We start from the raw sequence: 54,691 nt of genomic DNA on the forward strand, positions 1-54,691 counted from the left end.
GAGAGTTCGGTCCCGAGAACCCGTTGAAGGACGAGTGGGATACCGATGGCGATCAGCCCACCGAGATAGACGAAGAGCCGATAGGCCACCAAGAACCGAAAGAGAGTCCCGAAACCACGGTCTGGCGACTGCGTCTGGGATGACATACCGTCCCGTTGACGACGCCAATAAATAAAAACGGTTGGTCGGTGAGCGTTACGAGAGGAAGCCGCGGGCCGCCTCTGCTCCTTCGACGGTCCCCGAGGCGTTCATCTTCGCGGTCGCCGACCGGTACATCGTGTAGATCTGCACGACGAGTGCGAAGACCCACAGCGCGTAGCCGGCCGGGCCACTGCCCACGACGCCGACCGTCGTGTTGAACGCCGGGAAGTTCAGGCCGTAGGCTTCCGGCGAGGTGAGCACGCCACCGATCAGCAGGACGGTGAAGTACCCGAAGAAGCCGGTTGCCCACCACATCGCGACGATGCGACCCCAGCCGGGCTGGGTGTGCTCCGGCAGGCGCGTCGTGTTCAGGATGGTCACGAGCGCGTTGTACGGCCACATCATCGCACCGGCGATGGCGGCACCGATGACTAGCAGGATCCACGGCTGCTGGAACTGCGCGACGATGATGAGGATGCCCCACAGCGTGAACAGCGTGAGCAGGCCGAGGAAGACCCGCGAGAGGTCCCAACCGGCCGCGCGTCCGTAGCCCTCGAAGATGATGTCCACGCTGTTGCGGACGAACGCTTCGAGGATGGCGTACTGCGTGCTGAACAGGGCGATGAAGATCACCACGTACATCAGCTGCTGTTGGATCCCACCGAGTTCCGGGATGATCACGTTGAGCCACATGTTGATGGCTCCCTGATCCGTCCCGGCGGCGTACTCGACGGAGATGGTCATCGCGACCGTCGCGACGACGAGCAGGCCGACGACGAACGTCAGGAAGTGTTCCTGCTGGGTGACCTTCCACCACTGCTTCCAGCGAACGAGGTTCTTCTCGGAGGGTTCGAACGTGTAGCCACCGTGAATCTCTTCGGGCTCGGCACCGCGAAGCGGGTTCTTCACGCGGCCCTGGTAAGAGCCCATGCCGTACCCCTTCTCGCGGGCCCAGACGCCCTGTGCGAGGTTGACGTATCCGCCGGCACCTGCGTACGCGAGGCCGCCGAGGAACGTCGCGATGTCCATGTTCTGCGGGAGCGCGCCGAAGTTGACGGCGCCCGCAGGGATATTGGCGAACTGGCCGATCGAGCCCCCAATGAAGGCCAGGATGACCGCGCCGAGGATGGCGATGACCATCAGGACGATCTGTGCCTTCTCGATGGCGTTGTACACGATGGGCCCCGCCTGGTAACTGAGCCAGATGATGACCATCGTCGCGACGCCGATGGGCGCCCAGTTCTCGGTCGGGAGGATCCCCGTCCATGCGGCGAACACCTTCGATGCGCCGGCCGCCCAGCCGGGCCAGCCGACGTGGAAGAAGCCGGCGACGAGGAAGAACCACGGCCAGAAGCTGTTGAGGCGGTCGAAGCCGCGGAAGATGCTCTCCCCGGTGGCAATCGTCCACCGCTGGAGCTCCGTGTTGATGAAGAACTGGGTGATCACGCCGACCCAGAAGGCCCAGTACAGACCCCAGCCGTTCTGGGCGACGAGCGTCGGCCAGAACATCGTCTCACCGCTCCCGAGCGATGCACCGAGCATAATCGCGCTCGGCCCAACGATGTGAGACACCTTCGGCACTTTGGGCATGTCGTACTTCCGGAAGCCCCATTTGCCGTCGGTGCTCGGATACTCGCTGGTCTCGGGTGCAACTTCGAGCGAGTCGTAGTCGACATCACGATACACCGTCGCACGATACTGTTTCCCGACTTCGGCCGTCGTGAAGATGTCGTCTTCGGTCAGGCCGCCGTCGGTTTCTACTTTTGGTTCGTCGTGGTCGTCTGTCATAATCTCCCCTTGATTCGCGGGATCATACTTCGTGGGTCATGCTACCATCGTCTGTGCGATCCATGTTATCCAGGTTTGTCATATCATAAATAATCATCGATGCGTGACAGAGGTATTACCATTATGACGGGATAGACCGACTCACGGAGGCAAAAACGTCGAATACGCACGACTCAAGGCACGAAAGAGAGCGGCGTCATCAGCCGCAACGTGTCAATCGAATTGTTTTAACTCCGCCCCGGCGACCCATCGGTATCGGCGTTCGCGGGGCCGTCGCGTACGGAGTGCGCTAGCTGTGTATCGGTGACTGCTAACCTGGCTTGACGAACGGGTAGGACTGATCTATGATAAACCCTATGAGCGCTCCACGACACGAACCGTCGCGTCGGTCCCCGAAGGGAGGGCAGACAGGGGGGTCGTGTCGGCGAGGCGCGCGACGACGTTCACGGGCGAAGCCGCCCGCGGCTCCGATCCGGAACTCGCCGGCGTCGGTCCCCAAAACAGGCATAGAGCCGGTCCCTGAGGCCAGTAAGCGACCGTCCCCGGTTCGACTTCGGCGCGGGCGTTCGGTTCGAGGGCCACGTCCACGGGCACGTCGAAATAGAGTTCGTCGCCCCACCGGGCGGCCTGCCCCTCGACGGGCAGGGCACCGGCGAGCGCCCGGCGCGTCTCTGGACTCTCCGAAACCCACGAGGCGCCCATCTCCGTCCCGTCGACCGTGACGACTAGATCCGACATGAGCGTGCCGTCGTCACGAACCGGCATATATCCCGGGGAGACGGTGGGTCGACCGATCAGTTCAGCGCGTCGGCGAGCTTCTCGACCGGATGGGGTGGGTGGTCGTCGTACTCGTCGCCGAGCTGGGAGCGACAGGAGGCGCCGGGGGCGGTCACCACGTCACCCGGGCTCGACTCGACTTCCTCGAACAGGAGGTTCCCGATGGCCTGCGAGATGTCGTAATGCTCCTCGTGGTAGCCGAAGGAGCCGGCCATCCCACAGCAGGTCGTGTTGAGCGTGTCCACCTCGTAGCCCGCACCCTGGAGGGCGCCGACGGCGTGGTGGTCCTTGTTCGTCGCCTTCTGGTTGCAGTGGCCGTGGTACGAGAGCGACTTCCGCGGCGTGCCGAAGTCCGCCACCTCGGACAGTCCCGTTACGTCGGCGTACTCCATGATTCCGTAGGCGGCGTCGGAGACGGCCTCCGCGGCCGGGCCGGAGAGCAGGTCGCGGTACTCGTCCTGGAACATGACGGCGTCGGACGGCTCGATGAACACGACCGACCAGCCGTTCTCGACGTCTTCGCGCAGCGCCGAGACGTTCGCCTCGGCCCGCTCACGGCAGAGGTCGAGCATACCCGACGAGAAGGCCGCGCGCCCGGACGGCGCCACGTCGTCGGGGATGCGGACGAACACGTCCGCGGCCTCGAGCACTTCGATAGCCGCCTTCCCCGCCTCGGGGTAGATGTAGTTCGTGTAGGTGTCCGGAAACAGAAGCACCTGATCGCGCGCGTCGCTCGGGGCGACCTGGCAGCGACCACGGCGCTCGAACCACGCTTCGAGGCTCTCGCCCGCGAAGGTGGGGAGTTCGCGCTCCCGGGAGATGCCGAGTGCCTCCTCCATTACCGCGCGCGCACCCGGAATCTTGGGGGCGACGTTCGAGAGCGGCGCGAACATCGATCCGACCTTCGATAGCGTGTCGATGTTGGCGAAGACACGCTCTCGCAGGCTGATGCCCTCTTCCTGGTGGTACTGGTGTTTGACCTCCGTCTTCAGCTTCGCCATGTCGACGCCGGTCGGACAGTCGCTCTTACAGCCCTTACAGCCGACACAGAGGTCCATGACCTCCTCCTGGAAGCGATCGGAGTAGATTTCGTCCTCGTCGAGTTCGCCGCTGATGGCGGCACGAAGCATGTTCGCGCGGCCGCGCGTCGTCTGAATCTCCTCCTCGGACGCCCGGTAGGTCGGACACATGACCTCCGAGTCGGTCTGTCGGCAGGTCCCACAGCCGTTACACAGTTCGACGAGGTGGGAGAACCCACCCTCGTCCTCGAAGTCGAGCGTCGTCTGGGGCTCGACCGACTGGTACTCCGCGCCGTAGCGGAGGTTCTCGCGCATATCGGCGCCGACGCCGCGATCCGAGTCGGGACCGATATCCTCGGGGCCGTCGCGGTAGACGACGTTGCCCGGATGCATGTGCCAGTCGGGGTCGAACGCCGTCTTCAGCTCCTTGAACGCCGCCCACAGGTCCGGCCCGTACATTTTGGGGTTGAACTCCGTCCGTGCCATGCCGTCGCCGTGTTCGCCGGAAAAGGAGCCGTAATGTTCGAGCACGAGGTCCGTCACGTCCTCCGTGATGGAGTGCATCTTCTCGATGCCCTCGTCGTCTTTGAGGTTGAGGATGGGCCGGATGTGGAGTGTGCCGCTCCCGGCGTGGGCGAAGTAGGCGGCGGAGGTACCGTGATCCTCGAGGACCTCCTCGAACTCGAAGACGTATTCGGCCAGTTCCTCCGGCGGCACCGTCGCGTCCTCGATGAACGGGTACGGCTTGGGGTCGCCTTTCATCCCCATCAGCAGGGGAATAGCGGCCTTCCGGAGCTTCCAGATGTCGGCCTGATCCTCCTCGGTGTAGGCCTCGATGGCGTGGAAGGCGTCGCCGTTCTCGACGAAGTAGTCGTTGGTCTCTCCGATTGCCTCCTCGAAGTCGTCGACGAGTTCGGAGTCGAACTCCAGCATCAGCGCCGCCTTCGTCCCCTCCGGAATCATCTCGACGTACTGGGCGTACTCCGTCGAGTCGGCGGCGAGTTGGAACACCTCGTCGTCCATCAACTCCACGGCACCCACGTCGAACTGGAGGGCCTCCGGGACCGCTTCCATCGTCTCCACGAGGTCGTCGAAACAGTAGAGGACGAGCGCCGTCTCCTCGGGCAGGGTGACGAGGGACACCTCGGCCTCGACGATGACGCCGAGGGTCCCCTCCGCGCCGACGAACAGTTTTGAGAGGTTGATGACCTCCTCGCCGGCCTCGTTCTCGTAGATGACCTTCTGGAGGTTGTAGCCCGACACCGAGCGCTTGAGGTCGGGGTACTTTTCATCGATCTCGTCTTCGTGTTCCTCGACCAGACGGCGGGTCGTCTCGTAGATCCGCGCTTCGAGGTCGTCGCCGTCGACTTTTCGGTCCCACTCGTCGCTGTCGAGGACGATCTCTTCGGTGTGGATGAGCGACCCGTCCGCGAGCACCATGTCCAGTTCCTCCGTGTAGGCGTCGGTGATGCCGTAGCGGACGGAGTGAGCGCCCGTGGAGTTGTTACCGATGCCGCCCACGATCGTCGACCGGTTCGACGAGGCCGGGTCGGGCGCGAACTTCAGCCCGAACTGTTCGAGGTGGTTGTCGAGGTGGTCCTGCACGACGCCGGGCTGGACGACCGCGCGCTGGCCGTCCGGATCCACGTCGACGATGTCGTCCATGTAGCGCGTGAAGTCGACGACGACACAGCCCGGTCCGACCGTCTGCCCGCCGAGCGAGGAGCCGGTCCCACGGGGCAGGATCGGCACGCCGTGTTCGGCGGCCGTCTCGACCGTATGCTGCACGTCCTCGATCGTCTGCGGCAACACGACGCCCGCCGGCTTCGCCTGATAGATGCTCCCGTCCGTCGCGTACAGCACCTGTGCGTACTCGTCGAAGGAGACGTCACCACGGACCCCGGCCCGGAGGTCCTCGGCGAGCGCCTGGTACCCCTCCGCGTCCGGGTGTTCGTGCCCCAGCGAATCCGCGGAGGTCTCTAACCCCGTTGATCGATCATCAATGGCCATGCGTCGCACACCGGACTCGCCGAATATAACTCCTACGTTAGTGGACCGACCCCTCTCCCCGCCGTCCTTCGATTATCATGAACGTTCGGGCGTAATTGTTGCCGGAATCGATAGCAATTGACACGGCCGATCGGCCGCGAATCCACCGACATCGAGGGATGGCTCCGGGGCGTGAGGGGCGCCACGCGACGGCGGGACTGATACGCGCGTCGATCCCGGCCGTGTCGTTCGGATCGGTCACGCCCCCGACTTCGACGGTGTCGTCGGGCGTGCGGTCCGTCAGCCCCGACGTATCAGCATCTATCCGGCGCCACGCCGTCGGCGGACCCCATCAACCATCTTTTTGTCTCCGCGCGGGCGAGCGTGAGACGCAATGAATCTGATTCACGTCTGTCTGAACGTCGCGGACGCGGACGAATCCATCGCGTTCTACGAACAGTTCGGCTTCGAGGAGTCGTGGTCGTTCGAGACGCCCGACGGCGAGACGGAGAACCGCTACGTCGCGGACCCCGACGGCGTCGAACTCCAGCTCTCCGAAACCGAGGGCGAGACCGAGTTCGAACAGGGTACCGCGTGGGACCACCTCGCGCTCGGCGTCGACGACGTTGACGCCACCTTCGAGGAGATCGATCACTACGGCGTCGTTGAGGAACCGGGCGACCAGCCCGCCGCGGGCGCCCGTACGGCGTTCGTTCGGGACCCGGACGGCCACGTCGTCGAACTCGTCGAACCGCTCGAATAAGCTCGACCGGGTCGTGCGCGCGGCGCTCACACCCGGCGAAGCGTCTTTTTGCTTCCGACGCCTCGCTCCTGTATGACAGGCGATCCACTCCCGGCGAGCCGAACGACCCGCCGGGCCGTCCTCGCGAGCGGGGGCGCCCTCCTCGGTACGGGCTGTCTCGGGGGAGCCGGAGGAGACGGGAGCGGAGACGGGACCGACGACGGTGGCGGTGGCGCTCCGCCCCTCGCCGACCACCCCGTCGGTCAGAACCTCGCCGCCCAGCCCCGTCTCGGCCCCGATCCCGCCGAGGCGACCGGTGTCATCGTCGCGTTCGAGGACCCCTCCTGTCCCCGGTGTGCGGCCTTCGAGAGCGTGACCGTCCCGAAGATCAGATCGGAACTCGTCGACCCCGGCGACGCGGCCTACGTCGTCCGGACGGTGCCGCTCGTCTACCCGTGGGGCGAGCCGGCGATCCAGGCGCTCGAAGCGACATACGCGCGCGACGCCGACGCCTTCTGGGCGCTGCTGACCCACTACTTCGACGAACAGGACGCCTTCGACACCGGAAACGTCCTCGACCGGACGGCGACGTTTCTGTCCGCCGAGACGAGCGTCGACGCCGCGGCCGTCGTCGACGACGCCGAAGAGGCGGCGTACGACGACGCCGTCGGGACCGACCTCGCCGCGGCCGAGGCGGCGGGGGTGAGTGGCACGCCCACCGTCTTCCTCTTTCGCGACGGACAGTACCGAACGCGGGTGACGGGATCGGTGAGCTTCAACCTCGTACAGCAGTCGCTGGGGCTGTGATCTCCCTCCCCCTCCGCCGCGACGACTGGCGACTGATGGGTCGCACGGCACGGCTCGTCCTCGGCGTCCCGGCGTACGCCCTCCTTGGCGTCGTCGCCGCCGCCGTCGCGCTCACCGGGTTCGTCCTCTCGCAGAACCTTCCGTTCGTGGGCGACGTGCTCGCCGGTCCCGTGCCGGCGTCGGCGCTGTTGGAACTCTACCCCTTCGTCGGCATCTCCTACGGCCCGGTGACGGGGACGGTCGTCGTGCTCGTCTCCCTCCTCGTCGGCGTCGACATCGCCCTCGTCGCCTACCACGTCCGCGAACACCGGCTCTCCGCGGAGGGGAGCGGCGGGAGCCTGATCGGCGTCCTCCTCGGGACCCTCGGCGCGGGCTGTGCGGCCTGTGGATCGGCCATCCTCGCGGGCGTCCTCTCGCTGTTCGGCGCGGCGGGGCTCGTGACGCTTCTCCCGCTCGACGGTCTGGAGTTCGCCATCCTGGCGCTCGCGGCGCTCGTTCTCTCGATTCACTGGTTGGCCGACGGGATGCGTGGGGGCGAGATCCGTGGCTGTCCGGTCGACCTGCAAAAATGAGGCGTTCGGAGACCGAACTAGAGGATGCCGGCCGCGCGGGCCTTGGCGACGATGTCCTGGGCCATCTTGTTGGTGGCCTCGTCGACCATCTGGCCGTCGACGGAGACGGCGCCCTTCCCTTCTTCCATCGCCTCGGCGTAGGCGTCGACGATGCGCTCGGCGCGGTCGGCGACCTCGGGATCGGGTGCGAACACTTCGTTGCCGATCTCGATCTGGCTCGGGTGGATGGCCCACTTGCCGTCGCAGCCGATCATGTTAGCGCGCTCCGCGGACGTGCGGAAGCCCTCGGGGTCGTCGATGTCGGCGTACGGGCCGTCCATGCAGGGCAGGCCGGCGCTTTTCGCGGCGGAGTTACACTCCGAGAGCGCGTGGTGCCAGTAGTGGCCGGGGTACTCGGGGAACTGCCCGATGTCGAGGCCGGGCGTCCCCATCGCGGCCGAGTAGTCGCCGGGGCCGAAGATGATCGAGGAGAGTCGGTCGGAGGCGTGGGCGATCTCGTAGACGTTGTGGATGCCGTCGCCGTCCTCGATCTGGGGTTCGAGGCCGATCCGTCCGATCTCCAGACCGTTGTTCTCCTCGACCTGTTCGAGCAGGTTCTCCACCGTGTGGATGTCGCTCGGACCCGCGACCTTCGGGATGATGATGTCGTCGATCCCCTCGCCGACGGCGCCGACGACCTCGATGATGTCGTCGTACCACCACTGGGTGTCGATACCGTTCATCCGGTACGACAGGATCTTGTCGGACCAGTCGTGTTCTTCCACCGCTTCGATCAGCGGCTGACGGGCCTCGACTTTCGCGTTGGGCGCGACGGAGTCCTCCAGGTCGAGGAAGACTTCGTCCGCGTCGCTCCGGGAGGCGCTCTCCATGAAGTCGGGATCACTGGCCGGCGTTGCAAGCTGCGTGCGCCGGAGTTCGACGTTGTCAGACATGATTTCTACCACCCACAAAAGCCCCTCGCTGACAAATAAAGATTCCTTAGTATCCGTGTTTTCGGGGGCTGACGTACGCGTTTTCGTTTACTGTCGACAACGGTCGGACCCGCCGGCCGTACCGGCGTCTCGGCGGTCGGCCCACCGGGACGACATCCGACCGTCCGCCGGATCGAACGCGACGACACCCGCTCCCGACTCGCAGACTGAACGCTTTTAGGCTCGCCGGGTAGAGGTACGCCCAATGAGCGAGTACGACTACGAGGCGCTCGGCCTCGTCGCGGGGCTGGAGATCCACCAGCAACTCGACACCGCGACGAAGTTGTTCTGTGCGTGCCCGACCGAGCGTCGGGAGCCCGAGGAGGCGAGTCGGCGGTTTACACGCTATCTCCACCCGACGAAAAGCGAACTCGGCGAACTCGACGAGGCCGCGGTCGAGGAGAGCATGGTCGACCGCGAGTTCGAGTATCTCGCCTTCGACACCACCTGTCTGGTCGAGGAGGACGACGAACCGCCAGGTCGGATCGACGACGAGGCGCTGGACGTGGCCCTCCAGATCGCCGCGCTCCTCGATATGACCGCCGTAGATCAGGCCCACGTCATGCGGAAAATCGTCGTCGACGGCTCGAACACCTCCGGCTTCCAGCGCACGTCGCTGGTGGGTCAGGACGGCGAAATCAGTACGAGCGAGGGACCCGTCGGCATCGAGGACCTCCTTCTGGAAGAGGAGAGCGCCGGCCGCGTCGAAGAAATCGAGGACGGCGTCCGCTTCAGCCTCGATCGACTCGGCATCCCGCTGGTCGAAATCGGCACGAAACCCGACATCTCGTCGCCCGAACAGGCCCGCGAAGCCGCCGAGCGTATCGGGATGCTCCTGCGCTCGACGGGATCGGTCAAACGCGGCCTCGGCACCATCCGCCAGGACGTGAACGTCTCCATCGCCGAGGGTGCCCGCGTCGAGATCAAGGGCGTCCAGGCGCTCGATCAGATCGAGGCGATCGTCCGCCTCGAAGTGGGGCGGCAGGTCGAACTCCTCGACATCGCCGAGGAACTCGACGACCGCGACGCCGCGGTCGGCGACACGCAGGACGTGACCGCGGTGTTCGAGGACACCGAAAGCGGCGTGATCGGCGGCGCACTGTCTTCGGGCGGTCGCGTCACCGCCGTCCCGCTCTACGGCTTCGACGGCCTCGTCGGCCGCGAGATTCAGCCCGATCGCCGCCTCGGTACCGAGTTCTCCGATCACGCCAAACGCCACGGTGCGGGCGGGGTCTTCCACACCGACGAGTTGCCCGCCTACGGCGTCACGGAAGCGGAAGTCGAGGCGCTCCGCGATGCCGTGGGCGCCGGCCCCGACGACGCCGTCGTCCTCGTCGCCGACGACCCCGACACCGCCGAACTCGCTATCGACGCCGTCGCGGACCGCGCCGAGACGGCCATCGAGGGCGTCCCGGAAGAGACCCGGGACGCGACCCAGGAGGGGACGACCCGCTATCTCCGCCCGCTCCCCGGCGCGGCGCGGATGTACCCCGAGACGGACGTGCCCCCAGTCGAACTCGACCCCACCGACGTGGAACTCCCCGAACTCCTCACGGAGAAAGTCGACCGCTACCAGCGGGTGTACGACCTGGACGCCGGCCTCGCCGAACAGGTGGCGTACGGCCGCCGGATGCCGCTGTTCGAATCCGTCGTCGAAGCGGGCGTCGACGCCACCTTCGCCGCGGGCGTACTGGAGGGAACGTTGACCGAACTCCGCCGGGACGACGTGCCGGTCGAAGCCCTCATCGACGACCACTTGCGGGACGTGCTTCTCCTGGTCGAGGACGGCGACCTGGCGAAAGAGGGGGTCGAAGAGGTGCTCACCACCCTCGCCGAGAACCCGGCCCTCACCGCCGAGGCGGCGGTCGAAGAGGCCGGCCTCGCCGGCGTCTCGGAGGACGAAGTGCGCGACGCGGTGGCCGACGTGGTCGAACGCAACGCCGACCAGGTCGAACGCGAGGGGATGGGCGCGTTCTCCGCGCTCATGGGCGAGTGTATGGGCGCGCTCCGCGGCAAGGCCGACGGCGAAATCGTCAGCGACGTACTGCGCGAGGAGATCGGAAAGCGGACGTAACGCGGCCGCGAAACGCTGAAGTTCCCTCGGCAAGAATAACTGTAGAATGACATTTAGAGAATCGTACCACACGATGTCGACGCATCGACCTGGAATCGGCTCGACGGTTCGGGAGCGGTGGTGATCGTGGCGTCCGACAGCCTCGATACGCGGACGGTGGTGCTGTTGCTCGTTGCGGCCCTGATCCTGTTGCCGTTGCTGACGATGGGGCTCGGCGGCGGAATGATGGGCGGTGGTACGTGGGGTGGCCACATGTGGAACGACGGGGGTACCCCCGGATGGTGGCTGCTCGTCGGTCTGTTGGGTCGTGTGCTCACCCTCCTCGTCGTCGTAGGTGTGGGCTACCTCCTCTATCGCGCGCTGACGGAGTCCGGCGACGGGGCCGACGACGCGATGGACGAACTCCGTCTCGCGTACGCCCGCGGCGACCTGAACGACGAGGAGTACGAACGGCGGCGGGAACGGTTGGAGAGCGACGGCGGCTGATCAGGTGGCCTGGGGCGCCGGTGTCTCCCACTCGACTCCCTGTCTCTCGAAGCGGATGCCACCGGACTCGCTTGCGGCTATCGTCACCGATCAGCCGTGGGCGTCGGCGACATCCTCGCTGCCCGCATCGGTGAAGAGAGCCGGCGGTAGATCAGGCGTGTGTCGGCAGACGGTCCGGAGGAGTCGGGACCAGTCCCGCCGTGAGCGTCCGTGGGACCGACATCACGCCCCGTTCGACAACGGCTCGAACGACAGCCACGTCGACGACCCACCGAGAAAGCCCTGCGAACGGAGTTCGGGGCCGTCCTCGCCCTCCCGAACGTCGATGCGGCCGTCACAGAACTGCGAGATGGTTCGGAGTTCCCGTTCGTCGTGCATCGCCGGGTCGACGAGAAAGACACCCAGGCCACCAACCTTGCTCACGCGGCCGACGAGGGTGTGGACGAACCGGGAGACCGTCTGGAGTTCCGTCAGCGACAGCACGGTCGAGATGGAAAAGAGGCCGGTGCGGACGGACTCGATGCCCTCGCTGTGGAAGTCGCTGTACAGCTTCGAGTATCGCATCCCGATGCCGGTCAGGTCCTGGGCACTGGAGACGGTTAGAACGCGGGCGGGAACGCCGCTGTCGTCGCTGTCGAGACAGTCGACGATTCCCATGCGGTCGGGGCTCACCTCGATGCCCACCGCCTCGCACTCCGCCGTGATGTCCGCCGCCGTCGTGTTCGTCGTCAGGATGATGACGCCCTCGTCGTCGTCGCCAGCGAGCATACGGTAGGCGAGTTCCTTGGTACCGACGTGGGACGGGCCGGCGACGAGGATGCTCGTTCCCCGTCGAACCGAGTCGAGCGGCAAGCCGTCGAAGGCGTATTCGGGCTCACTCATCGTCGCCCTCCGTCGCCTCGCGGAGCCGTCGACGCAACTCGAGTCCGTCCATCACCTCGTCGGCCAACAGCGAGAGCAAAGTCCGCTCGCGCGCCGCGAACGACCGCGATTCGCCGTCGAACAGGCAGAAGACGCCGACCGCGTCGCCGTCGTCGGTCCGTATCGGCGCCCCGGCGTAGAACCGAATCCCGGACGCGGAGAGTTCGTCGTTGTCGCGGAACCGCGGGTCCTCGCGCGTGTCGTTGATCACCGTCGGACCCTCGTCGAGGATGGCGTACGTACAGATGGTGTCCTCGCGGTCCAGACGGTCGACATCCGTCCCCTGACAGGCGAGGAAGCGTTCGTGGTGGTCCTCGACGAAGCCGACGGTGGCCGCATCCACGTCGAACAGGGCGCGTGCGACCTGCGTAAGTCGGTCGAGGCTGGCGTCGAGGGCGTCCGTGTCGTCGACGTACGCTTCGACGGCGTCGAGGCGGCGGTCCTCGTCGTCCGGAAGCGGATACGCCGTCTGGCTCCGGTTGTCGATGCTGAACGACAGGAGGTCGACGAGTTCGTCGTGGGCGCTGGCGGTGTCCTTGTCGACGTACTCGACGACGGTGCCGGAGAGCGCGTCGGTGTCGATGGCCGCGAAGTCGGCGTCGGTAAACAGGACGCCGGTAACGTCGGGGTGGATCTCGCGTGCGTACGCGACGAGTTCCAGCCCCGTCCCGTCGGGGAGATCGTACTCGGTGATCACCCCGGAGACGGCGTCGGCGGCGAGGACGCCCCGCGCCTCGTCGAGCGACCCGCAGATCGTGGCGTCGAAGCCGGCGTCGACGAGGATATCCCGCGTCTCCTGCCGTTCGTCCGCCGCCGGATCGACACAGAGAACCTTCATACCCCACTCTAACCGGCTCGGAGTATAAATCCGCGACATCGACGCGAGTCGCTCCCGAGACAGCAACGCACTTGTCCCCGGCCGACGACGCTCGATCGATGACGGTCTTCCTCGACGACATCGGACGCTGGGATGGCGACTCGCACGGCTCCTACGAAGTGACGGCGGCGGAGATCGTCGAGTTCGCCGAGCAGTACGACCCGCAGTGGTTCCACACCGACCCCGACCGCGCGGCCGACTCCATCTACGGCGACCTGATCGCCAGCGGCTGGCACACCGCATCGATGTCGATGCGGCTGTTCGTCGACGGCTTCCTCGCCGAGACGGCGACACTCGGGGCCAAGGGGTTGGACCACCTCCGCTGGCCCCGACCGGTCGTCCCGGGCGACGAACTCACGATTCACTCGGCGATCCACGGCATCGAGGAAGGCGACGGAACCGACGACTACGGCGTCGTCCGCTGGGGCGTCGAAACGACCGCCAACGACGGCGCGAAGACCGTCCTCGACATCGAAGCGCTCGTACTGGTCGCGAGGGAGTAGGCGCCGATTCCCGCTCGCTGGGAACGGGTATCGCCGATTCCGAGTATCGTGGAATCGGCGTCGTCACTACGTCCTCCCCGTTCCCACCTCCAGACGAGGTGACACAGGATGAGCGTTCGTTCCCTCGAAGCGCAGACGTTCGGCGAACCGCTAACCGCTTCCGAGCGCGTCGCCGCCGGCCTCGCGGCACTCGTCGGCGCTGCCGGCCACCTCGCGCTCGTGACGGCCGCACTACTGTTTTTCGCCGTCGTCCTCGGCGTCCTCTGATACGGATCATCGTAACGGTTCATCGGTGGCTCGCCGGCTCGTCCCGTCGACCCACCGATGCTGACTTACAATAAACCGTACGACGCCGCCGGCTCACCACCGATCCGGCTCGTCGTACTCGGCCAGGAGCTCCGACCGATGTTCGAGTTGTTCCGTCGCCCGTCGTAACACGCCGAGCAGCGTGTGTATCTCCCGATCCGTCGGGTGGGCCCGTCCCACGAGCCGGCGGATCAGCCGCCGTGTCTTCTCCCGTTTTACCTCCTTGTAGCCGCTGGACTCTAGGAACGCCCCGACGTAGTCGTGGAAGCGCTCGATATCCGGCTCCGCCGCCCGCTCGTGTTCCACGTCCGGGAGTTGCGTCTCCTCGACGGTCAGCTCCCGGAGTTCGTAGCAGAGGATGGTGGCCGCCTGTCCGAGGTTCAAGACCGGATAGTCCGCGCTCGCAGGGATCGAACACACCTCGTCCAGCCGGGCGAGTTCCGCGTTGTCGAGGCCGCGGCCCTCGCGCCCGAACACCAGCGCCGTCGGCGCGTCGACGGTTCGCAGACTCTCCGCCAGTTCCCGCGGCGTCTTGAACGGGAACCGGACGTGTCGGCGGCTGTCCTCGCCGGTGATGGCCGTACAGCCGACGGTGTGGTACGTCTCGACGACCTCGTCGAAGGTTACTTCTTCGGCGTTCGGGAGCACGTCCTCGCGGGCGTGGCCGGCGAAGCCGTACGCCTCGCCGTCCGGGTCGAGTTCGGGCGGATCGACGAGTTTGAGATCGGTCAGTCCGAAGTTCTTCATCGCGCGAGCGATAGTGCCGACGTTACCCGGCGTCTCGGCGTCGACGACGACCACGACCGGCCGTTCGCGGCTCATCGTGACGGGTAGTCCGTCCCGAGGTCGACGCCGTCGAGGTCGATCTCCTCGACGTCCTCGACATCCTCGTTCTCCCGCATACTGATCCGGCGACCCTCGAAGTTCTCGTTCAGGCGTCGGTGGATCTCCTCCGGATCCGGCAGGTCCGGCATGTTTTCGGGGTCCGTCTCGACGTGATCCAGGCCCCCGTATCCGTCCGGGGCGCGCCCGCCGTCGGCGAACCACTGGTGAAAGCGGTCGCGGAAGGTCGCCTCGCCACGGTAGGCGGTGCCGCCGGCCTCGCGGTACCAGTAGAGAAAGTCGGCTTCGTGGGTGCCACACAGGAGGAGTTCGTCCCCGGGTTCGCCGTAGACGATGGCCGCCTGTCGGCACTGCTCGACCGCCTCTTCGCCGTGGACCAGATAACAGGCGTCACAGGGCTCCTCGACGAGGTAGGTGAGCCGGACGAGGCGGTCCCGTGGCTCCTCGGGAATCTCGTCGAGGGGCTTGAATTCGCCGTCCTCGGTGAACACCTCGGACTCCTCGAAGCGCCAGCCACGAAGCCCGATGCTGACCTTAGCCATTGTCGCTCGGTAGCGACCGAGCGGATAAAAAGAGCGTGTTACCGGTCGGCGCCACCCGTCCGACCGGCACACCGTTCGGAGTTCGGTCGTTCTACCGACCGGTCCGCATATAGTCGTCGCGTCCCCAGAGAGACCATGCGCAACGTGGACGCCGCTGGCCTCGGCATCGGCGACGACTACCCCCCACGGATCATGGGGGTGTTGAACGTGAGCAAGGAGTCGCCGTACTCGCCGAGCGTGTTCGACGATCCGGGCGAGGCGGCGACGTACGTCGACGAGGAACTCATCGACGAGGGCGCAGACATCGTCGACGTGGGTCTGGAGTCCGCGAACAAGCGCTTCGAGGTGCTCACCGCCCAGGAGGAACTCGACCGCCTCGACACCGCCGTCGCGGCGATGGAGAGCGTCTCCGGCGACGCCGTCTTCTCCATCGAGACGCGCTATCACGAAGTGGCCGAGGCGGCCCTCGACGCCGGCTTCGACATGGTCAACGACATCTGCGGGTTCGCCGACCCCGAGATGCCGCGGGTCTGTGCCGAACGCGACGTGGCCGTCGCGAAGATGGCGAGCCCACCCGATCTCGAACGTCCCGGCGCCGTCGAGGCCGTCGACGACATCTACGACGCCCTGCAACGCGAGGGACTCACCGACAAGACCATCGTCGATCCCGCCTTCGGCGGGTGGAGCGAGGCGAAGACGCTCGAAGACGACCGCGAGACGTTCCGTCGACTCCGGGAGTTTCGCGCCCTCGACCGCCCGATCCTCGTCTCGATCAACCGGAAGAACTTCCTTCGGGACCTCGCCGGGCGGTCGACCGAGGCGGCTCTCCCCGTCAGCCTCGCCGCCACGGCGATGGCCGTCGAACGCGGTGCGCACGTGGTCCGCACCCACGACGTGGCCGAGACGCGGGACGCCGCCCTGATCGGCAAGGCGTTCACGCGCGACCGCTTGAAGACGGCCGATGGCGTGGCTGTGGAAGAACTCGACGTGACGAGCGTCGGGGAGATGCGCCGACACCTCGACCGAGTCGGTGGCGAGGCGTCGGCCGCGGGCCGGGGCGTCGTGCGAACCTTCGAGCTCTCGGGGCTCTCGCCCGGCGAACGCGAGACGGTCACCGACGCCGCCCGGTCGACACCCGTCGTCGTCGCCGGCGACGGCGCGACCCGACTGCTCGCCGGAACGCCCGCGGACCTGTCGGCCGTCGTCGAGGCGGCGGCCGGCCGGTCCGATGCACTCGACGCCGCCCTATCCGTCATCGCGGACGGCGTGGCGTAACCGAGTCGGCGTGGGAGTGACTCCTACAACCGACGGTATCGGTGGCGGATGGGTGTCGATGTCCGAACCCATCGCCGTCCAGTCGGGCGTCTCTCGCCCTACGGTCCTCCTGTAGAGTAAGAGAAAGCTTATGCCGGACGCCTCGCAAGTGCCGCCGTGGAAGCCGGGGCGGCACTCGGGTAGGGGTACTTGGTGTCGTGCCGGCTACTGTGGTCTCATTGATGAACTATCGGACCTGGCGCCCGGTGTACGAACGGATCCTGAGTGACTTCGGTTACGGCCGGGTGGCGGACGAACAGGCCCGCGACCGACTCGCCGACCTCGTGACCGCTTTCGACGAGTCGCGACTCCCCCGGATCGACGACGCAACCGTCGCCGTCGCCGGCGCGGCCCCGTCGCTCGAAGCCGAGGTCGATGTCGCCGCCGACGCGGACGTCGTCGTCGCCGCCTCGGCGGCGGCCGCCCGCCTCCCAGAGGTCGGCGTCACCGTCGATCTGATGGTGACCGACCTCGATAAGACGCCCGACACCGCCCGCGCGCTGACCCAGGCGGGCGTCCCCGTCGCGGTCCACGCCCACGGCGACAACGTCCCCGCCGTCGAGCGGTGGGTGCCGCGGTTCGACGGCGCGTACGTCCTGCCGACGACGCAGGCCGAACCTCGCGGCCCCGTCCGTAACTACGGCGGGTTCACCGACGGCGACCGAGCCGCGTTCCTCGCCGACGCCTTCGGTGCCGCAACCCTCCGATTTCCAGGGTGGGACTTCGACGACGGGAGCGTCGGCGCGGAGAAACGGTCGAAACTCGTGTGGGCCGAGCGGCTGCTCCACTGGCTCGAACGTCGCCGTGGCGAGCGATTCGACGTGCTCGACGGTCGACGGAATCGGATCGACCCGCTCTAACTAGGCTATCGGAGCGGGCCGACGGACGCCCCGATCAGTTGGAAGTCGCGTCGCCGCTGGAGCTACCGCCGGATTCGCTACCGCTGGAATCGCTGCTTTCGGAGTCGCCATCGCCGGAATCGCTGCTTCCGGAACCGGTACCGCCGGAATCTCCATCGTTCGAACTCCCGCCGTCCGAGTCACCGTCGCTCGATCCACCGGCGGCGTCACTGCCGCTGGAATCGCTTCCGGAGCTGTCCGATCCACCGTCACTCGAACTGTCCCCGTCCGATCCGCCGTCGCTCGATCCACCGGCGTCACCGCTGGAGTCACTGGCATCCGAGCCACCGGACGCGTCGCCGCCATCGCTGGAACTATCCCCGGCGTCGCTTCCGTCGGGACCGGTCGTGCTGTCGCCGGCGTCGCCGTCCGAACCGCCGGTGTCGGCGCCACTACGGTCGCCCGATCCGTCCGCGTCACTGGATTCGGAACCGTCGTCCGATCCGCCGGCGTCGCCGTCGCCGTTCGACGGGTCGGCGTCGGCGCCCGAGTCGTCCGTCCCGCCGGTATCGCTCGACGCGTCGGTGCCGGTACCGTCGCCGTCGTTCGGGGCGTCGGGAGCGTCGCCGGTGTCGTCACCGCTCGCGCCGTCCGATTCGCCGTCGGTGTCGCCGCTCCCGCCAGCGTTGGAGGAATCGTCGGTCGACGCGTCGTCGACGACACCCTGGCTGGTGTCGACATCGTCGTCCGATCCACCAGCGTCGGGGCCATCAGCCCCCTCGGCACTCGCCGGGACTGGCCCGCCGGTAGCCGTCGGCCCCGGTTCGGTGCCGTCGACCGAGCCGCTGCCCTTGGAATTCGACGACCCCGGTCGAGGCGCCTCCACCGCGGTGGCGTCACCACTGCCGGCCGCCGTGACGGCTGTCGCTTTACCGGGGACGGCGGAGCCGTTCCCGGTCGTGCCGGCGACGGAGACGGGTGCGGGTGGCGCGACGACCGGTTCGATCACCGGCAGGTCGGAAACGTCGACGGTGGCGTCGACACTACCCGTATCGCTGAACACCGCGACGGTGTAGACGCCGCCGAACGCGGCCGCGAACGTCAGCCAGCAGACGACCACGACGGACAGGGCGGCGCGACGCTCGGGTGTCATCGACTCGCTCCGCTCGGCTCCGTGGCGGTTGGCGTGAGCGACTCCGGGGCCAGCGCGGCGTCGGTGTGCTCATCAGCGTCGGTCGTCGCGTCGCTCTCGGCCGGCGCCTCACAGGCGTACGTCACCGATCCGTCGAGGACGACGTACCGGTCGCGGTCGTCGCGCAGGACGGGCCGACCGAGCGTCGCGGCGATGCCACTCAGGTCACCGGGCGACGGTACCTCGACGGTCGGGCCGGGCGACCGGCCGGCGTCGACGTGCACCGTGGGTGCGGACGCCAACCGGTCGGCCGCCGACTCGTCGGCGGATGCGAACAGTCGGATACCGACCGCGAGGGCGAACAGCGCCGCGCCGGCGACGGCGAGTGTCACGGAGAGGGTCGTCGTCGTCTGAAAGGCGGCGTAGCCGGCGTAGACGGTGAACGCGCCGAGCGCGATGCTCGTCAACGTCAGATCCGCCGGCGTGACGACGACCTGATCGTCGGGGGCCGGGTCGGTCGCTGCGTCGTCGGCTTCGGCGGCCGCCGAGGCGCTCGGGGCGGCCGGGTCGTTCGCGTCCGCCGTCGGCGCTGCCGTCACCTCGTCGGGTCGCCCCGCCCGAAGCAGGCTGGTGACCTCGGAGGCGACCAGCAGTCCGAGTGGGAGCACCACGAGGGTGACGAAGCCGGCGGGCGTTCCGACGAACTGGACGACGTGCCCGATCAGGGGGATGGTGAAGACGACCCGGCCGACCAGCCGGTCGGGGGTCACGGGCGTCAGATCGGCGTCCTCGTTCGCGTCACCTTTGGTGCGGAACGATGGCGGAGCGTCCGCCGGTCGCTCCACGTCGATCACCCGGTGGGTGATCGGGATGGCGTCGCCGGACCGCTGTTCGAAGACGATCACGTCGCCGACGGCGACCGAGCGGGCCGGAACGCTGTCGACGATGACCACGTCACCCGGCGCGATGGCCGGCGTCATGCTCGCCGTCAGGACCACGTAACTCGCCTCGGCGCCCACGGTCGCAGGGACCGCGTACACGACGAAGGGGGCGATCAGGGCCAACAGGACGACGACGAGCAGCGCTCGTCCAACCGTCGGGGGGCGCACGATCTGCCGCATATCGTATTTCATGATTCCTCGTTCCGCGTCGGTTCGGGGGCGTCGCCCCCGTTCGATTCGTTCACGGCCGGCACGCCGGCACTCGGACCCGGTGGGCCGCGTTCGGGTGGCACACCGGCGGGCGGGCCGTCGGCCTCATCGCCCTCGTCGTCGCCACACGCGAGCGCGACGACGGCGTCGAAGGTGCCAGTCGAGTCGTTCCAGTCGTCGAGTTTGGCGCCCACGCCCTCGCAGGCACACCCGGCGAAGTTCTGGGGCACGTCGAGGAGTGTCCCGCCCGCCGAGGAGACGGTGACTGTCGTCGCGCCGCCGGCGTCGAACCGCCGGAACTCCGGACCCGCCTTGACGACGACGTACTGGATCGGCTCGGGCGACGTGACCGTCACGACGAACGCCTCGTCGACGGTTCCGGTCACGTCCGCGTCCGTTTCGGGGTCGCGGACCATCCAGGTGATCGCGTCGGGGGCGACTGGCGTCGACGTACACAGCGAGACGTTGCTGATGGCGAAGCCCTCGCCGTCCTCGTCACCCTCGTCCCCGCCCGTCGGCTCGCAGGCCGGGAACGCGAACGAGGGGTTCTCGCCCGCCACCGGGCGCCGCGGCGTCGGGACGTGGCGCGTCTGTTCGGCGTAGGCGTCGATGGTGACGGCCAGCGGCGACGCCGCTTTCAGCGCCCGGACCGTGCCGGGGTCGTCGGCGAGCGCCCTCGGTGCCCAGACGGCGACGGTGAGACAGACCGCACCCTCGGCGCCGGGAGTCACGGGCTCGCCGTCGCCGACGAGGTCCGTGAGGAGGACCCCGCCCCCGTCGGTGCCGGAGAGGTAGTCGAGCAGGCCGCCGAGCGAGCCGGCGTACGCCCTCTCGCCGTCGACGGTCAGGCGCGCGTCGAGGGCGTCCTGGCGCGGGTCACCGGGGCAGGCCCGGATCCACACCCAGGCGGGGTTGGACTCGTCGCCGAGGCCGAGACAGACCGTCTCCTCGTCGCGGTGTTCGAAGCCGTAGCCGTCGACGCTGAACGCGAGCGCCGTCCGCCGGGCGTCGGCGTCGTCGAGTGCGAGCGTCACGGAACCAGCAGTCATGCGGTTGTCCGCGAGGGTTTCGCGGTCGGTCAGGAACGCGGCGGCGCCGCGACCGGTCAGCGCCCCGACGGCCCCGACGGTCGAGATGGCGGCCAGAAGGCGCCGGCGGTTCAGCCGGACGCCCCCGTCACGGTCGCTCATGCGCCGCCTCCGAAGGGGTTCGCCGTGTCGTCACACGTCGTCGCCGCGAAGGCGATGTCGAGGCGGGCGGCGTCGCTCTGGATGACGTTCGCCACCGACGGATCGATACGCCAGCGGAGCGCGAGACACCGCTGCGTGCCCGCGTCGATGCAGGCGTCGTCGACGAGGCCGAAATTGAGGGCGACACCGTCGGCGAGCGCGTCGCTCACCTCGGCAAGCGTGCCGGCGGCGACGACGGCCTCCTCGGTGAAATCGCGGCGGCCGTTGCAGCCGCCGACGCCGAGCCGACCGGTGTCGTACCAGCATTCTACGTCGATGTGGTGTTGGAGTTCGCCGGCGTCCGCAGTCGTGTCGTCGGTCGTGGTGTCGCCCGCGACCCGCTCTGGCTCGACCAGCGAGTTCTCCGCGAAGTCGTAGGCGGAGATGCTGAGCCAGACGCGCGCGGCGGCGTCCTCGGCCCGCAGACCGACCAACAGGAGGCCGTCGTCGCCCGGCTGAGCGTCGGGGATGGAGAGCACCGGTCCCGTGGCGACGGCGTCCGAGCCGGTCACGTTCACGAACCGACTCGCGTCGCCCGATTCGTTGAACGAGTCCGAGGAGTTTGTCAGCGGCGGTGCGCCGGCGAAGCGGTTACTCTCCTCGAGGAGCGAACCGTTGTACCGCTCGTACCACGCCACCCGTAGGTCCGGCCCGGTCGACTGGGCGTACGTGTACTGTGTGAACGACGGGTCTTGGCCGAGGGCGCCGGCGACCCGCGGCGTGGCCGCGAGGAGGCCAGCGCCACCGATGGCGGCCAGGAGCTTCCGTCGTGTGAATCGTGAATCGTGTGTCATTGTGTCTGTCCGTGGGGAGTCGAACCGCCGTACGCCGTGTGGGTTCGTCGCTGTATGCGCGGCGATAGGGGTTAGGTATAGCTTCCGTACCCGGTGCCCGCGGGTGGTAGGATCACCCTACCCACCCGAATCGACCGACTGCGACGTGGTGTTCGCGGTCGGCGTCTGGCCCTCGTCGTCGAACGGGTTCCAGGCGTCGGGGTCGTGGCGACACTGGACGGCCCCGAACCGGCTGGCGAAGGCGACGCTGTCGGTGATCGCGCGGTTGTGATTCGGGCCGTCGAGCGGCAGGCACCAGTCGAGGACGACGGTCAGCGTCGTCCCCGTGTCGGCGCAGGTCGGCCCGTCGTCGTCACGGGTCAGGAGTACGCCCGTCGCGGCCGTCGTCGCCAGTCCCGCGAGCGTCCCCTCGTAGACGACGCGGTCGCCGTCAGGGGAATCCCGTTCCTCGCCGTCGATTCGGACCGTCACCGAAACGAGGTCCTGCAGTTCGCCCGCGTCGGCCGTCCCGTCACCCGCCGCGATCTCTTCCGGACGGCGGTCGTTCTCCGCCGCGCCGAGGAGATCGACCGCGAGCCAGAGCCGCGAGGGGTTCTCGCAGACGTACAGCGTCGTGGTGATCGTTCCGCAGTCGCCGGGTTTCACGTCCGCGAGGTCGACGACCGGGACGGCCGACCCGTCGACGAGGCCCGGGGTGTCACAGTCGACGGGATCGTCCCCGCCCGGCGCGGCGCCGAGAACCGTGTCGTTGTACGTCGACGTGTAGCCGAGTTTGAGGTCGAGGCTGCCGGCGGTCGTGACGTTGGGGACGCGTTCGCGGTCGCTGATGTAGCCGACCGAACCGAGGCCGGCCCCGGCGCTGCCCACTCCGACGGCGCCGAGGGCAAACAGTATCTGTCGCCGCGACAGCGGCGGAGAGAGAGGACTCATCGTCACTCCAGAGCGAGCGATCGGCACCGATGCCGATCACCCGACGACCGTCACGACCTCCGTTCCGGTCTGCCCGCTCGTCTCGCCACGGTAGGTGAGGGTGATGGTGATCGACCGACCGCTCATGTCGACGCCCGCGCCGCCCGCGTCGCGGAACCCGGTCAGCGTAGCGGCCGCGACCTCACCGGCGGCCAGGATCGGCTCCTGGTCCGCGCCGTCGTTGTATCCGTCGCTCCCGAGGGCGATGGTGCCAGGGAGCGCGACGCCGCCGGCCACGTCCGTGTAGCCGGGTGTCGAGGCGGCGACGTACACCTCGTAGCCGTACGGACTCCCGGTGTCGGCCACGTCGTCGCTCAACAGCGTGAGCGACGGATCGGCGGGTGCGACGGTGATCCCCGTCAGCGCGACCGACTCGGCGAGGCCGTTCTCCACGTCGAACCCGATGGCAGTGGGGGCCGTTCCGGCGGAGTCGGTCGTCGACGAGTCGAGCAGGCTGATGGCCGCCGCGTTCCGAATCTCGACGGCCGCGCCCGTGTCGCTGCCGTCGTTGTGGCGGCACTGTTCGGCGTAGAAGCCCACGTCGAAGGTGAGGCCGTCGCTCTGGATCTGGTTCGCGTGGTCGACGGGGAGTTCCCACCGGACCCCCAGGTAGTACGTCGTCGAGTTCTCGAAACAGGCTCGACCGACGGCGCCGCCGTCGATCGCCCCTTCGCCGTCGAGGGGTATCCCGTTCCCCGTCGACAGGAGCGCGAGCACCTGTCCGAGGGTCGGGTTCGCCGTCGGATCGGCGTTGCCGCCGAGCAGGACGGGTTCGTCGGCGTCGATTTCGGCGTCGCCGTCGACGTCGTACCAGACGGTGACCCGAATCTCGTCGAGGAGTTCCACGTCGTTGTCGAGGTCGGTCGCCACTTCGTCGGCGGGGCCGATGGTGTCGGGGTCCGACCCTTCGGGTTCGGTGTGGCCGTTCTCCCGGGCCTCGATCAGGCCACCGTTCAGCCAGATGTAGCCGGGGTTGTCGAACAGGTGGAGGCTGAACGAAATCGCCCCCTGGTCGCCGGGTTTCACGTCCGCGAGGTCGAGTACCGGCCCGTCGAGGTCCTGGGGAACGTCGGCGAACTGCGAGCGGAACGACGCCTCGACGATGGCGGCCTCCGTGTCGGAGAGCTCCTCGAAATGGTCGCCGAACGCTCGGTTCGCGATGGCGTCGCGGGAATCGACGGGATCACGGATGCCGTCCGCCTCCGAAATCGTCCGGAACAGCCCGTCCCGCGCGAGCGTGTTCAGGTCCTCGTTCCGGTACTGGTCCGGCGACGCGGTGACGTACTCGAACCCGTTCGGGCCGGCGTAGGTCACCTGCCAGTCCATCTTGAGGTCGAACTCGCCGGCGGTGAGTTCGTTGTTCCGGAACGTCTCCTGATCGGAGAAGTAGGCCGTCGTGCCGAGGCCGGCGCCCGCGGAGGCGATGCCGACGGTGCCGAGGCCGGCGAGCAGGCGGCGTCGAGTGAGTGTGAGTTCGGTCATGGTATGGGGGGAAACCCATCGGCGGAATCGAACCGCCGGATGGCCGCCGTCGCGGTGACGGTCCGGATGGGCGATGGTGAGCGGATACATGGATCAGCGAACGAAGACGGGGGCGCTCACCGGGTCGGAGGGGTTACTCCTGGGTCGGCGCCACGGGTGTTCCGTTCTGTGCGCTCCCGTTTTCGGGGGTCTGGCCGGCGCCGTCGTTGTGCCGGCTCTGTTCCGCGTAGAACCCGACGTCGAAGGCGACGGTGTCGCCCTGAATCTGGTTCGCGTGGTCGACGGGGAGCCACCACTGGAAGCCCAGGCAGTGGGTGACGCCCTGGCCCGTGAACGCGTCGCGGTCCGGGTCGTTCTCGGGGTCGGACACCTCGTCGAAGCCGGTCGTGCGGTCGCCGTCGAGCGGGATACCGCGGCCGTCGTTGGCCATCATCGCGTCGAGTGCGGCGCGGAGGGTGCCGTTGAAGAAGACCTCTTCCTCGACGGTGACCTCGTTCGCGATGTCGTCGGCGACGTCCGGGAAGTTGCTGACGGGGGTCTCGCGGTAGAACCCGGAGCTGGCGATTTCGGTCTGCAGGTAGACGCTCAGGTCCGTCCCGTCGCCCAGATCCGCGTTCGGGTCGTCGCCGATGTTGAGGACGGCGATCCGGGAGCCACCGGCGCCGGCCTTGACGAGGTCCGCGACCACCGCTGTCTCGTCCTGTTCGGCCGCGTTGACCGAGGAGTCGGTGGACCCGCCGTCGTAGCCGACCGTCCCGTCGTTCGCCGAGAAGCCGGAGTCGGTGCGGGGGGCCGTGTACGAGGAGCCACCGACCGTCGCCGAGTAGGTCAGGGTGGTGTCGTCGCTGTAGTTCGGGCCGCCGTCGGAGATGACGACGATGACGGGCAGGGCGTCGGGCCGACCCTGATCGTCGAGCACCTGATCCGCGATGTCGATGGCCGCGGGTAGGGGTGTGTTACCACCGTAGCTCAGGCTCGGGAGGCTGAAGGAGCCGGGCGCTGCGAGCCCGGAGAGGCCGGTCACGTTGCCGCCGCCGAAGCTCACGGCACCCACTTGAGCGGAGCCGTCGGTCGGCAGCGCGGCGACGAACTGCCCGATACCGGCTTCGAGGTCGGTCTGTTCCTGCCCCTGGATCGAGCCGGACGTGTCGATGGCGAGCATGACGTCCACGTCGCCGGTCCGCTCGGCCTGGTTGTCACAGTCCGGGTCGTACCACATCCGCACTTGCAGCTCGTCGAGGAGTTCGACGACGCCGTCGACCTCCTGGGGGTCGTTGCGCTCGGGTTCGGTGATGACGCCTTCGCCCGTCAGTTCCTCGTCGAGCATGCCGTTGACCCAGACGTAGCCCGGGTTGTCACAGAGGTGGAAGCTGAAGGTTACCTCGCCGAAGTCGCCGGGCTTCACGTCGCCCAGATTGATGAGCGGGTCGCCCGCGCTGGTGTGGTCGTTGCTGGTGCGGTTGCTCTGGTAGAGCCCCTCGCTGCGCTCCTCGGCGTCCTCGTTGCCGACGTTGGCCAGTCGGAGGCCGTCTTCGGGGCCGAGCGCACACACGTCGACGTTGTCGAGGGAGTCCTGAATGCCGTCGTTGTCGGGGTCCGGGAGCGCCTCGATGGAGGTTGCGTCCCAGAAGGCGTCCTTGTTCTCCTGGTCGGTACCGTCACCCACGAAACGCACCGCGATGGCGCGGGCGTCGGGGTTCTCGACTGCGGGGAGGACGTACGCGCCCTCGTCCGTGGGGTCGACGTACTCGACGTACTCCATTCCCGCGGAGCCGTCGAAGTAGTGTTCTTCCCAGTCGACGAGCAGGTCGAGCGTGCCGGCCGTCAACTGGTTGTTCTGGAACGTCTCCTGGTCGCTGAAGTACGCAGTCGTGCCGAGGCCCGCGCCCGCGGAGGCGATACCGATCGTGCCGAGGCCTGCGAGTACTTTGCGCCGGGAAACGCTGAATTGTCGGTCGTTAGTCATGGTGGTTGAGTGCCCGCCGCAGCCGACGGTCGCCGGCTTTCCGGTTCGGGACAACTTCCCCTGGGTGGCCAGGGTACATAGGTAATCACCGCCGCCCGCGTTCCAAACGGTAGCTTAGGACCTTCTATGGGTGCTATAGCGGTTTCTACGGACTCGTTGGGAGCTGGCAGGGCGGTCCTGACTCCGTGGATCGGCCGGCCTGCCGGTGCTTAACGATCAGTTTCGCGGGCCGTCGATCCGGGGATGCTGATCATACCTATAGCCGTCTCGCGCCTCGATGTCGATCAGTGATGACTTGGGGGATTTCGCGACGACACATGACGGAGTGCCAGATTCACGGACTGCTCGCAAACGAGCGACGCCGGGCAGTGATCGAACGGCTCGACGCCTCGCCCGGCACCGTCACCGTGCGTGACCTATCGACGGCCATCGCCGAGACGGAGACGGGGCAGTCGCCGCCGCCGGCCCGGGTCCGCGAGAGCGTCTACACGTCGCTTCACCAGACACACCTCCCGAAACTGCAGGCGTTGGGCGTGGTCGAGTACGACCGCGAACGAAGCCTCGTCCACGTTCGGCCCGCCGTCCGCGTCGTTGGCCGGCATATGGACGTGCTGAACGGGTTGGGAGTCACGTGGGGCGAGTACTACCGTGGGCTCGGGGTCTTCGGCCTGGTGCTAGTGATCGGGTCGCTGACCGGCCTCCCGGTCGTCGGCGCGCTCGACCCCCTGCTCTGGGCGAGCGGCACGCTCGCGACGTTCGCCGTCTCCGGAGCGGTCCAACTCTGGGACGGCCGCTGGCGCGTCCGACGGACGGTCGAGCGCCTGTTCCGACGGCGGTGACCGCACCCGCTCCGGCCGGCAAGGCGGCCATACCTATACCCGAATCGCGCGTTTCGACCGTCACCGACGCCGCCTTCGGACGGCGGCCCGCAATCATGAGATCCATCACCAGATACCAGAACCCCGAGTACACCGGCGCGAACCGGTGTCTCCCCTGTACGATCACGAACGTGGCCGTCGCAGCCGTCGGCGCGCTAGCGCTCGGTCTCGTCACCCCACCGCTCGGCGCCCTCGCCTTCCTCGGTGCGCTGCTCACCATCTATCTCCGGGGCTACCTCGTCCCGGGGACGCCGACGGTCACCCGTCGGTACTTCCCCGACTGGCTCCTGGCGGTCTTCGACAAGATGGAACCGGCTGCCACCGACGTCGACGTAGAGGAGACGCTCGTCGCCGCGGGCGTCCTCGAAGACGGCGACGACGACCTGGTTCTGGCGCCGGCCTTCGCGGCGGCGTGGACCGAGCGCATGGCCGACGCCGAACGGGTCGGGCTGAGCGAGGCCGAGAGCGAACGCCTCGACGCGATGGAACTCGGTGCGTTGACCGACCTCGACGCCCACAGTCTCGACATCCAGCGCTACGGCGACGCGGTCGTCGCCAACCTCGACGGCGAGCGGATCGGCCGTTGGGAATCGCGGGCGGCCTTCGTCGCCGACGTGGCCGCCGCGCGCGAACTCGACGACTGGGTGCCACGCTGGCGCGCCATCCCGCTGGCCGCCCGGAGCGAACTCCTCGGCGCGCTTCGCCTCTTTCTGGAACGCTGTCCGGCGTGTGATGCCCCCGTCGAACTCGGCCAGGAGGTCGTTCGCTCCTGCTGTCGGAACTACGACGTGATCGCGGTGTCGTGTTCCGACTGTGGCGCACGCCTGCTCGAAGCCGACTTCGACGTGCGCGTACTGGAAGCGGGCGACACGCCCGCCGACGGCGCCGCCCCCGCGGCCTGACCGCGGTCGAAACCCACTAACCCTCCCCCCGCGAATCCCCGTCGATGACTCCGCTGGAGCGGTACGAATCGCTCGTCGACGAACCCGACGCCTTCCGGGCGGCCTGTGATCGGCCCCTGCCGTCGGTCGTCCGCGTCAACACGATCAAAGCGACCGTCGAGCGGGTGCGCGACGCCCTCGACGCCGAGGGTATCTATCACGTCCCGACCGACTGGCACCCCGGCGTTTTCCGCCTGCCCGGGGACTCCCCCGGCCGCAACTGGCCCCACGCCCACGGCTGGATTCACGGCCAGGAGGAGGTGTCGAACCTGCCGGCCCTGCTTCTCGACCCGCAACCCGGCGACCGGGTGTGGGACGCCTGCGCCGCCCCGGGCAGCAAGACCACGCAACTCGCGGCGCTCGTGGACGACGACGGCCTCCTCGTCGGCAACGACAACAACCTCGGTCGCCTCTCCGCGCTCCGCCACAACGCCGAACGCCTCGGAGTGACGAACCTCGTCGTCACCAACCAAGACGCGCGCAACTTCTCGCTGAAGCCGCTCGGGGAGGCACGCGGCGGCGTCGACGCCTTCGACCGCGTCCTCGTCGACGCGCCCTGTTCCTGCGAGGGGACGATCCGCAAGAACCCCGACGCCTTCGACACCTGGAGCCTGGACCACGTCCACAGCGTCGCCGGCGTCCAGAAGGGAATCCTCCGGCGGGCGGTCCAGGCGACCCGCCCCGGCGGGACCGTCGTCTACTCCACCTGTACGTTCGCGCCCGAGGAGAACGAGGCGGTGCTTGATCACGTCCTCGACGCCGAGGACTGCCGTCTCGTCGAGGTCGATTCGCCGCTCGACGGCGTCCCCGGCGTCACCGAGTGGGACGGCGAGGAGTACGATCCGAGCGTCGCGAAGGCGCTCCGAATCTACCCACACCACAACGACACGGGCGGGTTCTTCTGTGCGAAAGTGGAGGTAGGAGGATGAAAAACGACGGCCAGCGCTTCGACCGCCTGCCCGCCACGGCCGCCGACCGCGAGGTAGCGGGGCGAGCGACCCGGCGCGAGGTGATCGAGTGGTGGGTCGACCGATTCGGCGTGCCCGCAGACACGTTCGACGGCGACACCTTCTGGGAGAAGGGCGCGGGGAAGGTGTGGATCTTCGCCGCCGATCTGCCTACCCCCACCGCTGTGGAGGGTCTCGGCATGACGTTCCTGCGCACCCGACAGGAACACTGGAAGCCGACGACCAACGCCGTCCAGCGGTTCGGACGGGAAGCGACACGGAACGTCATCACGCTCGAGGAAGCCGACGCCCGGCGCTTTCTCGCCGGCGATGACCTCGAACCCGAGTGGGACGGCGACTGGGGCTATCTGATCGTCGCTCACGAACTCGCGGGCGGCGCCGAACCCATCGGCGTCGGCCTCTACGTCCACGACGAGTTGCGGTCGGTGGTGCCGAAAGGGCGGCGTGCGTCGTTGTCGCCGCCGGAGTAAGGGCGGCGTGCGTCGTCGCCGTCACGGGGGTAGGTATAACACCCCACCTGTCGTTTCCCTGAACGGTGTTTCAGGATGGCGTATTTCGAAGCTACCGACGGCGTACCGATCTACTACACCGACCGCGGTGAAGGCGACCCAGTTCTCCTGATTCACGGGTGGACGATGAACTCGACGTACTGGTGGCAGCGCAACGTCGACGCCCTCGCCGAGGAGCACCGGGTCGTCGCGATGGACCTCCGGGGTCACGGCAAGTCGGGGAAGACGGACGCGGGGCATACGCTCGCGGGGTACGCCCGCGACGTACGCGGGTTGATCGACCACCTCGACCTCGACGGCGTGACGCCCGTCGGGTGGTCGATGGGAACGGCGGTGATCCTCAACTACGTCGACCAGTTCGGGACCGACGGGCTGTCGAAGGTTGTCTTCGTCGACCAGAGCCCGAAGTTCCACACCGACGACGGGTGGGAGCACGGCCTGTTGGGCGAGTTCTCGGGGGAGGCGGCGACGGAACTCGCGACCAACTTGGAGTACAACCGGCCGTCGGCCGGCAAGCCGTTCGTGCAGGCGATGTTCGCCGACACGATCGACGACCGCCTCGTCGACGAGATGTACGCCGAGACGACGAAGACGCCGACGGGCGTCACCGTCGATATCTTCCTCGATATGACGTACTCGGATCTCCGGCCCGTGGTGAGCGAGGTGGACGTGCCCGCGCTCCTGATCTACGGCGAGCAAAGCGACATCTTTCCGACGGACGTGGGTGCGTGGCTCGAAGACGCGATGCCGAACGCGACCCACGTCCCCTTCACGGACAGCGGCCACTGCCCGTTCTGGGAGGAAGCGGAACGGTTCAACGAGGAGGTCGCCCGGTTCGTCTAGCGGACGACGACGCGACCGGTCATGCCCGACCCCTCGTGTGGGACACAGAAGTAGTCGTAGGTGCCGGCGGTGGCGAACGTGTGTTCGTAGGCGTCGTCCGGGGCGACGACGCCGCCGGTGATGTCGTTTCGCGCGGCGCGTTCGGACTCGAACCCGCCGCTGGCGAAGTAAGCGTCGTCGGCCGGAACCTTCCCGCCGTAGGCTGTCACCGTGTGTCCCACGTCGTCGTGGTTGACCCAACGGACGGTCGTCCCGGCGTCGACGCCGAGGCGTTCCGGGTCGTACGTGAAGTCGCCGGCCATCGAGACGCGCTTCGCGTCGGCCGATCCGCCGACGGACGAACAGCCGGCGAGGGCGACGAGCCCCGCCCCGCCGAGTCGAAGGACGCCTCGGCGTCTCATAGCGCGACGAGGAGGTCGGTGGCGTACATCACGACGAGACCGACGAGGAAGGCGACGAGGTTGAGCGCCGTCCCAGTGCGGCCACGGCGGCCGATCATCCCGCGGAGTTCCCAGACGACCTGCAGGATGGCGCCGACGCCGACGGCGAGAAAGAGCGCCCCGAGCGTCGGCGAGTAGGCCAGACTGCCCAGCCACCCGCCGAGGATGACGGGCGCTCCTGCGAGGGCACCCAGAGCGGCGAACTGCGACAGCGGTGGGCGCTCGCCGCGGGCGACGGGCGCCACCACGGCAGGACCCTCCGTCACGTTGTGGATCATGAACCCGATGACGAGGAAGGCGCCGAGCGAGACGCGGCCGAGGGCGAACGAACTCCCGATGGCGAGACCCTCCGCGAGGTTGTGGAGGCCGATGCCGAGAGCGACGAGATAGGCGATCCAGAGCCCGCTCCGTGCGCGTTCGTCGCCGTCCGCCGCCCGCCCCTCACGCCACGCGCTGACCGACTGCACCGCGAGGAGGGCACCGAGGATGCCGAGGGCAACGAGCGCCGGCCCCTCGAACGCGCCGGGCACCCGGTCGGCGAGTTCGAACGCCTCGAATCCGGCGTCGAACGCGAGGAAGACGAGGATGCCGGCTGAAAAGGCGAGGATGGCGTGGAGCCAGCGGTCGCTCATCGACTGCAGGAAGGGGAACCACAGCATCCCCAGGGCGACGGGGATGACGCCGACGAACAGGCCGATGACGACCATCGTCACGAGGAGGTCGGTCGTCAGCCCCGGCGACTCGCTGGGCGCGACGAGGGAGTGGTGGACCGTCGACCCGTCCGAGAGGACGAGCGCGAACTCGAGGTCCCAGCCGGGGTTCCAGTGGTACGGAACGACCACCCGCGCGCTCTGCCGGGGGGCGAGCGTGGCGTCCCCGCCCGCGCCCCGCACGTCGAAGTTCCAGTACGCCTCGGCGACGAGCACCTGCGAAATCGTCACCGAGTCGGGGCCGTTGTTCGTGACGTGGAGAACGACCGTCTCGTCGTCCGGCAGGGTGGTGTGGGTCACCGTCACGTCGGGCAGGGGGTCGCCGCCGGCATCGAGCGACGCGAACGGGCTTGTGACGACGAAACCGACGACGATGAGCGCCAGTAAGACGACGGGGAGGGCGGCCGCGACCCAGCGCGGCAGGCCAAGCGGCCGGTCGGCTCGGTGTAGCGTTCCGCCGTCGGTGGATTTGCTCATCTCAGACCACCTCGAAGAAGCTCATCCACCCGAGTTCGGCGAACTCGGACTGGTGGGCGTGGAACATATACAGGCCGGGGTCGTGGGTCGAGTAGTCCAGTTCGAGGATGCCTCGCTGTGCCTGACACTGCATGATCGTATCGATCGTCTCGTGGGTCGGTCGCAACGTGGTCCCGTGGTCGTAGTAGTCGAAGAACTGCGAGTGGGTGTGAAAGGAGTTGACGAGGTCGAACTCGATGGCGTTGATGAGATACACCCGCTGGCGACGTGTCCGGTCGATCTGGATGGGGTGTTTCGTCTCGCCGGCCGCCCAGTTGCCCTCGCCGTCAGTCTCGCCGACGCCGTAGGCGAACGCGCGGGTGTTGACCGCGTACACCTCGTTACCCCCGTCGAAGTTCGTGTCGAAGCCGTTCATCACCATCACCATCTCGTCGACGGCGTCGTTTGCGGCGGACTCGTGGTTCCGCGACTCCGCCTCGCTGACGAGGTCGGCGCGGAGTTCCTCGGTGATCTGTGAGGAGTGGAAATCGCAGTACTCCGCGGGTCGCTCGGCGACCCGTACGGGGTCGGGATCGACGACGATCGCGCCGTAGAGGCCGCGGTGGATGTGCTCCTTGAGCGGGAGCGAGTGGCAGTGATAGAAGTGACAGCCCGCGGGCTGGGCGATCCACTCGTAGGTGTAGGACTCGCCGGTGTCGAGGACGCCGGGGCCGTTGGTCGGAACCCCGTCCATCGCTGGGTTCGGGTTCCGCAGATGCGGGTGGATGGTGTGGGCGTGGCGCCCGAGGTTCTCGAAGTGGACGCGGATCAGGTCGCCCTCGACGGCGCGGAGCGTGGGACCGGGCACCTGCCCGTTGTACGCCCACGCCGAGAACTCGATGCCCGGCGCGATAGCGACGGACGTATCGATGGCGGTGAGCGTGAACTCCCGGACCGTCCGGCCGTCCTCCTCGTAGACGTCCTGCGGGACGTTCTCGCTCTCGCCGTTCCCGGTGTTGAACCGCCTGAGGTAGTCGTGCGGATCGAAATCGAGGTCGCGGTACTCGCCGACGGCGCCGAAGTTGCCGTGGCGGTGGTCGTCCTCGTCGTGGCCCGCCGAGGCGTCGTGGCGATCCGCCCGGCCGACGCCGGCCAGGGCCGACCCGCCGGCGAGTCCGAGGCCGCCGAGGACCGCCCGTCGAGTGGTCGTCAACTCCGATTCGAGCGAATCGGCCAACCGCGTCTCGAGTCGTTCGGTGAGCGCCCGTGCACGCCCGTACGTCGTCGAGGGCATCACGGCCCCATCCCCGAAATCGACGCCGAAAGCGTCCCCAGTGGACGCGAATTCATCTTGGTACTTGATGACATCATGATTATAAATTAGATGTGTCTAAATATAAACTTTGGCAACGTCCGTCGCGTTCGCTACGCGGTCACGGCGTCGGCGCTGTCGAGGCAGTGAACCAGGCGTCGCCTACTCCGCCCGTCGGAGCGTTCCACCGCTCAAGCCTTCCCACTCGACGCGGAGATCGAGCGCCGAGAGGACGGCGCTTGCGTCGTCGAGTCCGTACTCGTCGAGGATCGCTTCCGCTTCCGCCAGTGTTCGGCCGGGTTCGAGACGGTCGCCCACCGCGTCAAGGACGCCGGGGCGGACGAGCGTCCGCCCGACGCGTTCGTGATCGGGGAACGCCACCGAATCGAGAGCGTCCGCGCTCACCCCGTGGTCGGCGGCCAGAGCGTCGAGACCGATCACGTCCGCCTCGGGCCGGAGTTCGTCCGGCAGGGTGGCGCGGTTTTCCGTCACCAACTCCTCCTCGTACGCCCGAAGCGCGTCGACAACGTCCTTTACCCGCACCGATCCGGAGTAAGTGATCGCGCGGTGATCGCGTGTCTCTATCTCCTCCCCGACGCCGAGGCTCTCGTCGACGGCGACGAGCAGCTCAACGTCCTCGACATCGGCGAGTTGCCCGAGTTTCTTCTCGACGTATTCGGGCGTCCAGAAGCCCATGATCTCGAAGAAGACGGTGAAGTCGGCGAAGCGGTAGTCGAAGGCGAAGTCGGGGATCATCACCCGCGCGCCGGCGGCGAGGGGTTCGGGTTCGCGGGCGAGCTCCCAGTCGAGATCCAGTGCTCCGAATCGGGCGGCGAAGTCGGCCTCGACGCCGCTGTCGTAAGTCGGCTCCGCGACCGGTTCGACCCCCGGCACCGACACGTCGGCGTCGGTGAGGACGAGTTCGCGGTCGGTGCCCCGGTCGTCGACCGTCGCTTCGAGACGCCACTCCGAACTCTTTGCGACCGAGCGAAGCAGGCGGGCGAACGCGGTGCCGTAACGGCGGGTGCGCCGAAAGAGATGATCGGGGCCGGTGACGACCACCTCCCGACCCGTGTCGGTCCGGCGCACCTCGTACATGAGGCCGAGGCGCTTCACGGCCGAGATCAGCGCCTTCGGATCCGAGCTCCGGATTCGCACCTCGACGGCGTCGAACAGCGCCGTTTGCGCGAGCGAGAGGTTGTACTGGGTGAGCAGGCCGTCCGGACCCCACCGCGGATCGAAGGCGGCGAGGACCTGTCGGGGGTCGCGGTCGGCGTAGAGCGAGTCCGCCAGGGCGTCGGCGTCGACGCCGAGGCGGTCGGCCGCGCGGGAAAGCGCCCGGTCGCGGTCCGCCTCGCTGACGACGCCCACCGTCTCACCGGCCTCGAAGGCGACCCGTCGCGCGCGCTCCGGCGGCACCGCTGCCCGCGTCTCGAAGGCGGCGTCGCGTTCACACAGCGCCGCGAACCCGCGGACGAGTTTGAAGTGATCGGCCTCGGGTTCCAGATCGGCGAGGGCGGCCTCCAGATCCGCCCGCGGCCGGCCGACGTATGACTCGAAGAGTCCCATCACGCGTGCGGCCAGCGGCCGGTGGCTCCGGTCGGCGAACTGCGGGTGGTAGCCGCCGCCCGCCCGCGACACGCGGAGGAGGTCCTTCGTGAGCACGGTCGGGTCTGGGGGTGGTGGAAGTAAAGACCCGCCGCTCGGGACGGGGGCCGACGCGGCCGTCGTGGGAAACGCTCTTGTCCGTCGCGGGGGAGCCGTCGGGTATGAAGCGGCGTCGCCTCCTCGCTCTCGGCATCGCCCTCCTCGGCGGCTGTTCTGATCTGCCGGGAGCGACCGGACCGCGAACCCCGCCGACGCCGAGCGAACCGACCGCCGCACCGACTCGATCGCTGCGCGTCACCGATCTGGCCGTCGAGGAGGCCGAGGACGGCCATCTGCGGGTCGTCGCGACGGTCCGTAACGAGACGACCACCCAGCGGACGCGGACGCTCCGCATCCGCGTCCGCGCTGGGGACATGCGCACCGAAAAGCGCCAGACGGTGACCGTCGCGGCCAACACGGAACGCGGCGTAGTCTTCGACTTTATCGACGTGGCCTACGACGACTTCTCGGGTAACGGTTCGCTGAACTCGACGTGGGTGTAGGGCCGGCGCCCCCGGCTACGACTCCCCGTCCGACGGCGGTCGTTCGGACAGGCGGTCGAACCGATCCTGGGCTCGTTCGGCCCGGTCAGCCGTCCGCTCGGCGTCGTACTCGCTCTCGACCAGTGCCCCGTCGACGACCGTGACCCGCAGTATAGCGTCGGCGTGCCGTGCCGCCTCGGGCAGCGCCGAGGCATCGAGTACCGCGTTCCCGACTTCTTCGCCGTCGTCCTCGAAGAATACGGTCGCGAAACCGTCCTCGACGGAATCGACGACCGCCGTGTAACGGCCGTCCGCCAGCGCGTCGATATCGGTCATGGATACGTCTCCCGTAACACCGGGTCACCGTCACTGTTGCGGACGATCACCGTGTCGCCGTCGTTGTTCCAGATAGCCGATCCCGACCCCCAGTACATATCGGCGTCGGTGTCGGTTCCGGTGCCGGTCCGCAGCGTCACCGTCCCCCCGGCGTCGAGGACGTACCCGTCGGGGACGGTGTACGTCCGACCGGCCCCGTCCTCGACCGTCCAGCCGGAGAGATCCAGGGGTTCGTCACCCGCGTTCTCGAAGACCACGTACTCGTCGTCGAGGTTCTCCCGGTCGGAGCCGTCGGGGTCGGGGACGATTTCCCCGACGACCAGCGTCCCGTCGGTCCGGGTGCCGCCGTCGGTCACGGTCGGCGCCGCCGTCCGGGCCGTCACCGCACTGCCCCCGAGACGGGCGCGGTCGGCGACAATGCTCTGGTTTCCGGGGTCCACGTCGTCGGCGTCGCGGAGGGCGAGCGGATCGGTGGGGGCCGCCGCCTGCGTCCGGACGGTGATCCCGCGTCCGTCGCTGACGAAGACGATGTCGCCGTGGGTCGCCGTCCAGTAAGTCGGCAGCGAGCGGTCGGACAACCGCCCAAGCACCGCCTCGGTCGGGTGGCCATACTGGGAGTCGTAGGCGCTCGACACGACGACGGCGCTCGGCCGAACCGCGTCCAGGAGGGCGCCGCTGGAGGAACTCGACGAGCCGTGATGGCCGGCCTTCAGTACGGTCGATCGGAGCCGGTCGCCGTACCGATCGACGAGGTAGGCCTCCTGGTCGTCCTCGGCGTCACCGGTGAGGAGGAAACTCGTCTCGCCGTGGGTGAGTTTGAGGACGATGCTGTTATCGTTTCGAGCACCGTCTTCCAGGTAGGGTTCGGGAGGTCCAAACACCGCCACGCCGACGCCCTCGAACCGGATCTCGTCACCTTGACGCGTCTCGTACAGCGTCACGTCGTGTGTCTCGACGGCGTCGAGGTAGCGTTCGTACGTCCGGGTGCTCGCCGCGATGCCCGGGTCGTAGACGGCGCCGATACCGCCGGCCTCCGTCTCGTAGTGGTCGATGATCGCCGCGTTGCCGCCGATGTGGTCCGCGTCGTTGTGCGAGACGACGAGGTGGTCGATGCGGTCGATGCCCCGGCGCTCCAGATACGTCAGCACGTACGCGCCGTCGTCGTTGTAGTGGCCCGTATCGATCAGCATCGTCTCGCCGGTCGGTCCGACGACGAGCGTGCTCACCGACTGCCCGACGTTGATGGAGTGTACTTCGAGCGTCCCGTCGGCGCCCGCCGTCGCCGTCGGTGCCGAAGTCTCGGCGAGTTCGTCGGTCGACCCGGCGCCGCCACACCCCGCGAGGACGACGACGAGAGCGAGTAGGGCCACCCGGGCCGTTCGCGACATGGTTCGGCTACGGCGTGCCACGTCAAAGGTGGTTCGCCCGTCGGCACAGCGCACTCGACGCCTACCGCCTGCGTTCGGCCACCCGTTCTTCGGCCGTCTCGGCGCTCACGACTTCGTAACAGAGCGCCCGCCCGCCGTCCGATTTGGGGCGCAGGACACGGCCCAGCCGTTGCGTGAACTCGCGTTCGCTCCCGCTCCCCGAGAGGACGACGGCGACGTTGGCGTCGGGCACGTCGATCCCCTCGTCGAGGACGTTCGCGGTCACGATACGGCCGTAGGTCCCCTCGCGAAAGCGGTCGAGGACCGCCCGACGCTCGCTCGCCCCCGTCTCGCCCGTGATCGCCGGGAGCAGGAAGCGTTCGGAGAGGCGGTAGACGAGGTCGGTGTGAGCGGTGAAGACGATGACCCGGTCGTCGCGGTGGCGATCCAGCAGGCGAGCCAGCGCGTCGACTTTCGCGTCCGCGTTCATCATGATCTCGCGAGCCTCCTGCTTGGCCAGGAGGGCTTCTCGCGCCCGCGGGTCCGACCCCGACCGCATCACGAGTTCCTGATAGTCGCTGCCGGAGGAGAGGGAGAGCCCCGACGTTTTGAGGTAGTCGACGAAGGTTCCCTGTGCCGCCTCGTAGGCCTCGCGTTCCGCGTCCGTGAGGTCGACCTCGATCCGCCGGAGTTCGTAGTCGGCGAGATGTTCGCCCGCTAGGTCGTCCACGTCGAGGTCGTAGACGACGGGGCCGACCAGTTCCGCGATCACCTCGTGGGCGCCGTCCGGGCGTTCGAACGTCGCCGTGAGGCCGAGACGGGCAGGTGCGGCCAGGAGCCGCGCGATGTCGCGGTAGCCCTCGGCGCCGAGGTGGTGTACCTCGTCGAAAACGACGAACTCGAAGCGGTCGCCGACCTCGTCGGCGCGGAGATACGCGGAGTCGTAGGTGGCGACGGTCAGGTCCTCGATGCGTTGCTCGCCGCCCCCGAGTTGTCCCACGTCGACGCCGAACTCCGTCTCCACCTCGCGGCGCCACTGGGTGAGGAGGTCGACGGTAGGGACGACGACGAGCGTCGGCGCTCCGAGCGCGGCCATCGCGGCGACGGCGACGACCGTCTTGCCGCTCCCCGTCGGGAGTTCGAGGACGCCCCGACGGCCGTTGGCCGCCCAGGCGTCGAGCGCCGCGGACTGGTAGTCACGGAGGTCGTAGTCGGTCGCGAGCGAGAGGCGGTCGGAGTCGAACACCCGGTCCTCGTAGTCGAGGCCGGCCGCATCGAGGGCGTCTCGGAGGTCGGCGTAGCGGTGGGCGGGAGCACGGAGCGTCTCGCTGCGGTCGTCGACGGTCAGCGAGAGGGCGTCGCGAAGGCGTTGCGACCGCTCTCCACGGAGGACGATCGCACCGTCGGCGAACCGGAGGCGAAGCGTCACGCCGCCGGCTTCGAGGGGTGGAAATATATGCCCTCCGCCCCGCCGATGGGGTATGACCGACGACCTCGATACGGCGGTGGCGGACTTTCTCGACGCTGCCGAACGCGTCTACGACGAGTACGACGACGGTTACGTCGACGCCGACGCCGCGCTCTCGCGACTGGGCGATCACGTCTCGACCCTCCGCGACACCTACGAGGGCGAGGAATGAGCGGCGACGGCGAGTTCGCCGCCCGCGTCGAAGCCATCTCCATCAGCGGCATCCGCGAGGTGTTCGAGGCTGCCGGCGACGACGCCATCAACCTCGGTCTCGGCCAACCGGACTTCCCGGCGCCGACCCACGCCCGGCAGGCGGCCGTCGAGGCAATCGAGGCCGGGAAGGCCGACGCCTACACGAGCAACAAGGGGATCGAGTCCCTGCGCGAGGCCATCGCCGCGAAACACCGACGCGATCAGGGGATCGACGTCGACCCCGGCGATATCGTCGCGACGGCCGGCGGGAGCGAGGCGCTCCACCTCGCCATCGAGGCGCACGTCGACCCCGGCGAGGAGGTCATCTTCCCCGATCCGGGCTTCGTCTCCTACGACGCGCTGACCAAGGTGGCCGGCGGGACGCCCAAGCCCGTCCCCCTGCGTGACGACCTGACGCTCGATCCGGCGACGGTCGAGGAGGCCATCACCGACGACACGGCGATGTTCGTCGTCAACAGCCCCGGCAACCCGACGGGTGCGGTGTCGCCCGAAGCCGACATCCGCGAGTTCGCCCGCATCGCCGACGAACACGACGTGGTCTGTCTCTCCGACGAAGTGTACGAACCCTTCGTCTTCGAGGGCGCCCACCACTCCCCCATCTCCTACGCCGACACCGACAGCGTGGTCGTCGTCAACGGCTGTTCGAAGACCTACTCGATGACCGGGTGGCGACTGGGGTGGGTGGTCGCCTCCACCCGTCGGATCGAGCGGATGCTCCGCGTCCACCAGTACGTGCAGGCCTGCGCGTCGGCGCCGGCGCAGTACGCCGCCGAGGCCGCCCTCACCGGCCCACAGGGCGTCATCGACGAGATGCGCGAGACGTTCGAGGAGCGCCGGAACCTCCTTTTGAGTCGCTTCGAGGAGATGGGCGTCGAAGTGCCGAGACCGAAGGGCGCGTTCTACGCGATGCCGAAGGTGCCCGAGGGGTTCGTCGACGCCTGCATCGACCGCGGCGTCGTCGTCGTCCCCGGCGAGGCGTTCGGCGACGGGGGGGCTGGACACGCGCGCCTCTCCTACGCCAACGACACCGAGTCGCTCCGCGAGGCGCTTGACGTGATGGAGCGAGTGCTGACCGACCTGCGCGCGTAGCGCCGTCTTTGCGGTAGGCCGATCACTTAGGCGACGACCCGCCACGGTCACCGTCGAGGCGTTCGCCCTCGACGGGAGAATAAACTCGAATAAACTGGTCCGAGTGGCACGAACGCTACGTTAAACTATCCACGCGTCGTAAGTTTCTTCGCCCGCTGACGATTCGGGCGGCAACCCCCTCCCTCACTTCGCGGTGCTGACGATTTTGATGACGTCGCCTTCGGACAGGTCGTGGTCTTCGCCGATCCGGCGGTCCGACCGGGCGTCGACAGCGTGGAGGTAGCCCTCCCCGATGTCGGTGTGGATGGCGTAGGCGAGATCCGGCGGCGTCGACTCGCGGGGCAGGAGGACGGCGTCGGGCAGGACATTCCCGCTTCCGTCGGTCCATTTCGTCTCGTTTTGCACCGGAAAGACGGTGATGCGATCGAGCAGGTCGTAGACGGCGTGGTCGATGGCGGCCTGCACGCCCGTGCCGCCGTACGTCTCCATCACGTCACGGATGCGGTTCAGGCCCTCGCGCTGGGCGTCGGTCACGTCGCCGATGATTTCGAAGTCCGTGTCCCCGGGGTCGTAGTCGACGACGCCGGCTTCCGCCGCGGTGCGCAGGGCGAGTTCGCCGTCCGCCGTCGCGGGGATCACGGGTTTGTCCGTCTCGCGGAGGCGCCGCATGTTCTCCGGCGGCGCCACGTCGGCCTTGTTGGCGACGACGACGAGGGGTTTGGTGCGCGCGCGAATCTCGCGGGCGAGTTCGGCGCGATTCTCGTCGGTCCACTGGATCGGGTCCTCGGGGTAGTCGAGCGTACGGAGGCTGGCAGCCACGTCGGCAACTGTCGCTCCGAACCCCGTGAGCAGTTCCGTCAGCGCCTCGTCGATGTCGAACTCCGGTGATCGGGACTTTCGCTCGACGGACTCCCAGTTGCGGGAAATGATCCCCGCGAGCCACTGGTCCATCTCGCGTTCGACGAAGTCGACTTCCTCGACGGGGTCGTACGTGCCGACTTCGACGGGGTCGCCCTCGGCGTTCGTCCCGCCGGAGGCGTCGACGACGTTCAGGATGGCGTCCGCGTTCGTGAGTTCGTCGAGAAACTGGTTGCCGAGCCCCTTCCCCTCGTGGGCGCCCGGCACTAGCCCCGCCACGTCGAGGAGTTCGACGGGGACGTACCGCTTCCCGTCGTGACAGCGCTCGTTGCCACACCGCTCGTCGCGGGCGAGACAGGGACACTCCGTGCGGGCGTGGGTGACGCCGCGGTTGGCGTCGATGGTGGTGAAGGGGTAGTTCGCCACGTCGACGTCCGCGCGCGTCGCCGCCTTGAAAACCGTAGACTTGCCCGCGTTGGGCTTGCCCGCGAGCGCGAGAGAGAGCATAGTGGACTCTGGTCGGTCGCGGGGAATTTAGTTTCGGTCGACTCGACGCGGGATCGGTGTTGGTGGTAACATTTACGCAGTAGAAGATACTACCGACCGTATGGCCACGTCGGTGAAGATGGACGACGACACCAAGGCCCGTCTCGAACGGCTACAGGCCGAAATTCGGCTGCAAACGGGGAGAAGAGTCACCCAGCAGGAACTGCTGGCGCGACTCGTCGAGGAGGCAATCGAGTCCAAGGCCGACCTCGTCGACTCGTTCCGCGAGGAGCGCGTACCCCTCGCTGACGCCGAACGCGAAGCGTTTCACGAGGGGATGGTCTCCTCCGGGACTACGACGAGCGAGGAGGACATCGACGACGTGCTGTACGGATGAGCGTCCTCGTCGACACGGGCGTGTTCTTCGCGCATCACGATACGGACGCGGAGCGACACGAGGCGGCCGTCGACGCGTTCGACGAACTGCTCGACGGGGCGTACGGCCAGCCCTACACGAACGATTACGTACTGGACGAGACGGTGACGCTCACGCGGACGCGAACGGGATCGTTCGGGGCGGCGAACACCGTCGCCAAGCGAATCCTCGGCGACGGATCGTTTCCACAGACCGTCGAGACCTTACACGTCGAACCGGACGACGTTCGGGCGTCGCTCGCTGTCTTTCGTCGGTACGACGATCACGACCTGAGTTTCACCGACGCGACGATCGTCGCGCAGTGTGAGTCGCGGGGCATCGACGCCGTGTTGAGTTTCGACACCGACTTCGACGGACTCGTCGACCGCATCGAACCGGGACGGTAAACGGCTCGTCGACTCTCAGTCACTCGATCTCCCGTTTCGCCTCGGGCCGAACGATCCGCATCTCGCCACGCGACCGAATCGAGCCGTCGACCACCGCGTCCTCGTGGAGTTCGAGGTCGGTACAGGAGACGTCGCCGAGGACGCGCACGCCGTCGGCCAGTTCGACGGTGCCGCCGCGGGTGGTCACGTCGCCGTGGATACGGGTGCCCGACTCGACGGCGATGTCGCCGCGGGCGCGCAAACTCCCGAAGACGTTGTTGTCGGCGCCCATGTCGATGGATTTCGCGCGGACGTTGCCGTGGAGCCGACAGCCGTCGCCGACGTGGGCGGGCGTCGACACCTGCCACGAGTCGTCGGAGACGTCGCCGCCGCGGGGGATCACCAGCGGGTCGTCGGGGGCGTCGCCGCCGAGAGCCTCCGCGATTTCGTCGGCGGCGTCCGTCTCCCCCACCCGCAGGAGTTGCGAGAGGACGATGAAATAGAAGACGAGCGTCGGGACGGGGTTCCGGATGACGATCCAGCCGTTGGCCTCGAACCCCTCCTCTATCTCCACGTCGTCGCCGATGTCCAGGTCGCCCGAGACCATCAGCTGTCCGCCGACGTGGACGCGTTCGCCGAGGTAGGCGTCGTCGCCGACGAGGACGTTCCCGGCCACGTCACACCACATATCGAGCCGGCAGTCGCCCTCGGCCTCGATGTCGCCGCCGAAGCGGACGCGCTCGCCCGCGACGACGTTGCGGCCGCGGACGCCGAACTCGACGGTGCTCTGCCCGCCGACGATCACGTCCCCATCGACGACCAGGTCGTGCTCCTCGACGGTCGTCCCGTCCGGAATCTCCAGCGCATCGAGGGGGTCCCTCCCGAGTGCCACGCGGGTTCTTTCGCACTTCTCGTATTAAAACGGCCGTCAGACGCAAGGCTGACGGTGTGGCCGTCGACGGCGAGGAGCCACGCTCCGTGGCCACGGACGCCGCCGACGCCCGCGTGACGGCAGGGTTTTTTGCGGCCGTCGACTACGGCCCGCCATGACCGCGCTCTCCTTCGACGAGAACGGCGTCGACGTCGTCTACGAGGGAACCGAATTCCGACTGGAGAAGTCCCTGATCGAGGAGGCGGTCGGGAAGTCGTACCCGGACGTGACCGACCACGAGGTGTTACAGATGGTCGAGAAAAGCCCCGCACTCAGCGGCGAACCGCGGCGGATCGGCGATATTATCCGCTAGGTACGCTCCACGCGGTCGGTCGTCGTCACCGAATCGAGCGAGGTGCCGAAGCGTTCCTCGATACCGATTCGGAGGATGGATTTCGCGATGGCGGCGCCGCCGCGGAACGGATCGAGTTTCGTCTCGCCCGCTCGCTCGTCGTAGTCGATGGGCACCTCCGTCACTCGGTCGTTGCGGGCGACGGGACGCATCAGGAGTTCCGCCGAGAGGCCCGTATTCTCGGTCCACTCGATGCGGTGGAGCAGGTCGCGCCGGTAGGCGCGCATCCCCGTCGTCACGTCGTGGAGTCGGCGACCGAGGAGGACGCTGGCGAGACCCGCGAACGCGCGGTTCCCGAGTCGGTTGAGCGCCGGCATCGTCTCCGGGCCGGGCGTGATCCGGTCGCCGCTCACCACGTCGTACCCCTCGTTGATGCGGTCGAGAAAGTCCGGAATCCGCTCCATCGGGTAGGTGTCGTCACAGTCGGTGGTGACGATCACCGGCCGATCCGGCGTGAGGACGGCCTCACGGACGGCGACGCCGTAGCCCTGTGGCTCCTGTTCGATCACTCGGGCACCCATCCCGCGCGCAATCGCCGGCGTCCGGTCGCTCGATCCGTCGACACAGACCACCTCGGCCCGGCCGTCGGTCACCCGGTCGATGTCCGCGAGTACGCTCCCGATGGCCTCCTCCTCGTTGTACGTCCCCATGACGACGGCCACGTCGTCGACGGTGTACTCGTCCATATCCGTACCAACGAGTCCCCGTACTTGAGCGTTTAGGTTTGCCTAAAACGTCGCGTCGGCGGGACAGCAGGTGTCGTGGAGGCGTGTCGTGACCAGATCGGCGAGTCGTTCGAGGTTCTCCGTGTCCTCGCGGTTGTACGAGACGAGCGTATCGAGGGCGTCGTCGTCGCCGCGTTCGTACTCCCGCCAGAGGCGGACGGCGTCCTCGCCGGAGATGTCGGGGCGGTCGCGGTCTATTCCCACAGCCGTCTCGATGCGCTTGAGGCCGCCGGTCAGGTCGAGGCGCCGACAGGGGTACATCAAGTCGAGGTGGGGGGCATCGATGGAGAGCGGGAACGACTCCTCGAGGAAGGGCACGTCGAAGCGGGCGCCGTTGAACGAGACGATCAGCGGGGCGTCCGCGAACTGCTCGCGGAGCGCCCCGGCGGTGAGGTTGTCGCCGCGGACGAGCGTCGTCGTCTCGCCGTCGCGGTAGCAACTGACCGTCGTCACGTCGTTGCGCGCGGCGTCGAGGCCGGTGGTCTCGATGTCGAAGAAACAGGCATCGTCGCGGAAGTTCTCGTAGAGACGCCAGCGCTCGCCGGCGGGGAAGGCCTCGTCGAAAAAGCGGGCGTCGCCCCGTCGGAGGTGGTCGGTCGCCACGTCGACGAAGTCGTGGATACGGTCGGCGGTCGTCGGACCGACGACGGAGCCGTCGAACGCGTCCCAGTGGGTGACGCCGGCCTCCCAGAGGCGGCGCTCGGTCGTCTCGCCGACGCCCCGGATCGGGATGAAACTGTTCTCGATGCGCACACCGGTAGTGGTGAGCCGGGGGTCAAAAACGTCGCGTTTACGCGAACGGCGAGGGCGAACCCAGCCCGGGCGACCAGCCGTCGGGTTTCAACTGAACGTACGCCCGCGCGCCGATGGCGACACCGATCAGGCCCGCCACGGCGCCGAGGGCGACGCTGACCGCGGTGACGACGAGCGTCGGCGCGCCGACGAATCCGAGCAGGATGCCGGGGACGGCACTCGCCAGTCCGATGGCGAAGATGACGAGCAAGAGGAGAAAGACGGCGAGTCGGTCCCCCTTCGTCAGCTCCCAGCCGGTCCGCAGGGCGTCGATGGCGTTTCTCTCCTCGACGATCACCTCGAACTGGACGAAATAGAGCGCCACGGCGAGGTAGATGCCCGGGATGACGAGCAGGATTGCACCGAGGCCGATCAACACGTTGACGACGAAGCCGGCGACGAGGGCGTTGAGCACCACCCACGGCAGGTGGCTGGTCAGCCCCGTCGGGAACGACGCCCGGGCGTCGCTGACGAACGTCCGGATGGCGACGACGCCGACGACCTGTGCGAGCACGACCTGTGCCAGAAAGAGGGCAACCGCGACGGGGAGGCTCACGTCGAGGGCGAATGCGCCTCCGCCCATCCCGGGCGTCGTCGGCGCGGTGGCGTCGGCGGGTATCGTCGTCTGGAGGGCGTCGACGACGGCGCGGCTGAGTGTACTCCCGATGACGGTCGATATCGTGCCGATGGCGAGGTACACCGCGAACAGGATGGCCGCGACGCGAGTCGGGAGGCGGGCGAGTCCGTCCTCGAGGGCAGCGGGGATGTCGAGCGACATGAGGGCAGGTCGACGGACTCGGCCGACGGACAAATAGGTGCGGGACACGGCGCCGTCGTCGCTCGCGACGCCGGCGTGTGCCAGGGGCACACGGCGGCCGGGACGGCCGACGCTTAATACCCTCGCTACGGAAAGGGGGACGAATGCTGGCAGACACCAACGTCGCCCTGGGCGTCACCGGGAGTATCGCGACGGTGAAGACGGTGGAACTCGCCCACGAACTCCGCCGGGAGGGGGCGAGCGTCCGCGCCGTCACGACGCCGAGTGCGACGGGCATCGTCCATCCCTGGGCACTGGAGTTCGCGACGGAGCGCCCGCCGGTGACGGAGATCACGGGCGCGGTCGAACACGTCGCCCTCTGCGGGCGCGAGGGCTGGGCCGACGTGCTCCTGATCGCGCCCGCGACGGCGAACACGGTGGGAAAGATCGCCGCCGCCGTCGACGATACGCCCGTGACGACGTGTGCGACGACCGCCCTCGGCGCCGGGGTGCCGGTCGTGATCGCTCCCGCGATGCACGAACCGATGTACGACCATCCCGGCGTGCTAGAGGCCATCGACGCCGTCGAATCCTGGGGCGTCGACTTCGTCGACCCGCGGATCGAGGAGGGGAAAGCGAAGATAGCGAGCGAGGACGCCATCGTGACCGCGACGGCGCGGGCGACGACGCCAGCGACGCTTTCGGGCCAACACGTCGTCGTCACCAGCGGCGCGACGACGGAGTCGATCGACCCCATCCGGACGCTCTCGAACCGCGCCTCCGGGCGGACCGGCCGCGCCGTCGCCCGCGCCTGCTACGTCCGGGGCGCCGACGTGACGCTCGTCCACGACGGCCCGGACGTGCCCTACGCCGACGTGCGCCGCGCCGAGAGCGCGGCCGCGATGCTCGACGCCGTGAAGTTGGCGGTCGGCGGCGACGGTGTCGCCCCCGCGGACGCCCTCGTCTCCGCCGCCGCCATCTCCGATTTCACGGTCGAGACGGCACCCGAGAAGATCCGGTCGGGCAAGCCCCGGACCCTCGATCTGGAGCCGACGCCGAAACTGCTCGATACCGTTCGCGACGCCCATCCCGACCTCACGATGGTCGGGTTCAAAGCCGAGACGAGCGGCGACGACGACGCGATGGTCGCGCAAGCACGCGCGCTCCGGGACCGGGTGGGTCTCGCCTTCGTCGTCGCCAACGACGCCACGGCCGTGATGGGCGGGTCGGGGACGCGGGCGCTCGTCGTCGATGACGGGGTCGAGACGTACGCGGGATCGAAAGCCGGCCTCGGCGACCGCGTCGCGGACGGGGTCGCGGCGGCACTGGAGTGATACGGTTTGCTGTGAGTCCGCACTGGTGGCTCGCCACGGCGGGCGAACCACCAGTAACTACGTACAGAAATCCGTCTGCGGAATTCGTCGGTCCCGGGCGGTGTCACGGCCCCGACGGGTGTTGTATAGCAATAGTTATCAAACCGGAACCGAACGCTACAGAGTGACAAGAATGAACGGGGGAGCCACCGCTAGAATCGCCGGAGGTCGACCGCCAGATGGCGGCTGACGCGCGCGACGTGCTCGTCCCCGTCGGCGACTCGGAGACGCTCCGACGGTCGGTCACGTACGCGGTCGAGCAGGCACACGAGACGGCAGTCGAGTCCGGCGAACCGACGACGGTACATTTCGTCTTTCCCGCCCGGTGGCGCATCTTCGAGACCGACCGATCGGCGGTCGACGCCGCAACGTCGCTACTGGATCGGGTCGTCGCGTGGGCCGAGGAGGACCTCGACGACCTGATCGGCGAGGACGAACCGCCGACCGTCACGTTCGACGCGGGAACCGTCGGAACGGGCGAGTACGTCTTTAGCCCCGCCGACTTCGCGGACGTGGTCGGCCGGTACGCCGACGCGAACGGCGTCGGACGGATCGTCGTCGACCCCTCCTTTCGCCCCGGCGGGAGCGTCCCGATCCTCCGGTCGTTCGAGGAGGAACTCGTCCAGCGGGGGTTCGACGTACTGGAGGCACCGGTCACGCGTCGCACCCGCCGCCGCCTCCCCTTTACCGAGATCGGACTCCCGGAGTTCGCGCTGATATACAGCGTCTCCTTTCTGTTCTATCTCGCCCTCGGTGGCTGGAAGATCACCGACCCGTACGAACTGATCACCGGCGTCGTCACCGCGAGCGTGGTCACGCTGACGCTGTCCCGCATCGCGCTCAAAAGCGAACTGCCGAAGCTCCGGTTCGTCGGCGTCTCGGTCCTTCGGCTGGCGGCGTATACGCCGATCCTGCTCTGGGAGATCGCGAAGGCGAACGTCGCGCTCGCGTACGTGGTGTTGCATCCACGCCTCCCAATCGACCCGCGGATCGTCGAGTTCGACGCCGCGGTCTGGGGCGATATGCCCGTCACGACGCTCGCCAACTCGATCACGCTGACGCCGGGGACGCTGACGATAGACGTATCCCGTCAGCATTTCCTCGTCCACGCCCTGATCCCCGACGCCGAGGACGACTTACTGGAGGGGACACTCGAACGACTCGTGCGCTTTGTCTTCTACGGCCGCGAGTCGGCGCGTATCGCCACGCCACGGGAGCGACTCGAAGATCAGGAGGGGGACGCGTGATCGCCTCGCTCCCCCTCGTCGCCGCCGGTGGCCCGGACGTGACCATCTCGTCGACGTTCTCGGCCGTTCTGCTGGCCGCCGCGGGGGCCTTCGCCCTCTTCGCGGTCGTCCTCCTCTACCGGGTGGTCCGGGGGCCGACCACACAGGATCGCATCGTCGCGATCAACGTCGTCGGGACGAACACCGTCATCGTCATCGCCCTGTTGAGTGTCGCCTTCGGCGAGTACGGCTACCTCGACGTGGCGCTAGTGTATGCCCTGCTCAACTTCGTCATGAGCATCGCCGTCTCGAAGTTCACCGTCGAGTGGGGAGGCGTCATATGACGCCGCTGGAACTCGTCGCGACGGCCTTCATCGTCGTCGGGACCTTCTTTGGCCTCGTCGCAACCATCGGGATCATCCGCCTGCCCGATCTCTACTCGCGCCTGCACGCGGCGTCGAAAAGCGACACGCTCGGCTCCGTCCTCTCGCTCGCCGGGCTCGCCGTCGTCCTCGGCCTCTCCACCGAGTCGGTGAAGCTCGTCTTCCTGCTCGTCTTCCTGTTCGTGACGAGCCCGACCGCCGCCCACGCCATCGCCCGCGCCGCGAAAGAACAGGAGGTCGAACCGATCGGAGAGGGGTCGGTGCCGTGGATCGACGACACGGAGGAGGGCGACGGATGAGCCTCTCGCTTCCCGTCGCGGCCGTCCTCCTGTTCATGCTCGGGAGCGCGCTCGCGGCCGCCGTCCTGCGCGACGTGGTCGGCAGCATCGTCGCCTTCGCCGGCTACAGCTTCGGCGTCGCCGTCCTCTGGGCGTTCCTCCGTGCCCCCGACGTGGCGCTCACCGAGGCGGCCGTCGGGGCGGGCATCACGACCGTCCTCTTTTTGCTCACCATCGCCCGAACGAGCGTCTCGCGCTCCGAACGGTTCGAGGGCATCAGTCTCCGCTCCGGGCTCGCCGTCGTCGCCATCGTCGTCACCGTCGGCGCGACGGTACCGGCGCTCCCCCCGGTCGGCGCCGCGGGCACCCCGATCCTCTCGGGCGACGTGAGCCAGTACTACCTGGACAACGCGTACGAACAGACCGGCGTGACGAACGTCGTGACTGCCGTGCTCGTCGGCTACCGCGGGTTCGACACACTCGGCGAGGTGGCCGTCGTCTTCGCCGCCGGCATCGCGATGTTGCTCGTCCTCCGGCGGGAGGCGTTCGTATGAGCGAACGCGACGCCGACGCCCCGACCGATCGCGGGGGGACGCTCACCCGTCCCGCCGCCGAGCGCCCGCCCTACGTCGAGAGCACGATCATCATGACGACCGTCCGGGTGATCGCCCCCTTCGTGTTGACCCTCGGCGCCTTCGTGATGCTCCACGGCGCGAGTTCGGCCGGCGGTGGCTTCCAGGGCGGCGTCATCGCCGCGACGACCGTCGTCATGCTCGGGTTCGCGTTCGGGATCGAACCCATCGCCGCCCACCTGCGCAACGAGCATCTCGCCCTCCTCGTTCTCTCCGGAGTCGGCACCTTCCTGCTCATCGGATTCGGCGGCTATCTCGTCGGCGGCAACTTCCTCCAGGTGTCCGGATACGAGCGCCTGTTCCATCATGGTAGCAAGTACAGCATCGAACTCGTCGAAGTCGGCATCGGCGTCGTCGTCTCGGGGGTCATCACCGGCCTCTTTTTCCTGCTCGGGACGGGCGTCGACGTCTCCCGTGACGCGAACGAACCCGAGAGGGAGGAGGAGTCGTAGATGATCGACCTGATCACGACGAAGTACACGTACCTCGTCGTCGTGGCGCTGCTCGCCATCGGCGCGTACGTGATGATCGAGAGCGACAACTTCGTGAAAAAGATCATCGGCCTGAACGTGTTTCAGACCGGCATCTTCGTCTTCTTCATCTCCGCCGCCTTCCGCACGAGCGGGAAGTCACCCGTCGTCCAGTCCGGCGGCGGTGGCGGCCCGTTCGTCTCGCCGCTTCCCCACGTCCTGATCCTGACGGCCATCGTCGTCGGCGTGAGCCTGACCGCCGTGGCCCTCGGCCTCGTCGTCCGCGTCTACGAGAGCTACGGCACGGTCAACGAGGACACCTTAGAGGAGGTGCTGGCGAATGACTGACGCGCTCGTCCCCCTCCTGGTCGCGGTGCCGCTTCTCGGCGCCCTGTTCGTCGTCGCGGCGGGGCTGGTGAGCGAACGCGGCCCGCCGGCGGTCACCGCGCTCGTCCTCGTCGCCCAGACGGCGCTCGCGGGCTGGATCGGCTCGCGAGCCCTCCTGACCGGCGAACTGTCGAACGCGGTCGGCGGCTTCGTCGCTCCGTACGGGATCGAACTCGTCGTCGACGGCCTCTCGGCGGTCGTGGTCGTCCTCGTCGCCGTCGTCTCGCTCGCGGTCCTCGTCTACACCGTCCACGACGACCCCGGCGGCACCGCCTTCTACACCGAGTATCTCCTCCTCGTCACCGGCCTGACGGGGATGTCAGTCACCGGCGACGTGTTCAACCTGTACGTCTTCCTCGAAATCTCGGGACTAGCGACCTACGCACTCGTCGCGAGCGCCGGCACGGGTCGCTCCGCGGTGTCGGCGCTCAAATACCTGCTCTTCGGCACCGTCGCCGCCTCCCTGTACCTGCTCGGCGTCGGCTACGCGCTGGTGGCGACGGGAACGCTCAACATGGCCGACCTCTCGGTCAAGCTCGCCCAAGTGGGCTACGACTCGCCGCTCGTGCTCGCCTCTTTCGGCTTCGTCGTCGTCGGCCTCGCGACCAAGACGGCGCTCTTTCCGCTGCACACCTGGCAGCCCGACGCCTACAACGACTCGCCGGACAGCGTGAGCGCGCTTATTTCGGCGCTCGTCTCGACGGTGGCCGCCTACGCCCTCCTGCGGATCGTCTACACCGTCTACACGCCTGCGTTCTTCGAGGCCGTCCCCGTCGCCCGTGATGCGCTCGTCCTCTTCGCGTGCGTGAGCATCGTCGTCGGGAGCATCCTCGCCGTTGCCCAGTCCGAGGTGAAGCGGATGCTCGCGTACTCCTCGGTGTCGCAGTACGGCCTGGTCGTCGTCGGACTAGCTATCGGGACGCGGGCGGCGGTGTTTGGCGCCATCGTCCACCTCGTCGGCCACGCGATCATGAAGGGTGGCCTGTTCGTCGCCGCGGGCACCGTCGACGACCTGACTGGCGCGACGACGGTCGAGGGGTACGCCGGCCTCGCCGATCGCTTCCCCGTTCTCGGCGGGGCGAGCGCCGTCCTCATGCTCGCGATGGTGGGCGTCCCGCCCGCCGTCGGCTTCGCCGGGAAGTGGTATATCGCGCTCGGCGCCGTCCGCGCGGGCGTCTGGCCCGTCGCGGTCGTTATCTTCGCGTCGACGCTCCTGACGCTCGCGTACTTCGCCATCCTCGTCGAGCGGATGTTCGTCGCGCCGGCGTCGCCGAGCGTCCGGGCCGCCACCGACGGCGGCGCCGAACGCCTCGGCGGCGCGGCCACCCCGCCACGCCGCCTTCTCGTGCTCGTCGTCGGCGCCGCCGTCGTCGCCGTCGCCCTCGGGTTCGCCGTGACCGGCCTCGAAACCGCGCTCGAACCGACACTCGATACGCTCCTCTCATGACCGACATCGCCTCACTCAGACCGGCTCTGGCCGTCGCCATCGCGGCGGTCGCCGTCGTACCGATCCTCGCCTCCGGCCGCCGGCCGAACGTCCGCGAGGGCTGGACCGTCCTCGCGGCGGCGGGCGCCTTCGCCGTCGTCGCCAGCATGCTCCCCGCCGCCATCTCCGGCACCACGTACGTCTCCACGTTCGGCACCTTAGTGGCCGGCGTCGAACTCTCACTGCAGGCCGACCCGCTCGGCCTCCTCTTCGGGACCGTCGCGAGCCTCCTCTGGCTCATCACGAGTTTCTACAGCATCGGCTACATGCGCGGGCTCTCCGAACACGCCCAGACCCGCTACTTCGCGGCCTTCGCCGCGTCCGTCGCCGCCGCCCTCGGCGTCGCCTTCGCCGACAACCTCGTCACCATCTTCGTCTTCTACGAACTCCTGACGGTGGCGACGTACCCGCTCGTTACCCACGACGAGACGGCCGAAGCGCGGGCCGCCGGTCGCAAATACCTGGCCTACACCTTCGGGGGCGGCGTCGCCGTCCTCGCGGGGACGGTCATGATCGCCACGATGACCGGCACCACCGCCTTCTCCCCCGGCGGCATCGCCGGCCTCGCGAACGCCGACCCCGTCCTCGCGCGGGCGGCCTTCGTCCTCCTCGTCTCCGGTTTCGGCGTCAAGGCGGCGCTCATGCCCCTGCACTCCTGGCTCCCCGACGCGATGGTGGCGCCGACGCCCGTCTCGGGCCTCCTCCATGCCGTCGCCGTCGTCAAAAGCGGGGTGTTCGGCATCGCGCGCGTCCTGCTGGACGTCTACGGCGTCGACCTCACCGCCTCGCTCGGGATGGGCCTCCCGCTCGCCATCGTCGCCGCCGCGACGCTCCTCCTCGCCAGCATCATCGCGCTCAGACAGGACAACCTCAAGCGACGGCTGGCGTACTCGACGGTGTCACAGCTCTCTTACATCGTCCTCGGCCTCGCCATCCTCGATCCCACCTCCATCGTCGGCGGCTTGCTGCACATCCCTGCTCACGCGTTCATGAAGCTCACCCTCTTCTTTACCGCCGGCGCCATCCACGTCGAGACCCACACCGACGACATCAGCGAGATGGCCGGCATCGGAAAACGGATGCCGCTGACCATGCTCGCTTTCGGTGTCGCCGCGGCGGGCATGGCGGGTATCCCCCTCGTCGCCGGCTTCGTCAGCAAGTGGTATCTCCTGATCGGGAGCGTCGACGCCGGCCAGTCGGTGTTCGCCGTCGTCCTCCTGCTCTCCGGCGTCCTCAACATCGCGTACTTCTGGCCCGTCTTCTACCAGGCCTTCTTCGAGAGCGAGGACGCCGCCGACGCCAAGCCACTGATCGAGTTCCCCCTCGGCGGCCAGGAGTGGTCGATCCGGCCCGAGGAACCGACGTACGACCCCGACCCGGTGACCGACGGGGGCCCCGCGAGCGACGCGAGCGGGGAGTCGTCGGAACATCGGTCCGACGGAAGTCCCGCGAGCGACGCGAGCGGGGAGTCGTCGGAGCATCGGTCCGAGGGTGACGAGGTGGTCGAAGAAGCGCCTCACGGCGGGCAGGAGAGCCACCACGGCGGCCCGCCCGCCGAGGGCTGGGAGCGCCGCGGCTGGCGCGGCGGCGAGAGCACGTGGTTCATGCTCGGCCCCATCCTCGCCGCCATGACGGGCGCCGTCGTGCTCGGGGTGATTCCGCGGACCGCCGTCTTCCTCCGCCTGATCGAGGTCATCGTCGCCGCGGCCACGGGGGTGAGCGTCTGATGGCCAGCCCACTGACTGCCGTGCCGCCCGTCGTCCTCGTCCTCGCAGCGGCGCTCGTGGCCGGCGTCGCCGGGGATCGGCGGCGACTCGGCCACCTCGTCGGTGGCGGCGTCACGGCCATCGTCACCGTCTGGATCTGGCTCGTCCCGGCGGGCACCCACCTCACCGGCCAACTGTTCGGCTTCGACGCCGTCTTCTTCGCCGTCGATCCCTTCTCGCGGCTCGTCGGTCTCGTCTTCGCCTTCATCGCCACCGTCGCCGTTATTTACTCGTGGGCGACGGGCGCGGAGTGCAAGCAAACGGCATATGCCCTCACCTACGTCGGCTCCAGCCTTGGCGCCGTCTTCGCCGGCGACTGGCTGACGATGGTCGTCTGGTGGGAGCTGATGGCCGTGACGAGTACGATCCTCGTCTGGGACTACGGCGGCGAGGCCGTCCGGGCGGGCTTTCGCTACGCCGTCCTGCACGGCATCGGCGGCAGCCTCGTCCTCGCGGCCATCGCGTGGCACTACGTCGAAGTCGGCTCGTTCCTCTTTACCGCCGCCGACGGCATGGTGGGGACGGTGCCACAGCTTCTGGCGGCGATCGGCATCGGCGTCAACGTCGGCTTCATCGGCCTGCACGCGTGGCTCCCCGACACCTACCCCCGGCCACACATCGCTGCCAGCGTCTTTCTCTGTGTCTACACCACGAAGACCGGCGTCTACGCCATGTATCGGGCGTTCCCCGAGGGCAACCTCTGGATCGCCTACATGGGCGGGGCGATGGCCGTCTTCGGCGCCGCCGCCGCCCTCCTCCAGAACGATATGCGCCGCCTCCTCTCCTATCATATCCAGTCACAGGTTGGCTATATGGTCGCCGGCGTCGGCATCGGCAGCGCGCTGGCACAAGCAGGCGCATTCGGCCACGTCTTCAACCACATCCTCTATAAGAGCCTTCTGTTCATGACGGCTGGCGCAGTGGTCTACCGCACCGGCGAGGAGAACCTGAAGTATCTCGGCGGCCTCGCACGGAAGATGCCCGTCACCTGTGTGGCCTTCACCGTCGCCGCGCTCTCTATCGCCGGCTTCCCGGGCTTCAACGGGTTCGTCAGCAAGGGAATCGTCATCTCCGCCAGCCACTACACGTTCGTGA

Annotated in this window: 58 protein-coding genes (2 of these 58 running past the window's edge); 30 read left to right on the forward strand and 28 right to left on the reverse strand. The window is 68.1% G+C overall.

Features of this window, described 5'->3' with window-relative positions:
• The 4 genes from HALNA_RS11475 to HALNA_RS11490 all read right to left on the reverse strand — a co-directional run.
• Nucleotides 1-146: the beginning of a hypothetical protein gene (locus HALNA_RS11475; protein ID WP_049936510.1), read on the reverse strand. 298 nt of this gene lie to the left of the window's left edge; only the first 146 of its 444 coding nucleotides appear in the window; the start codon lies at nt 144-146; the stop codon falls past the left edge of the window.
• Nucleotides 147-195: 49 nt separating this feature from the next.
• A complete protein-coding gene (locus tag HALNA_RS11480; RefSeq protein WP_049936511.1) occupies nt 196-1,929 on the reverse strand; it encodes an Nramp family divalent metal transporter in 1,734 nt (577 codons plus the stop codon).
• Between the two features lie 354 nt (nt 1,930-2,283).
• Entirely contained in the window at nt 2,284-2,667 is a 384-nt protein-coding gene (locus tag HALNA_RS11485; protein WP_049938044.1) for a cyclophilin-like fold protein, read from the reverse strand.
• Nucleotides 2,668-2,723: 56 nt separating this feature from the next.
• Complete coding sequence (locus HALNA_RS11490; protein WP_049936512.1) at nt 2,724-5,735, reverse strand: FAD-binding and (Fe-S)-binding domain-containing protein; 3,012 nt, start codon at nt 5,733-5,735, stop codon at nt 2,724-2,726.
• A gap of 373 nt (nt 5,736-6,108) precedes the next feature.
• Between HALNA_RS11490 and HALNA_RS11495 the strand changes: the two genes are divergently transcribed.
• From HALNA_RS11495 to HALNA_RS11505, 3 genes are all read left to right on the forward strand, one after another.
• Entirely contained in the window at nt 6,109-6,477 is a 369-nt protein-coding gene (locus HALNA_RS11495; RefSeq protein ID WP_049936513.1) for a VOC family protein, read from the forward strand.
• Nucleotides 6,478-6,549: 72 nt separating this feature from the next.
• Complete coding sequence (locus tag HALNA_RS11500) at nt 6,550-7,263, forward strand: DsbA family protein (protein WP_049936514.1); 714 nt, start codon at nt 6,550-6,552, stop codon at nt 7,261-7,263.
• A 35-nt stretch (nt 7,264-7,298) separates the two neighbouring features.
• Nucleotides 7,299-7,835 carry a hypothetical protein gene (locus HALNA_RS11505; RefSeq protein ID WP_049938045.1) on the forward strand — a complete coding sequence of 179 codons (537 nt, stop codon included), beginning with the start codon at nt 7,299-7,301 and terminating at the stop codon, nt 7,833-7,835.
• A 17-nt stretch (nt 7,836-7,852) separates the two neighbouring features.
• Here the strand turns inward: HALNA_RS11505 and HALNA_RS11510 are convergent, their stop codons facing one another.
• Nucleotides 7,853-8,767, reverse strand: coding sequence for an HpcH/HpaI aldolase/citrate lyase family protein (locus tag HALNA_RS11510; protein WP_049936515.1), 915 nt, complete (start codon nt 8,765-8,767; stop codon nt 7,853-7,855).
• A 244-nt stretch (nt 8,768-9,011) separates the two neighbouring features.
• Between HALNA_RS11510 and gatE the strand changes: the two genes are divergently transcribed.
• Both gatE and HALNA_RS11520 read left to right on the forward strand, forming a co-directional pair.
• Nucleotides 9,012-10,880, forward strand: coding sequence for a Glu-tRNA(Gln) amidotransferase subunit GatE (gene gatE / locus HALNA_RS11515; RefSeq protein WP_049936516.1), 1,869 nt, complete (start codon nt 9,012-9,014; stop codon nt 10,878-10,880).
• A gap of 123 nt (nt 10,881-11,003) precedes the next feature.
• A complete protein-coding gene (locus HALNA_RS11520; protein ID WP_049938046.1) occupies nt 11,004-11,366 on the forward strand; it encodes an SHOCT domain-containing protein in 363 nt (120 codons plus the stop codon).
• A gap of 222 nt (nt 11,367-11,588) precedes the next feature.
• On the opposite strand, the gene HALNA_RS11525 is transcribed toward HALNA_RS11520, so the two are convergent.
• Both HALNA_RS11525 and HALNA_RS11530 read right to left on the reverse strand, forming a co-directional pair.
• On the reverse strand, nt 11,589-12,248 hold the full coding sequence (locus HALNA_RS11525; RefSeq protein ID WP_049936517.1) for a DUF7504 family protein: 660 nt from the start codon (nt 12,246-12,248) through the stop codon (nt 11,589-11,591).
• On the reverse strand, nt 12,241-13,125 hold the full coding sequence (locus HALNA_RS11530) for a GAF domain-containing protein (protein ID WP_049936518.1): 885 nt from the start codon (nt 13,123-13,125) through the stop codon (nt 12,241-12,243). Before HALNA_RS11530 ends, HALNA_RS11525 begins: the two co-directional genes overlap by 8 nt.
• Nucleotides 13,126-13,223: 98 nt before the next feature.
• Here HALNA_RS11530 and HALNA_RS11535 point away from each other — a divergent pair, with 98 nt between their 5' ends.
• Nucleotides 13,224-13,667 carry a MaoC/PaaZ C-terminal domain-containing protein gene (locus tag HALNA_RS11535; RefSeq protein ID WP_049936519.1) on the forward strand — a complete coding sequence of 148 codons (444 nt, stop codon included), beginning with the start codon at nt 13,224-13,226 and terminating at the stop codon, nt 13,665-13,667.
• Nucleotides 13,668-13,775: 108 nt separating this feature from the next.
• On the forward strand, nt 13,776-13,934 hold the full coding sequence (locus HALNA_RS20020) for a hypothetical protein (protein ID WP_157573521.1): 159 nt from the start codon (nt 13,776-13,778) through the stop codon (nt 13,932-13,934).
• Nucleotides 13,935-14,027: 93 nt separating this feature from the next.
• Here the strand turns inward: HALNA_RS20020 and HALNA_RS11540 are convergent, their stop codons facing one another.
• Both HALNA_RS11540 and HALNA_RS11545 read right to left on the reverse strand, forming a co-directional pair.
• Nucleotides 14,028-14,795 carry an RNA methyltransferase gene (locus HALNA_RS11540; protein ID WP_049936520.1) on the reverse strand — a complete coding sequence of 256 codons (768 nt, stop codon included), beginning with the start codon at nt 14,793-14,795 and terminating at the stop codon, nt 14,028-14,030.
• Nucleotides 14,792-15,358 (reverse strand): hypothetical protein, encoded by a 567-nt coding sequence (locus HALNA_RS11545; RefSeq protein WP_049936521.1) that lies wholly within the window; start codon nt 15,356-15,358, stop codon nt 14,792-14,794. The genes HALNA_RS11540 and HALNA_RS11545 overlap by 4 nt, the downstream gene beginning before the upstream one ends.
• Before the next feature lie 135 nt (nt 15,359-15,493).
• Here HALNA_RS11545 and folP point away from each other — a divergent pair, with 135 nt between their 5' ends.
• Both folP and HALNA_RS11555 read left to right on the forward strand, forming a co-directional pair.
• A complete protein-coding gene (folP, locus tag HALNA_RS11550; protein WP_049936522.1) occupies nt 15,494-16,633 on the forward strand; it encodes a dihydropteroate synthase in 1,140 nt (379 codons plus the stop codon).
• 221 nt (nt 16,634-16,854) lie between these two features.
• On the forward strand, nt 16,855-17,532 hold the full coding sequence (locus HALNA_RS11555) for a 6-hydroxymethylpterin diphosphokinase MptE-like protein (protein WP_049936523.1): 678 nt from the start codon (nt 16,855-16,857) through the stop codon (nt 17,530-17,532).
• A gap of 34 nt (nt 17,533-17,566) precedes the next feature.
• Here HALNA_RS11555 and HALNA_RS11560 read toward each other — a convergent pair whose 3' ends face one another.
• From HALNA_RS11560 to HALNA_RS21190, 7 genes are all read right to left on the reverse strand, one after another.
• Nucleotides 17,567-18,664: a hypothetical protein gene (locus HALNA_RS11560; protein ID WP_049936524.1), complete on the reverse strand. Its 1,098-nt coding sequence runs from the start codon at nt 18,662-18,664 to the stop codon at nt 17,567-17,569.
• Nucleotides 18,661-19,776, reverse strand: a complete 1,116-nt coding sequence (locus tag HALNA_RS11565; protein ID WP_049936525.1) for a signal peptidase I — start codon at nt 19,774-19,776, stop codon at nt 18,661-18,663. The genes HALNA_RS11560 and HALNA_RS11565 overlap by 4 nt, the downstream gene beginning before the upstream one ends.
• A complete protein-coding gene (locus tag HALNA_RS11570) occupies nt 19,773-20,984 on the reverse strand; it encodes a hypothetical protein (RefSeq protein WP_049936526.1) in 1,212 nt (403 codons plus the stop codon). Before HALNA_RS11570 ends, HALNA_RS11565 begins: the two co-directional genes overlap by 4 nt.
• A complete protein-coding gene (locus tag HALNA_RS11575; RefSeq protein WP_049936527.1) occupies nt 20,981-21,817 on the reverse strand; it encodes a hypothetical protein in 837 nt (278 codons plus the stop codon). Before HALNA_RS11575 ends, HALNA_RS11570 begins: the two co-directional genes overlap by 4 nt.
• A gap of 117 nt (nt 21,818-21,934) precedes the next feature.
• The gene (locus HALNA_RS11580; protein WP_157573522.1) at nt 21,935-22,747 is read right to left on the reverse strand and encodes a hypothetical protein; all 813 of its coding nucleotides are present in this window, start codon (nt 22,745-22,747) and stop codon (nt 21,935-21,937) included.
• A gap of 36 nt (nt 22,748-22,783) precedes the next feature.
• A complete protein-coding gene (locus tag HALNA_RS21185; protein ID WP_049936529.1) occupies nt 22,784-24,268 on the reverse strand; it encodes a SipW-dependent-type signal peptide-containing protein in 1,485 nt (494 codons plus the stop codon).
• A 133-nt stretch (nt 24,269-24,401) separates the two neighbouring features.
• Nucleotides 24,402-26,234, reverse strand: a complete 1,833-nt coding sequence (locus tag HALNA_RS21190) for a vWA domain-containing protein (protein WP_049936530.1) — start codon at nt 26,232-26,234, stop codon at nt 24,402-24,404.
• Between the two features lie 317 nt (nt 26,235-26,551).
• Here HALNA_RS21190 and HALNA_RS11595 point away from each other — a divergent pair, with 317 nt between their 5' ends.
• The 5 genes from HALNA_RS11595 (at nt 26,552) to HALNA_RS11615 (ending at nt 30,373) form a co-directional block, all read left to right on the forward strand.
• The gene (locus HALNA_RS11595; RefSeq protein WP_049936531.1) at nt 26,552-27,073 is read left to right on the forward strand and encodes a DUF7344 domain-containing protein; all 522 of its coding nucleotides are present in this window, start codon (nt 26,552-26,554) and stop codon (nt 27,071-27,073) included.
• 95 nt (nt 27,074-27,168) lie between these two features.
• Complete coding sequence (locus HALNA_RS11600; RefSeq protein ID WP_084510159.1) at nt 27,169-28,014, forward strand: hypothetical protein; 846 nt, start codon at nt 27,169-27,171, stop codon at nt 28,012-28,014.
• Nucleotides 28,015-28,058: 44 nt separating this feature from the next.
• Nucleotides 28,059-28,982 (forward strand): RsmB/NOP family class I SAM-dependent RNA methyltransferase, encoded by a 924-nt coding sequence (locus HALNA_RS11605; protein WP_049936532.1) that lies wholly within the window; start codon nt 28,059-28,061, stop codon nt 28,980-28,982.
• Nucleotides 28,979-29,491, forward strand: coding sequence for a DUF7122 family protein (locus tag HALNA_RS11610; RefSeq protein ID WP_049936533.1), 513 nt, complete (start codon nt 28,979-28,981; stop codon nt 29,489-29,491). Before HALNA_RS11605 ends, HALNA_RS11610 begins: the two co-directional genes overlap by 4 nt.
• A 75-nt stretch (nt 29,492-29,566) precedes the next feature.
• A complete protein-coding gene (locus HALNA_RS11615; protein WP_049936534.1) occupies nt 29,567-30,373 on the forward strand; it encodes an alpha/beta fold hydrolase in 807 nt (268 codons plus the stop codon).
• Here HALNA_RS11615 and HALNA_RS11620 read toward each other — a convergent pair.
• The 4 genes from HALNA_RS11620 to HALNA_RS11635 form a co-directional block, all read right to left on the reverse strand.
• A complete protein-coding gene (locus HALNA_RS11620) occupies nt 30,370-30,774 on the reverse strand; it encodes a plastocyanin/azurin family copper-binding protein (RefSeq protein WP_049936535.1) in 405 nt (134 codons plus the stop codon). The genes HALNA_RS11615 and HALNA_RS11620 overlap by 4 nt on opposite strands.
• A complete protein-coding gene (locus HALNA_RS11625; RefSeq protein WP_049936536.1) occupies nt 30,771-32,000 on the reverse strand; it encodes a ZIP family metal transporter in 1,230 nt (409 codons plus the stop codon). Before HALNA_RS11625 ends, HALNA_RS11620 begins: the two co-directional genes overlap by 4 nt.
• Nucleotide 32,001: 1 nt before the next feature.
• A complete protein-coding gene (locus HALNA_RS11630; RefSeq protein WP_049936537.1) occupies nt 32,002-33,273 on the reverse strand; it encodes a multicopper oxidase domain-containing protein in 1,272 nt (423 codons plus the stop codon).
• Between the two features lie 180 nt (nt 33,274-33,453).
• A complete protein-coding gene (locus tag HALNA_RS11635) occupies nt 33,454-34,956 on the reverse strand; it encodes a DUF790 family protein (protein WP_049936538.1) in 1,503 nt (500 codons plus the stop codon).
• Nucleotides 34,957-35,060: 104 nt separating this feature from the next.
• Between HALNA_RS11635 and HALNA_RS11640 the strand changes: the two genes are divergently transcribed.
• Nucleotides 35,061-35,441: a hypothetical protein gene (locus HALNA_RS11640; RefSeq protein WP_049936539.1), complete on the forward strand. Its 381-nt coding sequence runs from the start codon at nt 35,061-35,063 to the stop codon at nt 35,439-35,441.
• Between the two features lie 15 nt (nt 35,442-35,456).
• Here the strand turns inward: HALNA_RS11640 and HALNA_RS11645 are convergent, their stop codons facing one another.
• From HALNA_RS11645 to HALNA_RS11655, 3 genes are all read right to left on the reverse strand, one after another.
• On the reverse strand, nt 35,457-35,756 hold the full coding sequence (locus tag HALNA_RS11645; RefSeq protein ID WP_049936540.1) for a DUF3006 domain-containing protein: 300 nt from the start codon (nt 35,754-35,756) through the stop codon (nt 35,457-35,459).
• On the reverse strand, nt 35,753-37,144 hold the full coding sequence (locus tag HALNA_RS11650; protein WP_049936541.1) for a lamin tail domain-containing protein: 1,392 nt from the start codon (nt 37,142-37,144) through the stop codon (nt 35,753-35,755). The genes HALNA_RS11645 and HALNA_RS11650 overlap by 4 nt, the downstream gene beginning before the upstream one ends.
• Nucleotides 37,145-37,205: 61 nt before the next feature.
• Nucleotides 37,206-38,552, reverse strand: a complete 1,347-nt coding sequence (locus HALNA_RS11655) for a DEAD/DEAH box helicase (protein WP_084510002.1) — start codon at nt 38,550-38,552, stop codon at nt 37,206-37,208.
• 52 nt (nt 38,553-38,604) lie between these two features.
• On the opposite strand from HALNA_RS11655, the gene HALNA_RS20610 reads away from it, so the two are divergent.
• Nucleotides 38,605-38,763 carry a hypothetical protein gene (locus tag HALNA_RS20610; protein WP_169719037.1) on the forward strand — a complete coding sequence of 53 codons (159 nt, stop codon included), beginning with the start codon at nt 38,605-38,607 and terminating at the stop codon, nt 38,761-38,763.
• Complete coding sequence (locus HALNA_RS11660) at nt 38,760-39,893, forward strand: pyridoxal phosphate-dependent aminotransferase (protein WP_049936542.1); 1,134 nt, start codon at nt 38,760-38,762, stop codon at nt 39,891-39,893. The genes HALNA_RS20610 and HALNA_RS11660 overlap by 4 nt, the downstream gene beginning before the upstream one ends.
• 183 nt (nt 39,894-40,076) lie before the next feature.
• Here HALNA_RS11660 and HALNA_RS11665 read toward each other — a convergent pair whose 3' ends face one another.
• The gene (locus HALNA_RS11665) at nt 40,077-41,258 is read right to left on the reverse strand and encodes a redox-regulated ATPase YchF (RefSeq protein WP_049936543.1); all 1,182 of its coding nucleotides are present in this window, start codon (nt 41,256-41,258) and stop codon (nt 40,077-40,079) included.
• A 100-nt stretch (nt 41,259-41,358) separates the two neighbouring features.
• On the opposite strand from HALNA_RS11665, the gene HALNA_RS11670 reads away from it, so the two are divergent.
• Nucleotides 41,359-41,634, forward strand: a complete 276-nt coding sequence (locus HALNA_RS11670; protein ID WP_049936544.1) for a hypothetical protein — start codon at nt 41,359-41,361, stop codon at nt 41,632-41,634.
• Nucleotides 41,631-42,059: a type II toxin-antitoxin system VapC family toxin gene (locus tag HALNA_RS11675; protein WP_049936545.1), complete on the forward strand. Its 429-nt coding sequence runs from the start codon at nt 41,631-41,633 to the stop codon at nt 42,057-42,059. The genes HALNA_RS11670 and HALNA_RS11675 overlap by 4 nt, the downstream gene beginning before the upstream one ends.
• Before the next feature lie 19 nt (nt 42,060-42,078).
• On the opposite strand, the gene HALNA_RS11680 is transcribed toward HALNA_RS11675, so the two are convergent.
• Nucleotides 42,079-42,930, reverse strand: a complete 852-nt coding sequence (locus HALNA_RS11680; RefSeq protein ID WP_049936546.1) for a polymer-forming cytoskeletal protein — start codon at nt 42,928-42,930, stop codon at nt 42,079-42,081.
• A 154-nt stretch (nt 42,931-43,084) separates the two neighbouring features.
• Between HALNA_RS11680 and HALNA_RS11685 the strand changes: the two genes are divergently transcribed.
• Nucleotides 43,085-43,282, forward strand: a complete 198-nt coding sequence (locus HALNA_RS11685; protein WP_049936547.1) for a DUF5800 family protein — start codon at nt 43,085-43,087, stop codon at nt 43,280-43,282.
• Here the strand turns inward: HALNA_RS11685 and HALNA_RS11690 are convergent.
• The 3 genes from HALNA_RS11690 to HALNA_RS11700 are packed head-to-tail and all read right to left on the reverse strand — an operon-like array spanning nt 43,279 to nt 45,616.
• The gene (locus HALNA_RS11690) at nt 43,279-44,007 is read right to left on the reverse strand and encodes a dolichyl-phosphate hexose transferase (protein WP_049936548.1); all 729 of its coding nucleotides are present in this window, start codon (nt 44,005-44,007) and stop codon (nt 43,279-43,281) included. The genes HALNA_RS11685 and HALNA_RS11690 overlap by 4 nt on opposite strands.
• 42 nt (nt 44,008-44,049) lie before the next feature.
• Entirely contained in the window at nt 44,050-44,799 is a 750-nt protein-coding gene (locus HALNA_RS11695; RefSeq protein WP_049936549.1) for a ribonuclease H-like domain-containing protein, read from the reverse strand.
• A gap of 37 nt (nt 44,800-44,836) precedes the next feature.
• A complete protein-coding gene (locus HALNA_RS11700; RefSeq protein ID WP_169719038.1) occupies nt 44,837-45,616 on the reverse strand; it encodes a hypothetical protein in 780 nt (259 codons plus the stop codon).
• A 143-nt stretch (nt 45,617-45,759) separates the two neighbouring features.
• Between HALNA_RS11700 and coaBC the strand changes: the two genes are divergently transcribed.
• The 10 genes from coaBC to HALNA_RS11750 form a co-directional block, all read left to right on the forward strand.
• Nucleotides 45,760-46,929 (forward strand): bifunctional phosphopantothenoylcysteine decarboxylase/phosphopantothenate--cysteine ligase CoaBC, encoded by a 1,170-nt coding sequence (gene coaBC, locus HALNA_RS11705; protein WP_049936551.1) that lies wholly within the window; start codon nt 45,760-45,762, stop codon nt 46,927-46,929.
• A gap of 218 nt (nt 46,930-47,147) precedes the next feature.
• Entirely contained in the window at nt 47,148-48,215 is a 1,068-nt protein-coding gene (locus tag HALNA_RS11710; RefSeq protein ID WP_049936552.1) for a monovalent cation/H+ antiporter subunit E, read from the forward strand.
• Complete coding sequence (locus tag HALNA_RS11715; RefSeq protein ID WP_394324597.1) at nt 48,215-48,538, forward strand: cation:proton antiporter; 324 nt, start codon at nt 48,215-48,217, stop codon at nt 48,536-48,538. Before HALNA_RS11710 ends, HALNA_RS11715 begins: the two co-directional genes overlap by 1 nt.
• Nucleotides 48,535-48,876: a monovalent cation/H(+) antiporter subunit G gene (mnhG, locus tag HALNA_RS11720; RefSeq protein ID WP_049936553.1), complete on the forward strand. Its 342-nt coding sequence runs from the start codon at nt 48,535-48,537 to the stop codon at nt 48,874-48,876. Before HALNA_RS11715 ends, mnhG begins: the two co-directional genes overlap by 4 nt.
• Entirely contained in the window at nt 48,873-49,409 is a 537-nt protein-coding gene (locus tag HALNA_RS11725) for a DUF4040 domain-containing protein (RefSeq protein WP_049936554.1), read from the forward strand. The genes mnhG and HALNA_RS11725 overlap by 4 nt, the downstream gene beginning before the upstream one ends.
• A complete protein-coding gene (locus HALNA_RS11730; RefSeq protein WP_049936555.1) occupies nt 49,406-49,939 on the forward strand; it encodes an MnhB domain-containing protein in 534 nt (177 codons plus the stop codon). Before HALNA_RS11725 ends, HALNA_RS11730 begins: the two co-directional genes overlap by 4 nt.
• Complete coding sequence (locus HALNA_RS11735) at nt 49,940-50,305, forward strand: sodium:proton antiporter (RefSeq protein WP_049936556.1); 366 nt, start codon at nt 49,940-49,942, stop codon at nt 50,303-50,305.
• Nucleotides 50,298-51,791, forward strand: a complete 1,494-nt coding sequence (locus HALNA_RS11740) for a proton-conducting transporter transmembrane domain-containing protein (protein WP_049936557.1) — start codon at nt 50,298-50,300, stop codon at nt 51,789-51,791. Before HALNA_RS11735 ends, HALNA_RS11740 begins: the two co-directional genes overlap by 8 nt.
• Nucleotides 51,788-53,557: a proton-conducting transporter transmembrane domain-containing protein gene (locus tag HALNA_RS11745; protein WP_049936558.1), complete on the forward strand. Its 1,770-nt coding sequence runs from the start codon at nt 51,788-51,790 to the stop codon at nt 53,555-53,557. The genes HALNA_RS11740 and HALNA_RS11745 overlap by 4 nt, the downstream gene beginning before the upstream one ends.
• A protein-coding gene (locus HALNA_RS11750) for a Na(+)/H(+) antiporter subunit D (RefSeq protein ID WP_049936559.1) crosses the window boundary here: on the forward strand, nt 53,557-54,691 show its 5' portion. It continues 614 nt past the right edge of the window; the window shows 1,135 of its 1,749 coding nt (coding positions 1-1,135); the start codon lies at nt 53,557-53,559; its stop codon lies off the right edge, out of view. Before HALNA_RS11745 ends, HALNA_RS11750 begins: the two co-directional genes overlap by 1 nt.

It is taken from the genome of Haloplanus natans DSM 17983 (assembly GCF_000427685.1).
Taxonomy (GTDB): Archaea; Halobacteriota; Halobacteria; order Halobacteriales; family Haloferacaceae; genus Haloplanus; species Haloplanus natans.

Coding starts and splice junctions, on each gene's coding strand:
- HALNA_RS21190 (WP_049936530.1), bottom strand. CDS start 26,234: ATGACTAACGACCGACAATTCAGCGTTTCCCGGCGCAAAGTACTCGCA.
- HALNA_RS11575 (WP_049936527.1), bottom strand. CDS start 21,817: ATGACACACGATTCACGATTCACACGACGGAAGCTCCTGGCCGCCATC.
- HALNA_RS11490 (WP_049936512.1), bottom strand. CDS start 5,735: ATGGCCATTGATGATCGATCAACGGGGTTAGAGACCTCCGCGGATTCG.
- HALNA_RS11620 (WP_049936535.1), bottom strand. CDS start 30,774: ATGAGACGCCGAGGCGTCCTTCGACTCGGCGGGGCGGGGCTCGTCGCC.
- HALNA_RS11665 (WP_049936543.1), bottom strand. CDS start 41,258: ATGCTCTCTCTCGCGCTCGCGGGCAAGCCCAACGCGGGCAAGTCTACG.
- HALNA_RS11570 (WP_049936526.1), bottom strand. CDS start 20,984: ATGAGCGACCGTGACGGGGGCGTCCGGCTGAACCGCCGGCGCCTTCTG.
- HALNA_RS11670 (WP_049936544.1), top strand. CDS start 41,359: ATGGCCACGTCGGTGAAGATGGACGACGACACCAAGGCCCGTCTCGAA.
- HALNA_RS21185 (WP_049936529.1), bottom strand. CDS start 24,268: ATGACCGAACTCACACTCACTCGACGCCGCCTGCTCGCCGGCCTCGGC.
- HALNA_RS11630 (WP_049936537.1), bottom strand. CDS start 33,273: ATGCCCTCGACGACGTACGGGCGTGCACGGGCGCTCACCGAACGACTC.
- HALNA_RS11525 (WP_049936517.1), bottom strand. CDS start 12,248: ATGAGTGAGCCCGAATACGCCTTCGACGGCTTGCCGCTCGACTCGGTT.
- HALNA_RS11480 (WP_049936511.1), bottom strand. CDS start 1,929: ATGACAGACGACCACGACGAACCAAAAGTAGAAACCGACGGCGGCCTG.
- HALNA_RS11710 (WP_049936552.1), top strand. CDS start 47,148: ATGGCGGCTGACGCGCGCGACGTGCTCGTCCCCGTCGGCGACTCGGAG.
- HALNA_RS11500 (WP_049936514.1), top strand. CDS start 6,550: ATGACAGGCGATCCACTCCCGGCGAGCCGAACGACCCGCCGGGCCGTC.
- HALNA_RS11675 (WP_049936545.1), top strand. CDS start 41,631: ATGAGCGTCCTCGTCGACACGGGCGTGTTCTTCGCGCATCACGATACG.
- HALNA_RS11595 (WP_049936531.1), top strand. CDS start 26,552: ATGACGGAGTGCCAGATTCACGGACTGCTCGCAAACGAGCGACGCCGG.
- HALNA_RS11495 (WP_049936513.1), top strand. CDS start 6,109: ATGAATCTGATTCACGTCTGTCTGAACGTCGCGGACGCGGACGAATCC.
- HALNA_RS11580 (WP_157573522.1), bottom strand. CDS start 22,747: ATGAGTCCTCTCTCTCCGCCGCTGTCGCGGCGACAGATACTGTTTGCC.
- HALNA_RS11640 (WP_049936539.1), top strand. CDS start 35,061: ATGAAGCGGCGTCGCCTCCTCGCTCTCGGCATCGCCCTCCTCGGCGGC.
- HALNA_RS11505 (WP_049938045.1), top strand. CDS start 7,299: ATGGGTCGCACGGCACGGCTCGTCCTCGGCGTCCCGGCGTACGCCCTC.
- HALNA_RS20610 (WP_169719037.1), top strand. CDS start 38,605: ATGACCGACGACCTCGATACGGCGGTGGCGGACTTTCTCGACGCTGCC.
- HALNA_RS11565 (WP_049936525.1), bottom strand. CDS start 19,776: ATGAAATACGATATGCGGCAGATCGTGCGCCCCCCGACGGTTGGACGA.
- HALNA_RS11745 (WP_049936558.1), top strand. CDS start 51,788: ATGACCGACATCGCCTCACTCAGACCGGCTCTGGCCGTCGCCATCGCG.
- folP (WP_049936522.1), top strand. CDS start 15,494: ATGCGCAACGTGGACGCCGCTGGCCTCGGCATCGGCGACGACTACCCC.
- HALNA_RS11530 (WP_049936518.1), bottom strand. CDS start 13,125: ATGAAGGTTCTCTGTGTCGATCCGGCGGCGGACGAACGGCAGGAGACG.
- HALNA_RS11600 (WP_084510159.1), top strand. CDS start 27,169: ATGAGATCCATCACCAGATACCAGAACCCCGAGTACACCGGCGCGAAC.
- HALNA_RS11625 (WP_049936536.1), bottom strand. CDS start 32,000: ATGAGCAAATCCACCGACGGCGGAACGCTACACCGAGCCGACCGGCCG.
- mnhG (WP_049936553.1), top strand. CDS start 48,535: ATGACGCCGCTGGAACTCGTCGCGACGGCCTTCATCGTCGTCGGGACC.
- HALNA_RS11545 (WP_049936521.1), bottom strand. CDS start 15,358: ATGGCTAAGGTCAGCATCGGGCTTCGTGGCTGGCGCTTCGAGGAGTCC.
- HALNA_RS11540 (WP_049936520.1), bottom strand. CDS start 14,795: ATGAGCCGCGAACGGCCGGTCGTGGTCGTCGTCGACGCCGAGACGCCG.
- HALNA_RS11555 (WP_049936523.1), top strand. CDS start 16,855: ATGAACTATCGGACCTGGCGCCCGGTGTACGAACGGATCCTGAGTGAC.
- HALNA_RS11730 (WP_049936555.1), top strand. CDS start 49,406: ATGAGCGAACGCGACGCCGACGCCCCGACCGATCGCGGGGGGACGCTC.
- HALNA_RS11510 (WP_049936515.1), bottom strand. CDS start 8,767: ATGTCTGACAACGTCGAACTCCGGCGCACGCAGCTTGCAACGCCGGCC.
- HALNA_RS11685 (WP_049936547.1), top strand. CDS start 43,085: ATGACCGCGCTCTCCTTCGACGAGAACGGCGTCGACGTCGTCTACGAG.
- HALNA_RS11560 (WP_049936524.1), bottom strand. CDS start 18,664: ATGACACCCGAGCGTCGCGCCGCCCTGTCCGTCGTGGTCGTCTGCTGG.
- HALNA_RS20020 (WP_157573521.1), top strand. CDS start 13,776: ATGAGCGTTCGTTCCCTCGAAGCGCAGACGTTCGGCGAACCGCTAACC.
- HALNA_RS11605 (WP_049936532.1), top strand. CDS start 28,059: ATGACTCCGCTGGAGCGGTACGAATCGCTCGTCGACGAACCCGACGCC.
- HALNA_RS11645 (WP_049936540.1), bottom strand. CDS start 35,756: ATGACCGATATCGACGCGCTGGCGGACGGCCGTTACACGGCGGTCGTC.
- HALNA_RS11690 (WP_049936548.1), bottom strand. CDS start 44,007: ATGGACGAGTACACCGTCGACGACGTGGCCGTCGTCATGGGGACGTAC.
- HALNA_RS11610 (WP_049936533.1), top strand. CDS start 28,979: ATGAAAAACGACGGCCAGCGCTTCGACCGCCTGCCCGCCACGGCCGCC.
- HALNA_RS11485 (WP_049938044.1), bottom strand. CDS start 2,667: ATGTCGGATCTAGTCGTCACGGTCGACGGGACGGAGATGGGCGCCTCG.
- HALNA_RS11700 (WP_169719038.1), bottom strand. CDS start 45,616: ATGTCGCTCGACATCCCCGCTGCCCTCGAGGACGGACTCGCCCGCCTC.
- gatE (WP_049936516.1), top strand. CDS start 9,012: ATGAGCGAGTACGACTACGAGGCGCTCGGCCTCGTCGCGGGGCTGGAG.
- HALNA_RS11740 (WP_049936557.1), top strand. CDS start 50,298: ATGACTGACGCGCTCGTCCCCCTCCTGGTCGCGGTGCCGCTTCTCGGC.
- HALNA_RS11725 (WP_049936554.1), top strand. CDS start 48,873: ATGAGCCTCTCGCTTCCCGTCGCGGCCGTCCTCCTGTTCATGCTCGGG.
- coaBC (WP_049936551.1), top strand. CDS start 45,760: ATGCTGGCAGACACCAACGTCGCCCTGGGCGTCACCGGGAGTATCGCG.
- HALNA_RS11660 (WP_049936542.1), top strand. CDS start 38,760: ATGAGCGGCGACGGCGAGTTCGCCGCCCGCGTCGAAGCCATCTCCATC.
- HALNA_RS11535 (WP_049936519.1), top strand. CDS start 13,224: ATGACGGTCTTCCTCGACGACATCGGACGCTGGGATGGCGACTCGCAC.
- HALNA_RS11735 (WP_049936556.1), top strand. CDS start 49,940: ATGATCGACCTGATCACGACGAAGTACACGTACCTCGTCGTCGTGGCG.
- HALNA_RS11615 (WP_049936534.1), top strand. CDS start 29,567: ATGGCGTATTTCGAAGCTACCGACGGCGTACCGATCTACTACACCGAC.
- HALNA_RS11650 (WP_049936541.1), bottom strand. CDS start 37,144: ATGTCGCGAACGGCCCGGGTGGCCCTACTCGCTCTCGTCGTCGTCCTC.